The sequence below is a fragment of the Acidiphilium sp. C61 genome (assembly GCF_905116885.1).
Lineage (GTDB): Bacteria > Pseudomonadota > Alphaproteobacteria > Acetobacterales > Acetobacteraceae > Acidiphilium.
In genome coordinates, this window is sequence record NZ_CAJHNI010000005.1 from 1,312,990 (window position 1) to 1,367,760 (window position 54,771).

The 54,771-nt window shown below is 66.4% G+C and carries 56 protein-coding genes, 2 tRNA genes and 1 other RNA gene (2 of these 59 cut by a window edge); 24 read left to right on the forward strand and 35 right to left on the reverse strand.

What is annotated here, in order from left to right:
- Window positions 1-1,508 carry the 5' portion of an ABC transporter ATP-binding protein/permease gene (locus HUW10_RS08975; RefSeq protein ID WP_174503185.1) on the reverse strand. The gene continues 364 nt to the left of window position 1, outside the view, so only the first 1,508 of its 1,872 coding nucleotides appear in the window; it begins with the start codon at window positions 1,506-1,508; its stop codon lies beyond the left edge, outside the window.
- Window positions 1,509-1,542: 34 nt separating this feature from the next.
- On the opposite strand from HUW10_RS08975, the gene HUW10_RS08980 reads away from it, so the two are divergent.
- On the forward strand, window positions 1,543-2,400 hold the full coding sequence (locus tag HUW10_RS08980) for an NUDIX hydrolase family protein (protein ID WP_174503186.1): 858 nt from the start codon (window positions 1,543-1,545) through the stop codon (window positions 2,398-2,400).
- A gap of 59 nt (window positions 2,401-2,459) precedes the next feature.
- Here HUW10_RS08980 and HUW10_RS08985 read toward each other — a convergent pair whose 3' ends face one another.
- The gene (locus HUW10_RS08985; RefSeq protein ID WP_174503187.1) at window positions 2,460-3,128 is read right to left on the reverse strand and encodes a glutathione S-transferase family protein; all 669 of its coding nucleotides are present in this window, start codon (window positions 3,126-3,128) and stop codon (window positions 2,460-2,462) included.
- A 141-nt stretch (window positions 3,129-3,269) separates the two neighbouring features.
- On the opposite strand from HUW10_RS08985, the gene HUW10_RS08990 reads away from it, so the two are divergent.
- A complete protein-coding gene (locus HUW10_RS08990) occupies window positions 3,270-4,526 on the forward strand; it encodes a molybdopterin-dependent oxidoreductase (protein WP_236656299.1) in 1,257 nt (418 codons plus the stop codon).
- Window positions 4,527-4,539: 13 nt separating this feature from the next.
- Window positions 4,540-4,890, forward strand: coding sequence for a sulfite--cytochrome C oxidoreductase subunit B (locus HUW10_RS08995; protein ID WP_174503188.1), 351 nt, complete (start codon window positions 4,540-4,542; stop codon window positions 4,888-4,890).
- A gap of 30 nt (window positions 4,891-4,920) precedes the next feature.
- Here the strand turns inward: HUW10_RS08995 and HUW10_RS09000 are convergent, their stop codons facing one another.
- Window positions 4,921-6,732 carry a cation:proton antiporter gene (locus HUW10_RS09000; protein ID WP_174503189.1) on the reverse strand — a complete coding sequence of 604 codons (1,812 nt, stop codon included), beginning with the start codon at window positions 6,730-6,732 and terminating at the stop codon, window positions 4,921-4,923.
- A 188-nt stretch (window positions 6,733-6,920) separates the two neighbouring features.
- Here HUW10_RS09000 and gorA point away from each other — a divergent pair, with 188 nt between their 5' ends.
- Genes gorA through HUW10_RS09015 form a run of 3 tightly spaced genes read left to right on the forward strand, consistent with a single transcriptional unit; the run spans window position 6,921 to window position 10,915 of the window.
- Complete coding sequence (gorA, locus tag HUW10_RS09005; RefSeq protein ID WP_174503190.1) at window positions 6,921-8,306, forward strand: glutathione-disulfide reductase; 1,386 nt, start codon at window positions 6,921-6,923, stop codon at window positions 8,304-8,306.
- Between the two features lie 50 nt (window positions 8,307-8,356).
- The gene (locus HUW10_RS09010; protein WP_174503191.1) at window positions 8,357-9,763 is read left to right on the forward strand and encodes a class II 3-deoxy-7-phosphoheptulonate synthase; all 1,407 of its coding nucleotides are present in this window, start codon (window positions 8,357-8,359) and stop codon (window positions 9,761-9,763) included.
- Window positions 9,764-10,915: a nicotinate phosphoribosyltransferase gene (locus HUW10_RS09015; protein ID WP_174503192.1), complete on the forward strand. Its 1,152-nt coding sequence runs from the start codon at window positions 9,764-9,766 to the stop codon at window positions 10,913-10,915.
- A 9-nt stretch (window positions 10,916-10,924) separates the two neighbouring features.
- Here HUW10_RS09015 and HUW10_RS09020 read toward each other — a convergent pair whose 3' ends face one another.
- Together HUW10_RS09020 and HUW10_RS09025 are read right to left on the reverse strand one after the other, a co-directional pair.
- On the reverse strand, window positions 10,925-11,320 hold the full coding sequence (locus HUW10_RS09020) for a YidB family protein (RefSeq protein ID WP_174503193.1): 396 nt from the start codon (window positions 11,318-11,320) through the stop codon (window positions 10,925-10,927).
- 53 nt (window positions 11,321-11,373) lie between these two features.
- The gene (locus HUW10_RS09025) at window positions 11,374-11,691 is read right to left on the reverse strand and encodes a hypothetical protein (RefSeq protein WP_174503194.1); all 318 of its coding nucleotides are present in this window, start codon (window positions 11,689-11,691) and stop codon (window positions 11,374-11,376) included.
- On the opposite strand from HUW10_RS09025, the gene HUW10_RS09030 reads away from it, so the two are divergent.
- Together HUW10_RS09030 and HUW10_RS09035 are read left to right on the forward strand one after the other, a co-directional pair.
- The gene (locus HUW10_RS09030) at window positions 11,690-11,884 is read left to right on the forward strand and encodes a hypothetical protein (RefSeq protein ID WP_174503195.1); all 195 of its coding nucleotides are present in this window, start codon (window positions 11,690-11,692) and stop codon (window positions 11,882-11,884) included. The genes HUW10_RS09025 and HUW10_RS09030 overlap by 2 nt on opposite strands.
- The gene (locus HUW10_RS09035) at window positions 11,881-13,545 is read left to right on the forward strand and encodes an NAD+ synthase (RefSeq protein ID WP_174503196.1); all 1,665 of its coding nucleotides are present in this window, start codon (window positions 11,881-11,883) and stop codon (window positions 13,543-13,545) included. The genes HUW10_RS09030 and HUW10_RS09035 overlap by 4 nt, the downstream gene beginning before the upstream one ends.
- 27 nt (window positions 13,546-13,572) lie before the next feature.
- Here HUW10_RS09035 and HUW10_RS09040 read toward each other — a convergent pair whose 3' ends face one another.
- From HUW10_RS09040 to pdhA, 10 genes are all read right to left on the reverse strand, one after another.
- The gene (locus tag HUW10_RS09040; protein ID WP_174503197.1) at window positions 13,573-14,997 is read right to left on the reverse strand and encodes a Hint domain-containing protein; all 1,425 of its coding nucleotides are present in this window, start codon (window positions 14,995-14,997) and stop codon (window positions 13,573-13,575) included.
- 665 nt (window positions 14,998-15,662) lie between these two features.
- A complete protein-coding gene (locus HUW10_RS09045; protein ID WP_174503198.1) occupies window positions 15,663-15,932 on the reverse strand; it encodes an HU family DNA-binding protein in 270 nt (89 codons plus the stop codon).
- A gap of 312 nt (window positions 15,933-16,244) precedes the next feature.
- Window positions 16,245-16,823 carry a DUF4337 domain-containing protein gene (locus tag HUW10_RS09050; RefSeq protein ID WP_174503199.1) on the reverse strand — a complete coding sequence of 193 codons (579 nt, stop codon included), beginning with the start codon at window positions 16,821-16,823 and terminating at the stop codon, window positions 16,245-16,247.
- Window positions 16,824-17,086: 263 nt separating this feature from the next.
- Window positions 17,087-17,569: a type II toxin-antitoxin system RatA family toxin gene (locus HUW10_RS09055; RefSeq protein WP_174503200.1), complete on the reverse strand. Its 483-nt coding sequence runs from the start codon at window positions 17,567-17,569 to the stop codon at window positions 17,087-17,089.
- Between the two features lies 1 nt (window position 17,570).
- Window positions 17,571-18,533, reverse strand: coding sequence for a lipoyl synthase (gene lipA / locus HUW10_RS09060; RefSeq protein ID WP_174503201.1), 963 nt, complete (start codon window positions 18,531-18,533; stop codon window positions 17,571-17,573).
- Window positions 18,534-18,539: 6 nt separating this feature from the next.
- Window positions 18,540-19,937: a dihydrolipoyl dehydrogenase gene (gene lpdA / locus HUW10_RS09065; protein ID WP_174503202.1), complete on the reverse strand. Its 1,398-nt coding sequence runs from the start codon at window positions 19,935-19,937 to the stop codon at window positions 18,540-18,542.
- A gap of 10 nt (window positions 19,938-19,947) precedes the next feature.
- Window positions 19,948-20,457, reverse strand: coding sequence for a GNAT family N-acetyltransferase (locus HUW10_RS09070; RefSeq protein ID WP_174503203.1), 510 nt, complete (start codon window positions 20,455-20,457; stop codon window positions 19,948-19,950).
- A complete protein-coding gene (locus HUW10_RS09075) occupies window positions 20,454-21,767 on the reverse strand; it encodes a pyruvate dehydrogenase complex dihydrolipoamide acetyltransferase (RefSeq protein WP_174503204.1) in 1,314 nt (437 codons plus the stop codon). Before HUW10_RS09075 ends, HUW10_RS09070 begins: the two co-directional genes overlap by 4 nt.
- Before the next feature lie 13 nt (window positions 21,768-21,780).
- Complete coding sequence (locus HUW10_RS09080) at window positions 21,781-23,133, reverse strand: pyruvate dehydrogenase complex E1 component subunit beta (RefSeq protein ID WP_174503205.1); 1,353 nt, start codon at window positions 23,131-23,133, stop codon at window positions 21,781-21,783.
- 2 nt (window positions 23,134-23,135) lie between these two features.
- Window positions 23,136-24,095, reverse strand: a complete 960-nt coding sequence (gene pdhA, locus HUW10_RS09085) for a pyruvate dehydrogenase (acetyl-transferring) E1 component subunit alpha (RefSeq protein ID WP_174503206.1) — start codon at window positions 24,093-24,095, stop codon at window positions 23,136-23,138.
- A 112-nt stretch (window positions 24,096-24,207) separates the two neighbouring features.
- Between pdhA and HUW10_RS09090 the strand changes: the two genes are divergently transcribed.
- Window positions 24,208-24,405 (forward strand): hypothetical protein, encoded by a 198-nt coding sequence (locus HUW10_RS09090; RefSeq protein WP_174503207.1) that lies wholly within the window; start codon window positions 24,208-24,210, stop codon window positions 24,403-24,405.
- Window positions 24,406-24,409: 4 nt separating this feature from the next.
- Here the strand turns inward: HUW10_RS09090 and HUW10_RS09095 are convergent, their stop codons facing one another.
- On the reverse strand, window positions 24,410-24,802 hold the full coding sequence (locus HUW10_RS09095; protein ID WP_174503208.1) for a septum formation initiator family protein: 393 nt from the start codon (window positions 24,800-24,802) through the stop codon (window positions 24,410-24,412).
- 202 nt (window positions 24,803-25,004) lie between these two features.
- Between HUW10_RS09095 and HUW10_RS09100 the strand changes: the two genes are divergently transcribed.
- Window positions 25,005-25,328, forward strand: a complete 324-nt coding sequence (locus tag HUW10_RS09100) for a hypothetical protein (protein ID WP_236656300.1) — start codon at window positions 25,005-25,007, stop codon at window positions 25,326-25,328.
- Here HUW10_RS09100 and HUW10_RS09105 read toward each other — a convergent pair.
- On the reverse strand, window positions 25,322-25,834 hold the full coding sequence (locus tag HUW10_RS09105) for a L,D-transpeptidase (protein ID WP_174503209.1): 513 nt from the start codon (window positions 25,832-25,834) through the stop codon (window positions 25,322-25,324). The genes HUW10_RS09100 and HUW10_RS09105 overlap by 7 nt on opposite strands.
- 6 nt (window positions 25,835-25,840) lie before the next feature.
- Window positions 25,841-26,995 (reverse strand): GTP cyclohydrolase II, encoded by a 1,155-nt coding sequence (gene ribA, locus HUW10_RS09110; protein ID WP_174503210.1) that lies wholly within the window; start codon window positions 26,993-26,995, stop codon window positions 25,841-25,843.
- A 224-nt stretch (window positions 26,996-27,219) separates the two neighbouring features.
- On the opposite strand from ribA, the gene HUW10_RS09115 reads away from it, so the two are divergent.
- Window positions 27,220-27,933 carry a response regulator transcription factor gene (locus tag HUW10_RS09115; RefSeq protein WP_371808622.1) on the forward strand — a complete coding sequence of 238 codons (714 nt, stop codon included), beginning with the start codon at window positions 27,220-27,222 and terminating at the stop codon, window positions 27,931-27,933.
- A 33-nt stretch (window positions 27,934-27,966) separates the two neighbouring features.
- A tRNA-Arg gene (locus tag HUW10_RS09120) sits at window positions 27,967-28,043 on the forward strand.
- A 332-nt stretch (window positions 28,044-28,375) separates the two neighbouring features.
- On the opposite strand, the gene HUW10_RS09125 is transcribed toward HUW10_RS09120, so the two are convergent.
- On the reverse strand, window positions 28,376-28,591 hold the full coding sequence (locus tag HUW10_RS09125) for a transposase (RefSeq protein WP_371808645.1): 216 nt from the start codon (window positions 28,589-28,591) through the stop codon (window positions 28,376-28,378).
- Window positions 28,592-29,010: 419 nt separating this feature from the next.
- Window positions 29,011-29,718 (reverse strand): GntR family transcriptional regulator, encoded by a 708-nt coding sequence (locus HUW10_RS09130; protein ID WP_174503213.1) that lies wholly within the window; start codon window positions 29,716-29,718, stop codon window positions 29,011-29,013.
- A gap of 101 nt (window positions 29,719-29,819) precedes the next feature.
- On the opposite strand from HUW10_RS09130, the gene HUW10_RS09135 reads away from it, so the two are divergent.
- From HUW10_RS09135 to HUW10_RS09160, 6 genes are all read left to right on the forward strand, one after another.
- Window positions 29,820-30,863: an amidohydrolase family protein gene (locus HUW10_RS09135; protein WP_174503214.1), complete on the forward strand. Its 1,044-nt coding sequence runs from the start codon at window positions 29,820-29,822 to the stop codon at window positions 30,861-30,863.
- On the forward strand, window positions 30,853-31,776 hold the full coding sequence (locus HUW10_RS09140; protein ID WP_174503215.1) for a VOC family protein: 924 nt from the start codon (window positions 30,853-30,855) through the stop codon (window positions 31,774-31,776). Before HUW10_RS09135 ends, HUW10_RS09140 begins: the two co-directional genes overlap by 11 nt.
- A 102-nt stretch (window positions 31,777-31,878) precedes the next feature.
- Window positions 31,879-33,501 carry a bifunctional 3-(3-hydroxy-phenyl)propionate/3-hydroxycinnamic acid hydroxylase gene (locus HUW10_RS09145; RefSeq protein ID WP_174503216.1) on the forward strand — a complete coding sequence of 541 codons (1,623 nt, stop codon included), beginning with the start codon at window positions 31,879-31,881 and terminating at the stop codon, window positions 33,499-33,501.
- Entirely contained in the window at window positions 33,482-34,327 is an 846-nt protein-coding gene (locus HUW10_RS09150; protein WP_174503217.1) for a fumarylacetoacetate hydrolase family protein, read from the forward strand. The genes HUW10_RS09145 and HUW10_RS09150 overlap by 20 nt, the downstream gene beginning before the upstream one ends.
- A gap of 67 nt (window positions 34,328-34,394) precedes the next feature.
- Window positions 34,395-35,735 (forward strand): MFS transporter, encoded by a 1,341-nt coding sequence (locus HUW10_RS09155; protein ID WP_174503218.1) that lies wholly within the window; start codon window positions 34,395-34,397, stop codon window positions 35,733-35,735.
- A 43-nt stretch (window positions 35,736-35,778) separates the two neighbouring features.
- Window positions 35,779-36,675, forward strand: a complete 897-nt coding sequence (locus tag HUW10_RS09160) for a transporter (RefSeq protein WP_174503219.1) — start codon at window positions 35,779-35,781, stop codon at window positions 36,673-36,675.
- Window positions 36,676-36,911: 236 nt separating this feature from the next.
- On the opposite strand, the gene HUW10_RS09165 is transcribed toward HUW10_RS09160, so the two are convergent.
- The 4 genes from HUW10_RS09165 to HUW10_RS09180 all read right to left on the reverse strand — a co-directional run bounded on the left by HUW10_RS09165 (window position 36,912) and on the right by HUW10_RS09180 (window position 40,358).
- Complete coding sequence (locus HUW10_RS09165) at window positions 36,912-38,456, reverse strand: DHA2 family efflux MFS transporter permease subunit (RefSeq protein WP_236656304.1); 1,545 nt, start codon at window positions 38,454-38,456, stop codon at window positions 36,912-36,914.
- Window positions 38,457-38,467: 11 nt separating this feature from the next.
- Window positions 38,468-39,610, reverse strand: a complete 1,143-nt coding sequence (locus HUW10_RS09170) for an HlyD family secretion protein (protein WP_174503220.1) — start codon at window positions 39,608-39,610, stop codon at window positions 38,468-38,470.
- A gap of 46 nt (window positions 39,611-39,656) precedes the next feature.
- Window positions 39,657-40,121 (reverse strand): PaaI family thioesterase, encoded by a 465-nt coding sequence (locus tag HUW10_RS09175; RefSeq protein ID WP_174503221.1) that lies wholly within the window; start codon window positions 40,119-40,121, stop codon window positions 39,657-39,659.
- Between the two features lie 72 nt (window positions 40,122-40,193).
- The gene (locus tag HUW10_RS09180; protein ID WP_174503222.1) at window positions 40,194-40,358 is read right to left on the reverse strand and encodes a hypothetical protein; all 165 of its coding nucleotides are present in this window, start codon (window positions 40,356-40,358) and stop codon (window positions 40,194-40,196) included.
- Window positions 40,359-40,434: 76 nt separating this feature from the next.
- Between HUW10_RS09180 and HUW10_RS09185 the strand changes: the two genes are divergently transcribed.
- Window positions 40,435-40,992, forward strand: a complete 558-nt coding sequence (locus tag HUW10_RS09185) for a TetR/AcrR family transcriptional regulator (protein WP_174504819.1) — start codon at window positions 40,435-40,437, stop codon at window positions 40,990-40,992.
- Between the two features lie 305 nt (window positions 40,993-41,297).
- Here HUW10_RS09185 and HUW10_RS09190 read toward each other — a convergent pair.
- The 5 genes from HUW10_RS09190 to HUW10_RS09210 form a co-directional block, all read right to left on the reverse strand.
- Window positions 41,298-41,373 (reverse strand) — tRNA-Phe (locus tag HUW10_RS09190).
- Between the two features lie 93 nt (window positions 41,374-41,466).
- Window positions 41,467-41,730, reverse strand: a complete 264-nt coding sequence (gene minE, locus HUW10_RS09195) for a cell division topological specificity factor MinE (RefSeq protein WP_174503223.1) — start codon at window positions 41,728-41,730, stop codon at window positions 41,467-41,469.
- Entirely contained in the window at window positions 41,727-42,542 is an 816-nt protein-coding gene (gene minD, locus HUW10_RS09200) for a septum site-determining protein MinD (protein ID WP_174503224.1), read from the reverse strand. The genes minE and minD overlap by 4 nt, the downstream gene beginning before the upstream one ends.
- Before the next feature lie 10 nt (window positions 42,543-42,552).
- Window positions 42,553-43,212: a septum site-determining protein MinC gene (gene minC / locus HUW10_RS09205; RefSeq protein WP_236656306.1), complete on the reverse strand. Its 660-nt coding sequence runs from the start codon at window positions 43,210-43,212 to the stop codon at window positions 42,553-42,555.
- 217 nt (window positions 43,213-43,429) lie between these two features.
- Window positions 43,430-44,410: a Gfo/Idh/MocA family protein gene (locus HUW10_RS09210; protein ID WP_174504821.1), complete on the reverse strand. Its 981-nt coding sequence runs from the start codon at window positions 44,408-44,410 to the stop codon at window positions 43,430-43,432.
- Between the two features lie 91 nt (window positions 44,411-44,501).
- On the opposite strand from HUW10_RS09210, the gene secD reads away from it, so the two are divergent.
- Both secD and secF read left to right on the forward strand, forming a co-directional pair.
- Window positions 44,502-46,082: a protein translocase subunit SecD gene (secD, locus tag HUW10_RS09215; protein ID WP_174503225.1), complete on the forward strand. Its 1,581-nt coding sequence runs from the start codon at window positions 44,502-44,504 to the stop codon at window positions 46,080-46,082.
- Window positions 46,083-46,092: 10 nt separating this feature from the next.
- Window positions 46,093-47,073, forward strand: a complete 981-nt coding sequence (gene secF, locus HUW10_RS09220; protein ID WP_174504822.1) for a protein translocase subunit SecF — start codon at window positions 46,093-46,095, stop codon at window positions 47,071-47,073.
- A gap of 160 nt (window positions 47,074-47,233) precedes the next feature.
- Here secF and HUW10_RS09225 read toward each other — a convergent pair whose 3' ends face one another.
- From HUW10_RS09225 to ffs, 6 genes are all read right to left on the reverse strand, one after another.
- Entirely contained in the window at window positions 47,234-47,941 is a 708-nt protein-coding gene (locus HUW10_RS09225; RefSeq protein ID WP_236656307.1) for an SGNH/GDSL hydrolase family protein, read from the reverse strand.
- A complete protein-coding gene (locus tag HUW10_RS09230) occupies window positions 47,934-49,040 on the reverse strand; it encodes an OpgC domain-containing protein (protein WP_174503227.1) in 1,107 nt (368 codons plus the stop codon). Before HUW10_RS09230 ends, HUW10_RS09225 begins: the two co-directional genes overlap by 8 nt.
- Window positions 49,037-49,627: a recombination mediator RecR gene (recR, locus tag HUW10_RS09235; protein ID WP_174503228.1), complete on the reverse strand. Its 591-nt coding sequence runs from the start codon at window positions 49,625-49,627 to the stop codon at window positions 49,037-49,039. The genes HUW10_RS09230 and recR overlap by 4 nt, the downstream gene beginning before the upstream one ends.
- 25 nt (window positions 49,628-49,652) lie before the next feature.
- A complete protein-coding gene (locus HUW10_RS09240) occupies window positions 49,653-49,976 on the reverse strand; it encodes a YbaB/EbfC family nucleoid-associated protein (protein WP_174503229.1) in 324 nt (107 codons plus the stop codon).
- Entirely contained in the window at window positions 49,976-51,904 is a 1,929-nt protein-coding gene (locus HUW10_RS09245; protein WP_174503230.1) for a DNA polymerase III subunit gamma/tau, read from the reverse strand. The genes HUW10_RS09240 and HUW10_RS09245 overlap by 1 nt, the downstream gene beginning before the upstream one ends.
- A gap of 31 nt (window positions 51,905-51,935) precedes the next feature.
- Window positions 51,936-52,033, reverse strand: an RNA gene (gene ffs, locus HUW10_RS09250) — signal recognition particle sRNA small type.
- A 78-nt stretch (window positions 52,034-52,111) separates the two neighbouring features.
- Between ffs and nudC the strand changes: the two genes are divergently transcribed.
- The 3 genes from nudC to HUW10_RS09265 all read left to right on the forward strand — a co-directional run.
- Window positions 52,112-53,023 carry an NAD(+) diphosphatase gene (gene nudC / locus HUW10_RS09255; RefSeq protein WP_174503231.1) on the forward strand — a complete coding sequence of 304 codons (912 nt, stop codon included), beginning with the start codon at window positions 52,112-52,114 and terminating at the stop codon, window positions 53,021-53,023.
- Between the two features lie 90 nt (window positions 53,024-53,113).
- On the forward strand, window positions 53,114-53,713 hold the full coding sequence (gene wrbA, locus HUW10_RS09260; RefSeq protein ID WP_174503232.1) for an NAD(P)H:quinone oxidoreductase: 600 nt from the start codon (window positions 53,114-53,116) through the stop codon (window positions 53,711-53,713).
- Window positions 53,714-53,924: 211 nt separating this feature from the next.
- Window positions 53,925-54,771, forward strand: partial view of a tartrate-resistant acid phosphatase type 5 family protein gene (locus HUW10_RS09265; RefSeq protein ID WP_174503233.1) — the 5' portion only. 83 nt of this gene lie beyond the right edge of the window; only the first 847 of its 930 coding nucleotides appear in the window; it begins with the start codon at window positions 53,925-53,927; its stop codon lies beyond the right edge, outside the window.

The window sequence follows — 54,771 nt, forward strand, 5'->3', positions numbered from 1 at the left end:
GCGACGCGCTGCTTCTCGCCGCCCGACAGTTTCAGGCCGCGCTCGCCCACCGTGGTCGCATAACCCTGCGGCAGCGACATGATGAAATCGTGGATCTGCGCGAGGCGCGCCGCCCGCTCGACCTCCGCATCCGACGCCCCGGGGTGGCCATAGGCGATGTTGTAGCGGATGCTGTCGTTGAACAGCACGGTGTCCTGCGGCACGACGCCGATCGCCCCGCGCAGGCTCGCCTGGGTCAGGTCGCGGACGTCGATGCCATCGACCAGCACCTCCCCCTCGCTCACGTCATAGAAGCGGAACAGCAGCCGCGAGATGGTCGACTTGCCCGACCCCGTCGGCCCGACCAGGGCGATCTTGCGGCCCGGCTCGGCGCGGAACGAGATCCCGTGGAGGATTTCGCGGTCCGGGCTGTAGCCGAAGCGGACATCGACGAACTCGACCGGCACGGGAGCCCCCCGCGCCGGCAGCGTCTTCGCATCCGCCCGGTCGGAAATCTCCTGCGGCGTGCGCAGCAGCGCAAACATCTGCTCCATGTCGACGAGCCCCTGCTTCAGCTCGCGATAGACGAAGCCGACGAAGTTGAGCGGCTGGTAGAGCTGGATCAGGTAGGTGTTCACCAGCACGAACTGGCCGACATTCAGCCGCCCGGCGACGACGCCGTTCGCCGCCATCAGCATCAGCACGGCGAGGCCGGTGGCAATGATCGCGGCCTGGCCGAGATTGAGCGCGTTGAGCGTGACCTGCGAGCGGACCGCCGCCGTCTCGTAGGCGGCGAGGCTCGCATCGAACCGCACGCTCTCATGCGCCTCGTTGCCGAAATACTTCACCGTCTCGAAATTCAGCAGGCTGTCGATCGCTTTTGTCTGGGCGGCGTTGTCGGTCTCGTTCATCTGCCGGCGGAACTTGATGCGCCAGGAGGTGAAGCCGAAGGTGAAGGCGAGATAGCCGCCCACCGCGGCGAGCGTGATCGCGGCATAGGCCCAGTTGAACATGTGCCAGAGAATGCCGACCGTCAGCAGCAATTCGATCAGCGTCGGCACCACGTTGAACACGGCAAGCCGCAGCACCGTCTGGATGCCGGTGGTCCCGCGCAGGATGACGCGCGAAAGCCCGCCGGTCTGGCGGTCGAGATGGAAGCGCAGCGAGAGGTTGTGCAGATGCTCGAACGTCTCGCGGCTGATCACCCGTGCCGCGCGCTGCTGCACGGCGGCGAACAGCGCGTCGCGCAGCTCGCCGAAGCCGGACGAGGCGATGCGCACCAGCGCATAGGCGACAATCAGCGCCGCCGGCACGGCGAGCGGGCCGGCCTTCGACGAGAGCGCGTCCACCGCCCGCGCATACAGGATCGGAATGACGACGGTCGCCACCTTGGCGAGCACGAGGCAGAGCGAGGCGAGCACGACGCGCAGGCGCAGGCCGGGCTCGCGCCGCGGCCAGAGATAGGGCAGCAGTGAACGCACCGTCGCGAGGCTGCTTTCACTCTTGGCAATGTCTAATGTTCGGGCCATCTCCGGCAGATGGCATGTGAGACGCGGATTGCAAATGGCGAGTAGTGCTGAGCAGGTATCGGCGGGGTTGCTGGCGCGCATCGCCGAATGCCGGACGGCGGTGCTGCCCGGGCAGCGGACACCGCTTCTGATCGGCGAGGCGCCGGTCGGCTATGTCGGCGCCGCACTCGCCGCCGACATGGGCGATTATGCGCGCCCGCATCCCGGCGGGCTGAGCATTCTGCCGGAGGTCGCCGCGCGGCTGAACGATATCGCGACCCCGCTCGGCCCGGCGCACGGCTTCCGCACCCGCGGCGAACTGTTCGACGTCCGCGCCCGGATCGACGGTCCGGTGCTGGCGACGCTGGACCGCGGCGCGCTGCCCGCCTTCGGCGTCATCGGCGTCGGCGTGCACCTCAATGGATATGTCCAGCGGGCGGACGGGCCGCATCTGTGGATCGGCCGGCGCAGCCCGACCAAGAAGCTCGATCCCGGCAAGCTCGACAATCTGGTGGGCGGCGGCGTGTCCGCCGGCATGGGCGCGTTCGACACGCTGGCCAAGGAAGCGGCCGAGGAGGCCAGCATCCCCCCCGCCGTGATCGCCCGGGCGCGGCCCGTCGCGCGGATCGCCTATGACATGGAGCGCCCGGAAGGGCTCCGGCGCGACCTGCTGGTCTGCTACGATCTGGAGCTGGACCCGGATTTCCGCCCCGAGGCGGCGGATGGCGAGGTCGAATCCTTCACCCTGATCCCGGCGCGCGAGATGATCGGGATCATCGCCGGGACCGACGAGGTGAAATTCAACGTCAACCTCGTGCTGATCGACTTCCTGCTCCGCCACGGCGTGCTCGGCGATCCCCACGGGCGGCTGCGCGCGGCGCTCGCCGCCCATCCGCCTTCCGCCGGAGACTGACGCGCGGCCGGCGGGCGAGAGTCAGAGCATCATCCGATCCAATCGGATCGGAAAGTGCTCTAGAAATCCAGATCGGCGTAATGCGGCGGCGGGGTGAAGCCGGAAACCCGGTCGTTCAGCAGCGGCCGAAACGCCGGGCGGGACTTGATCCGCGCATACCATTCCCGCGCCGCCGGGTTCACCGACCAGTCGACATCGCCGATGAAGTCGAGAGCCGAGAGCTGTGACGCGGCGGCGAAATCGGCGAGCGAGAGATTGGCGCCGGCCAGATATTTCCGCCGCTCGGCGAGAAAGCCGATATGGCCGAGATGCGCGCGCAGCGCCGCATACCCCTCGCGGATGCGCGTGGGATCGGGCGCGCCGCGCTTGGCCGCCGGCTTCATCACCTTCTCGTACAGCAGGTTGCGCGAGACTTCGGTGGCGAAACGCTCGTCGAACCAGGCGGTGACCGCGCGAATCTCGGCGCGTTCGGCAAGGGTCCGCCCGATCAGCGAAATGTCCGGATAGGCCTCGTCGAGATATTCGCAGATCGCATTCGAATGCGGCACCACCAGCCCGTTTTCCTCGACCAGGGTGGGCACCGTGCCCGCCGGGTTCATCGCCAGGTATTCCGGCCGGCGTTCCCAGGTCTTTTCCAGCTTGAGTTCGAAGGGCAGCCGCTTTTCGGCCAGCACGAGCCTGACCTTGCGGGCAAAGGGCGAAAGCGGGAGATGATGGAGAATGCGCATGCAGGCCGGTTATCGCAGGACCGCAGGGCTGTGCAAGACCGCTGACGCACCGGGATGAAAATTACAATTCCGTCGCGCGGGAGATACAAACCGGGCGCAGCCTCGCCGCATCAGGAAGAATCGTGATGAGCGAGGCAGACGATGAGCGAGACAGACAGGGATGCGCCAGCGTCCCACGCCATGACACAATCGCGCCGGTCGGCGCTCGCCGGCGGGGCCGCCATCGCTGTGCTTGCCGCCCTGCCCCGCGGGGCGCGCGGCGCGACCGTCACCCTGCCCTTCGGCAACGGCGAACGACCGCTCGTGCCGGCTGGAACCTTTCCGCAAAAGGGCGAGATGATCCTCCAGCGCACGCGGCCGCCCTTGCTGGAAACGCCCTTCGCCGTGTTTGGCGACAATCTCTACACGCCGAACGACCTCGCCTTCGTGCGCTGGCATCTCGGCGACATGCCGACCTCGGTCGATCCCGCGACCTACCGGCTGCGGATCGGCGGCGCGGTGCGGCGGCCCTACGAGCTGACACTGGAAGACCTCGTGCGCGGCTTTCCCCATCGCCGTCTCGCGGCGGTGAACCAGTGCGCCGGCAACAGCCGCGGGCTCATCGAGCCGCGGGTGGCGGGTGCGCAATGGGGGAACGGCGCGATGTTCAACGCGATCTGGACCGGCGTGCCCCTGCGCGCGCTGCTCGCCCGCGCCGGGGTCAGCCCGAAGGCCACCCATGTCGCGTTCCGCAGCCTCGAATCGGGCGGCATCTTCCCGCCCGATATCCAGTTCGAAAAGGCGCTGCCGCTCCGCCGGGCGAATGACGGCGTCACCATGGTCGCCTTCCGCATGAACGGCGCCTACCTGCCGCTGCTCAACGGCTATCCGCTGCGCCTGGTCGTGCCCGGCTGGTTCTCGACCTACTGGATGAAGATGCTCACCGAGATCGAGGTGCTCGAACATCCCTCGACCGATTTCTGGATGGCCAAGGCCTATCGCATCCCCGACCGGCCGGATGGCGGGATGCGTCCGGACGAAACCGGGGTGAAGATGGTCCCGATCGGGCCGATGCGCCCGCGCAGTTTCTTCACCGGCATCGCGAACGGCGCCCGCGTGCCGACGTCCGGCGCGCTCACGCTGCGCGGCTTCGGCTTCGGCGGCAACGCCGCCCTCCGCGCGATCGACATCTCAGAAGACGCCGGCGCAAGCTGGCGCCCGGCCACGCTCGGGCCGGATCACGGCCCTTACGGCTTCCGCGAATGGCACGCCGTCGCGCGGTTTCCAAAGGCCGGCGACTACCGGCTGATGGTGCGGGCGCGCAACGTCGCCGGCCAGATGCAGCCGATGCGCGCGGTCTGGAATCCCGGCGGCTATCTCTACAACCAGGTCGAACATGTCGATGTCGTGGCCGGCTGAAGGAGACCTAGTCATGATCCGCCCCCTCCCGCTCCCCCTCCTGCTCGGCGCCGCGATCGGCCTCCTCGCCTGCGGCACCGCCGCGCGCGCCGCGCCAGCGGACACCGCCGCCGGCTTCGCGAAACGCACGGTCGACCTGCCCTCGCCCGGCGCGATGTTCTCCGGCACCGGCGCCGCAACCCTGAACCGCGACTGCACGATGTGCCACTCCGCCGGCTTCATCGACCGCCAGCCGCCCCTTGCCGCCGCAACCTGGACCGCGGAGGTGAAGAAGATGAAGGCGATCTTCGGCGCGCCCTATGCCGAGGCCGACATCCCGGCGATCGTCGATGCCCTGCTGGCGCGGCAGCAGGCCGCGAAATAGAGCACGTTCCGGTCAGGTGACTCCACCTGATCAGCCGCCCCGGTCCGCCTCGAAGAGGGATTGCAACTCGGCGACGCTCTGCTCGATGCTGGCGACCACGCGCGACGGATCGCCGGCAAAGCCCAGCGTTTCGGTGAGCAGCGCCTCGTCCCGCGCCCGGAACGTGGTAATGGTGCGCCCCACCTCCTCGGCCGGAACCCCGAGTTCGCGCAGCGCGCGCTCGCCGAGTTCGAGGCTCGATGCGAAGGTTTCGCGCACGATATGCTCGACGCCGCGATCCATGAGCAGCTGCGCATGGCGCCGGTTGCGCGCCCGGGCGAGGATCGTCAGATGCGGCAAATGGCGGCGGGCGAGATCGGCCACCCGCAGCGACGCCTCGGGATCGTCGAGGGCAATGACCAGCAGCTTCGCATTGCCCGCCCCGGCGGCGCGCAGCACGGTCAGCCGCGCCGGATCGCCGAAATAGGCGCGGGCGCCGAAGCGGCGGACGAAGGCGACATGATCGGCATTCTGGTCGAGGGCGACGAAGGGAATCCGCCGCACCGAAAGCAGCCGGCCGACGATCTGGCCAACCCGGCCGAAGCCGCAGATCAGCACCGGCACATCCTCTCCCGCCTCGATCGGGGTCGAGGGCGGCGCCTGGCGGCGGGCGATGCGCGGCATCACCCAGCGCTCGATGCCGGCGAAGCCGAGCGGAACCACGAGCATCGAGAGCGCGACCGTGAGCGTCGCGAGGCCCGACTGCGCCGGGCTCAGCACCCCGGCGCCGACAGCGGCGGCAAACACCACGAAGCTGAACTCGCTGCCCTCCGGCAGCGCCACCGCGAAGCGCAGCGCCGTGGCCACGTTGCGCCGCTTGATGAACGCGACGGCGAAGCCCACCGCCGTCTTCACCGCCAGCAGCACGACGACCGCGGCGACGATCCGCCATGGTTCCACGTGAAACAATGACACATCGACCGACATGCCGACCGAGATGAAGAAGAAGCCGAGCAGCAGGCCCTCGAACGGTTCGATATCGGCCTGGATGGCGTGCCTGAACTCCGAATCCGACAGCAGCGCGCCGGCCATGAAGGCGCCGAGCGAGGCGGACAGCCCGGCCCAATGGGCCAGCGCGGCGGTGCCGACGACGATCAGCAGGGTCATCGCGGTGAACACTTCGGGGGTACGACCGCCGCCGATCAGGCGAAAGATCCGGTCGGCCAGAACCATGCCGCCGAACAGGATCGCCGCGACCGCCAGCACCGCCCGCCCCACCGCGAGCCAGGGCACGTGATTGGCGAAACGCGCGGCGACATCCGCGGGCGCGGCCCCGGCGGCGATGTGGCTCGCCAGCGTGTTGCCGACGAGCAGCGGCACCACAGCCACGAGGGGGATGAACGCCATGTCCTGGAACAGCAGGACGGCGAAGGCATCGCGGCCGGACGCGGCGCTGAGCAGGTTCCGCTCGTTGAGCATCGGCAGGACGATCGCGGTGGAGGAGAGCGACAGGCCAAGGCCGATCACGGTCGCCGCCGGCCAGCCGAGCCCGGCGAGATGGGCCAGCACCGCGAGGATCGCCGCACTCGGGATCATGTGGCCGAAGCCGAGGCCGAGAATGGTCTTGCGCAGGATCCACAGCCGGTGCGGGCGGATCTCCAGCCCGATCAGGAACAGCAGCATGGTCACGCCGAATTCCGACACGCTGCGGATCTGCGACACGCCGGTGACGAGGCGCAGCCCGGCCGGGCCGATCACCAGCCCGGCGAACAGATACCCCACGATGCTGCCCACCCCGAGGCGGCGCGCCAGCGGAACCGTGACGACCGTGGCCGCGAGCAGGGCGACGAGGGTGATGATCATGCTGCGAAAATCCCCCGAAACAGGCATGGACGCAACGCGCGACGCGGATCGCCGGGAGCACGACCCTGCCACCGGCAGGCGGGCGCGCCAACTGCCCCGATCGCCGCAGCCACGGCTTTGCGTTTCCTTCCCTGGCCAATCGTGCGACATGTTGGCGAACAGGATGTCGGCAAGACGGGGTTGTCCGGATGAATCACGATTTCGATCTCTTTGTCATCGGCGGCGGTTCGGCGGGCGTGCGGCTCGCGCGGATCGCGGCGGGGCATGGCGCGCGCGTCGGCATCGCCGAGGACCGGCACTGGGGCGGCACCTGCGTCAATATCGGCTGCGTGCCCAAGAAGCTGATGGTGATGGCGGCGGAATACGGGCTCGGCGCCGCCGATGCGCGGGGCTTCGGCTGGGACATGCGCGCCGTCGCGCATGACTGGCCCGGCTTCATCGCCGCCAAGGATCGCGAGATCGGCCGGCTGAACGGCGCCTATACCGGGCTGCTGGAGCGGGCGGGCGCGAAAATCTTCAACGCGCGGGCGCGGTTTCTCGGCCCGCACACGCTCATGGTCGGTGAGCATCACGTCACCGCGGACCGGATCGCGATCGCGACCGGCGGCCAGCCGGTCCGGCTCGACATTCCCGGCGCGGAACTCGCGATCGTCTCGGACGATGCCTTCCACCTGCCGGCGCGGCCGGAGCATGTCGTGATGATCGGCGGCGGCTATATCGCGGTGGAGTTCGCCGGGATCTTCGCCGGCCTCGGCTCGAAGGTGGACATCGTCTACCGCCAGCCGCTGCCGCTGCGCGGGTTCGACCCCGACCTGCGGGCCGGGCTGGCCGAGGCGCTGGCGGCGAACGGCATCGGCGTGCATCACGGGGTATCCCCGGTGCGGATCGAGGCTTCGGGCGGGCGCAGGCGGCTGCATCTGTCGAACGGGCATGCGATCGAGACCGATTGCGTGTTTCTCGCCACCGGGCGGGCGCCGAACGTGGCCGGGCTCGGGCTCGACCAGGCCGGGGTGATCGCCGGGCCCGGCGGCGCGATCCCGATCGATGAAGACTACCGCACCAATGTCCCGCACATTTTCGCGCTCGGCGACGTGACCGACCGGCTGAACCTGACCCCGGTCGCCACCGCCGAGGGCCACGCGCTGGCCGACACGCTGTTCGGCAACCGGCCGCGCCGCATCTCGCTCGCCAACGTGCCGAGCGCGGTCTTCTCGATCCCGCCGCTGGCCAGCGTCGGCCTCACCGAGGACGAGGCGCCGGAGGGGGCGAAAGTGTTCGTCGCCCGGTTCACGCCCATGCGCCACACGCTGAGCGGCCGCGCACGCAAGACGATGATGAAGCTGATCGTCGACGCGCAGACCGACCGCGTGCTCGGCGCGCACATGCTCGGCGAGGATTCGGCCGAGATCATGCAGGGGCTTGCCGTAGCCATCACGGCCGGAGCGACCAAGGCGGATTTCGACAGCACGATCGGCATCCATCCGACCGCAGCGGAGGAATTCGTCACCTTGCGGACCGAGACGCGGCGTGTGGATCGCGGCGGCGCGACCGCGGCGACGCGGGCGGCGGAGTAGCGCGCGGCCCCGGTTTTGTCTTATGAGGTCGCTTCTCCAAGGAGATCGCCATGAACGACGCTGATACGACGATGCAAGATCCGGCGGGCTGGAGCCCGGAATCCTGGCGGGCGAAGCCGATCAGGCAGGTGCCGACCTATCCCGACGCAGCCAAACTCGCCGCGATGGAAGCACGCCTGCATGGCTATCCGCCGCTCGTCTTCGCCGGCGAGGCGCGCCGCCTGAAAGCCTCGCTCGCGCTGGCGGCCGAGGGCAAGGCGTTCATCCTGCAGGGCGGCGACTGCGCCGAGAGCTTCGGCGACTTCACCGCCAACGTGATCCGCGACACGTTCCGCGTGCTGCTGCAAATGGCCGTGGTGCTGACCTTCGGCGGGTCGGTGCCGGTGGTGAAGCTCGGCCGCATGGCCGGCCAGTTCGCCAAGCCGCGCAGCTCCGACACCGAGACCGTGGACGGCGTTACCCTGCCCTCCTATCGCGGCGACATCATCAACGGGCCGGACTTCACCGCCGAAGCCCGCATTCCCGACCCCGCACGGATGGAATTCGGCTATTTCCAGTCAGCCGGCACGCTCAACCTGCTGCGCGCCTTCGCCTCGGGCGGCTATGCCGACCTGCACCAGGTGCATCGCTGGAACCTCGATTTCGTCCGCCGCTCGCCGCTCGCCGAGCGCTACCGCGACCTCGCGGCGCGGATCGACGAGACGCTGCAGTTCATGGCGGCCTGCGGCATGACCAGCCAGTCCACCCCGCAGATCCACGAAACCGAGTTCTACACCAGCCATGAGGCGCTGCTGCTGCCCTACGAGCAGGCGCTGACCCGCGTCGATTCCACGACCGGCGATCATTATGCCTGCTCGGCGCATTTCCTCTGGATCGGCGACCGCACCCGCCAGCTCGACGGCGCGCATGTCGAGTTCATGCGCGGCGTGAAGAACCCGATCGGCATGAAGGTCGGCCCCAGCATGGACGAGGACGACATGCTGCGGCTGATCGAGCGGCTCGACCCGGCGAACGAGGCCGGGCGGCTCACGCTGATCGCGCGGATGGGGGCCGAGCAGGTCGCGGCGAAGCTGCCGCGGCTGGTGCGGGCGACCAAGCGCGAGGGCCGCAAGGTCGCCTGGCAGTGCGACCCGATGCACGGCAACACGATCACCACCTCGGGCAAGGTGAAAACTCGCCGGTTCGACGCCATCCTGTCCGAAGTCCGCGGCTTCTTCGACATTCACGAGGCCGAGGGGACAAATCCGGCCGGCGTCCATGTCGAGATGACCGGGCGGGACGTGACCGAATGCGTCGGCGGTGCGCGGCAGCTTTCCGAGGCCGATCTCGGCGCGCGGTATGAAACGTTCTGCGATCCCCGGCTGAATGCCGAGCAGTCGCTCGAACTCGCCTTCCTCATCGCGGCGGAACTGAAAACCCGCCGCGCCCCCCGCGGCACCGCGATCGCCGCCGAGTAAATGACCCGCGCCGCACGCCGGGCATCGCCGCGCCCCGATCTCGACGCCGGGATCGCGGCGCAGACCGATGCCTATTTCAACCGGACGAGGGCGATCGTCGCCCGATTCGGCGATGCGCGGGTCACGTATGCCGTGTTCATGCGCCGCCCCGTCGTCTCCGCGCCGATGCTGATGCTGCGCTGGCTCGACGAGGTGATCGAGGCACGGGGCGAGCGGATCGAGGTTGAACTCGCCCGGCCCGAGGGATCATGGGTCGGCGCCGGCGAGCCCATCGCCTATGTCACCGGCAGCTTCGTGGCGCTGGTCGATCTCGAGACGATCCTGTTGCAGAAGCTCGGCCCGGCCTGTGTCGCCGCGCACAACGCCTATCAGATGTGCGCCGCCCTGCCGAAGGCGGCGTTCCTTGCCATGGAAGCACGCCATTGCGCCGGTGCCGAGATGGAAGAGATGATGGCCTATGCGGCCGCCGTCGGCTCCCGCGCGGCGCGGGCCGAAGGGGCGCGCGGCTTCATCGGCAACGCGACCGACGCCACCGCGCATTATTTCGGCGCGCCCCATGGCTACGGCACCATGCCCCATGCCCTGATCGGCTATGCCGGCAGCACGGTGCGGGCGGCCGAGATGTTTCACGAAACCTTCCCGGAGTCCGACCTCACGGTGCTGACCGATTATTTCGGCCGCGAGGTGACCGACGGGCTCGCCGTCTGCCGGCGGTTTCCCGAGCTGGCCGATGCCGGCCGGCTGTCGATCCGGCTCGACACCCATGGCGGCCGCTTCCTCGAAGGGCTCGACCCGCAGGAAAGCTATGCGGTGATGGAGCGGCACGCGCCGGGGGCAATCCGCCGGTATCGCAGCCACAACGAGCTGCGCTACCTGATCGGGACCGGTGTTTCCGCCGCCGCGATCTGGCGGCTGCGCGAGGTTCTGGACGATGCCGGCTTCATCCGCGTGAAGATCGTCGCCTCGTCCGGCTTCGGCGTCGAGAAATGCAGCGTGATGGCGGATGCGCACGTGCCCGTGGACGTCGTTGGCACCGGCAGCTTCATTCCCGAAACCTGGAGCGAGACCTACGCCACGGCCGACATCGTCGCCTATGACGGCGAACCGCGGGTCAAGATCGGCCGCGAATTCCTGCTGCGCGAGCGGAGCTGAACGGAAGGCTCAGCTTGCGGCGCTGTCATCCGTCGTGTCGGACCCGGCTGCGGTCTGGCTGACGGCGGCTGGCAGATGATCGGCGATGAGCTGGGAAGCGGCCGAGGTATCGATCCCGAAATGGGCGGCAATCTTTTCCACCAGCGGATTGCCGAGCGCCTGCTGCACATCGGCGGCGCTGACCGGCATGTTGTCGCCCGTCCCGAGCCACGAGGCGAGATGCACGCCAAGTCCGCCCTGCTGGAGGTTTTTGGTAATATCGGACAGGTCGATGCCGCTGCCCTCGAGCGCGCTCGCCAGCCCGCCGCCCGCGGTGCCGCCGGCAAGACTGCCGACAAGGCCGGAAATACCGTCGAAAAGACCCATTTTCTGTCCTCCAGATGACGTGCAGCCGGAGCGTGCCATACGTTCCGGCTGCGAATCAAGCAGCCCCGGTCAGGGGCAGCCGGATCAGGTCATCACTTCTTCGCGGCGTGCAGATGATGCTCGACGGCAACCGTCTCGCAAACATAGGAGCCGTGCTTGGTCTTGCCGAAATACTTCGACTTGTCGGTGTGGAAGACCTTGCTGCCGCGTGCGTGCCAGACCACCGCGCCATGGCAGGCTGCCTTGGCTTCGCTGAGCGTCTTGTAGCCCGGCATTGCGACAGCGTGATGCTTCATCGCCATGGCTTCATGGGGCTTCTTGGTGGACGCCTGGGCGGTACCCGCAGCGGTCATGGTGAAGGCGAGCGCGAGCGCGGGGACGGTTGCGCGCAGGATCGTGCCGATGGTCATGGGAGAACTCTCCGATACAAGGTTGTCTGTTGACAAAGGGTTACCTTTTGTCACGCCGGAACGATTCACACAATCCGGCGTGACAGGTGAATTAACTACGAGTTGGGGCCAAATCATGGCAATTTGGAAACACTTCGTCACAAACGGTCATGCGATGACGGCGCGGGAAAAAAAGCCTATTTTGCCTTCATGACCGACACACTCTCTCTCGCCATCGCCCAGCTCGACCTGCATGTCGGCGCGATCGACCGCAATCTCGCCGCCATCCGCGCCGCGCGGGCAGAGGCAGCGGCGCGCGGCGCCGATCTGCTGGTGACGCCTGAACTCGGCCTCGCCGGCTATCCGCCGGAAGACCTCGTGCTCAAACCGGCCTTCGTCGCCGCCTGCGAGGCGGCGGTGGGCGAGCTTGCCCGCGACACCGAGGATGGCGGGCCGGGCATCATCGTCGGGCTGCCGTGGCAGACGGCGGAGGGGTTGCACAACGCCGCCTTCGTGCTGGATGGCGGGCGCATCATCGCCCGGCGCGCCAAGCACGAACTGCCGAATTACGGCGTGTTCGACGAAAAGCGCGTGTTCACTCCCGGCCCCGCACCGGGCCCGGTGGCGTTTCGCGGGTTTCGCCTCGGCGTCATGATCTGCGAGGATTGGTGGCTGCCGGCGGTGCCGGAAACACTGGCGGAAACCGGCGCCGAACTGCTTGTCTCGATCAATGGCTCCCCGTTCGAGGACGGCAAGCTCGGGGTGCGGCTGCAACTCGGGTTGCGGCGGGTGGTGGAGACCGGCCTGCCCTTCGTCTTCGCCGCGATGACCGGCGGACAGGATGAAATCGTCTTCGATGGCGCCTCCTTCGCCCTCAACGCCGATCGCTCGCTGGCGCTGCGGATGCCGCATTTTCAGGAAGCCGTCGAAACCCTGGTCTGGCGGCGCACCGCGCAGGGCCTCGTCGCCGAGGCGCGGCCGCTGCCGCCGGAGCCCGACCGGCTCGACCTCGTCTATCGGGCGATGGTGCGGGGCCTCGCCGATTACGTGAACAAGAACGGATTTCCCGGCGTGATCCTTGGCCTGTCGGGGGGTATCGATAGCGCGCTTTCGGCGGCCGTCGCGGTTGACGCGCTCGGGGCGGAGCGGGTGCGCGCGGTGATGATGCCGAGCCAGTATACCAGCGCGCACAGCCTCGAGGATGCGGAGCAGTGCGCGAAGCTGCTCGGCATACGCTGCGACACGGTGCCCATCAGCGCCGCGACGGCGGCGTTCGCCACCGTCCTGGAGCCACTCTACGAGGGTAGGGCGCCGGACATCACGGAAGAGAACATCCAGTCCCGCACCCGTGGGCTCATTCTCATGGCGCTGTCCAACAAGCTGGGACACATGGTGCTGACAACAGGGAACAAGTCGGAAATGTCGGTGGGCTATGCCACGCTCTACGGCGATATGTGCGGCGGGTATTCGGTGCTCAAGGATGTCTACAAGACGGCCGTCTTCGCCCTGTCGCACTGGCGCAACGCCCATCGCCCGGCGGACGGGCTCGGCCCGGCCGGGCCGGTGATGCCCGAGCGCGTGATCACCAAGCCGCCCTCGGCCGAGTTGCGGGAAAACCAGACCGATCAGGACAGTTTGCCGCCTTACGACGTGCTGGACGCGGTGCTGGAAGGGCTGGTTGAGGGCGAAAAATCGATCGACCAGCTGGTGGAAGCCGGCCATGACCGTGCGACGGTCGCCCGGGTCTGGAAACTGCTGGACAGGGCGGAATACAAGCGCCGGCAAGCCCCACCCGGCGTGAAGATCACCGCACGCGCCTTTGGCCGCGACCGCCGCTATCCGATTACCAACGGCTTCACGCGGCTGGTCGTCTGATCAGCAGCCCGGCACGGCGGGAGCCGCTTACTCCAGGGGGTAAGCGGTTTCTCCAGCCAGGCGCACCAGAAGCGTCGTCGCGCCCGCGGTGAGCGCTGCCGGAACCAGGGCGTTGCCGTTCGTCCACCGGCACGCGGTTTCGAGGCCGTACCAGCCCGCCGTCAGGAGCGGGCTGTCGAGTGCTACGGCTTCCGCCTTGCCCTCGCTGACCGTGAAGAGCTGCGCCACAGCGAGGCCGAGGACGCGACGATCTTCGGCATCGGGAAAGAGTTCAGCAGGCACCACGACCTTGGAGACAAGCTGGATATCGGCCGGTTCCGCGGGGAGTTCGACCGCGTAGGTCAGACTGTCGAGCAGTGAGACGGGGAGCGCCGCGCCCTTGGCCAGGGCGCGCAGCCCCGGATCTCTGGTGATGTCACGGGCGGGGAGACGGGAGTCGATTTTCGCGCGGATGGCCGCGAGAATCGGCCCCGTCTGGAGAACGGGCGCGCAACTGCGGGCCGCGTGCACCGGCGAGCCGGCATCAGCCCCACGCTCGGCCTCACCATCGGCGCTCTCGAACAGAAGGCGATTACCCGTATCCAGATAGGATTCGGCCGCCAGGCCCTCGGCGAGCAGGATATCATGCGTTTCAAGCTCGATATGGTAATAGGTCAGGTACCGGCGGGGGTCCTGCGTGATCGACCGCCCGTTGACCAGCGCTTTTGCCGGAACCAGGCACCCGTCGAGATAGATTGCGTGATCGGGCGAGAGCCACAAAGTCCGCTCGGGCAGGCCATCGGCAAATGCGCCACGATCGATCCGCACCGGCCAGACGGATTGCGGATGCGTGTGATCCCCGGCATCAAGACTGCGGCGCCCGACCCAGCGCACCGCCCGCATCGCCCCGGATCGGGTAATCAGCCGGTCGCCGCGATTCATGGTTTCAACCGGAATATCGCCATGCAGGCCGAGAATCCGTGTGCCCTCGAGAAAGCCGAGGGTTCCATCGACGCCAGCTTCCGGTTCGCAAGGAGAATCGGCGAGATCGTCGGGGCGCGAGAGCGTGAGGCTGGTCGCGAGGTCGGCCAGCCTGGCCTGGCCGGAGGCCTGCCCGGCGGCCTCCTCGCCACGCGATTCGGCCGATGGCGGGCACGGTTCGGACGTGATGGGGGCAGGCGTGATGGGGGCAGGCTCTGCCGGAACGCATGCGTCGCCTGCATCCGCCACGAACGACCCGGCCGCGACCGGGCCATGGGGTTCGAGCACCGACATCAGAAGTTCGTCGGCATATTGAACGGCGGCCGACACGCCGAGTTCGGAGTCGATCGTCCCAACAATGGTGATTGGGTCCACCTCCGCAGAGCGCAGGTCGAGAATCCCGACATTGCAACTATCCGGGCCGTGGAATGAATAGCGTGTTCCCGCCGGGGACTCCGCCGCATTCGCACCCAATCTCTTCGTTCCAGCCATGCTCTTCTCCCGCCGGAATTCAGTCTCGTAGCAGCACGAGATGAAGACCCGGTTAATCTCAAAACCTGATACAAATTTTTTAATTTTTTCATTTTTATAATTGTTAATTATTATATTATTTTTTTAGTAGATTTGCAAATTTCATTTTGTTGTTCATAGTTTTTTTATTATTTGCAGTTTATCAGAACAAATAGGAACAAAAAGGTATATTTTTAAATATTTACAAAATGAAGAATCAAATAAATTGACGGGAGATAGAGCAGTCTGCGATCCTTCCGGATCGGATATTAAGCTCAATGATATTGACGATTAGAGCATCATTCGATCAGATCGAATCATCTGATCGGACAAGAATTCCCTTATAATCAACAAGATAGGGGACGACATCCGATCCGGATGGGTCGGAACATGCTCCAGCCCCCCCTCCGACCAGATCACTCGATCCGAACAGATGATGTTCCAAAAAGAAAAGCGGCCCGTTTTAGGGGCCGCTTTATGTCTATCCAATAATTTTTATTTTTATTGATACTTGAGCATCATCTGATGTCACGGATCGGGACTCAAACCCCCTTACGAGGACCAGAGCATCATCCGATCAGATGGAGCCATCTGATCGGAACGTGCTCTAGCAGAGCCGTCTTGTGAACAGAGATACGACGGAAAGGTCAGACCAGCTTCTTGAGGGTCGGCGAAGCCTTGAAACGGACGGTCTTCCCGGCCTTCACCTTGATCTCCTCGCCGGTGCGCGGGTTCACGCCCTTGCGAGCCTTGGTCTTGCGGACCGTAAACGTCCCGAAGCTCGGCAGGGTGAATTTACCGTTTTTCTTGAGTTCCTTGACGATGGCTTCAATCAGGTCGGTGGCAGCGCGGTTGGCTGCAACGCCGGTGATCTCGGCAGAACCCTGAATAACCTCGGCGATAAACGCTTTCGACATGGTCGAAGCCTCTTTCCTGTCTAAGATCGGCTTTCGAGCCGATGCCGGCGTTTCCGGCGGGTTGGACAATCTGTCGTAACGGCCAACAACGAATCGGCCTGGCGCGATTCTTGTAGCGGTTCGGTGCATTTTTCAACACTCGAAAACGCATTTGCGCCATTTTTGGCTTCTGGAGCGGCTTTTAAACAAGGCCGCGCAATCGGAAATCAATAGATCATATTATTTATGAATATAATCTCCGCGATATACCGAAAATCTTAAACAAAGTCGCGCGCAGAGCGCCCGCCCCATCAGGCTCGACTACGGGCAGGCCTATATGAAAGCCATCACGACGACACCGCCGAGAAAGGATAAGCCGCCGAGAAGGACGGCGACGAGGCCGAACGCGGCCACCTCCGTCACCACCGAGACCGAGGCCAGCACGATCGCGATCTGCAACAGGCCGACGACGACTTCCAGCTGATGATAGCGTTCGAGTTGATGGTCGCGCGCTTCGGTCTGGTGTTCCGCCTGCGCCTTGAGCTGCGCCTTGCCCTCGCCGCCATCGGGATCGGAGGTTTCATGCTGGGCGCGCGCCTCCGCCGCGCGGGCAGCGGTGGCGAGGGCGGGATCGGCGGAGTTCGACGAAAGCGCCTTCAGAACCTGGGCCTGGGCGGTCGCGATATCCGCCTTGATCGCCTTGGCCTGGTAGAAGGACCAGGTGTCGTTCACCGCGATCTGCTTGGCGATGTAGTCGTTCTGCGCCGATTTTTCCCCCATCTCGCAAATCGCGAGCCCCGCCGCGAGAATGCCGATCAGCAGCGCCATCCGCCGTGCATGCCGGTTTTCGGGATGCTCGCGCAAATGCTTGTGCCGCTCCAGGCTGTCGGTTGCCGTTTCAATACCGTCCATGCGTCCACCCTTGTCCCTAGAGCAGCATCCGATCAGATCGAGTCATCCAATCGGATAAAGATGCTCTGTTTATCAATGTGATAGAGCACTACATCCGATCCGAAAGGATCGGAGAGTGCTCCAGGCCGGGTACCAGAAACCGCGGCCGCCTCATCCTAAAGCATCACTCACGAAAACGGGATCGGCAATTTTCGGGGATGTGCCGTTCGCCGGCACCTTCACGCCGGTTGCCACGAACGGGCGGGAGTCTCTCGCCGCCGGGATTACCCCTTGGCGGGAATGATCAGCCCCGAGCCAGACGCGGAATCGGTCACGGGCATGCCATAGACGTCGCGCGCGCGCTTGAGAAACGCCGCGACCATCCGGCGCACCGCCTCGGCGAACACCGCGCCGATGGCCTTTTGCAGGATCAGGCTGCGAAACTCGAAATCGACGTAGAAATCGATCATCGTGCCGCGCTCGTCCGGCAGGAATCGCCACTCGTTGCGCAAATAGCGGAAGGGCCCGTTCTCGTAGCGGACATGGATATGCTCGGGCGCGTTGAGCATCACGCGGGAGGTGAAACTCTCGCGGAACGGACCGAAGCCGATGGTGAGATCCGCCAGCATTTCCTCGCCGCGCTGCGAGCGGACGCGCGCGCCGATGCACCAGGGCAGGAATTGGGGATATTTCCCGACATCGGCCACGAGGTCGAACATCTGGCCGGGCTGGTAGAGGACCAGTTTCCGCTCGGTGTAGCGCGGCATGTCAGGCCGCGTGCCGGGCGGCCCGGGCTTCGCGCAGGGCGGCGAAATCGGCATCCGCGTGATAGGAGGAGCGGGTCAGCGGCGTCGCCGAAACCATCAGGAACCCCTTGGCGCGCGCCATGCCGGCAAGATCGGCGAACTCGTCGGGGGTGACGAACCGCTCGACGGCGGCGTGCTTCACCGTCGGCTGGAGATACTGGCCGATGGTGAGGAAATCGACATCGGCGATGCGCAGATCGTCCATCACCTGGCCGACCTCGCCGCGGTCCTCGCCGAGCCCGGCCATCAGGCCGGATTTGGTGAAGATGCCCGGGTCGAGCTGCTTCACCCGGTCGAGCAGGCGGAGCGACTGATAATACCGCGCGCCGGGGCGAATCGAGGGGTAGAGCCGCGGCACGGTTTCGAGATTGTGGTTGAACACGTCCGGCCTGGCAGCGACCACCACCTCCAGCGCGCCGGGCTTGCGCAGGAAATCCGGGGTGAGGATCTCGATCGTGGTTGCAGGTGCGGCAGCGCGGATCGCGCCGATCACTGCCGCGAAATGCGCCGCCCCGCCATCATCGAGATCGTCGCGGTCGACCGAGGTGATCACCACGTGCTGCAAGCCAAGCCGGGCCACGGCATCGGCCACGCGCGCCGGCTCGTCGGCGGCGAGCGGCGCCGGCTGGCCGGTGGTGACATTGCAGAAGGCGCAGGCGCGGGTGCAGATCTCGCCCATGATCATCATGGTCGCGTGGCGCTGCGACCAGCACTCGCCGATATTGGGGCAGGCCGCCTCCTCGCACACCGTCACCAGGTTTGCCTCGCGCATCAGCGCTCGGGTTTCATGGTAGACAGGATGACTGGGCGCCTTCACCCGGATCCATGCGGGTTTCCGCTGGATCGGGTTATCCGGCCTGTGCTGCTTTTCCGGGTGGCGAACCTTGCCGCCCCCCGAATTCCGGTGATCGATCTCGACGCGCATGACGGATCAGAAGTGGATGACCTGCCCATACGCGTCAAGCACCGATTCGTGCATCGCTTCACTGATCGTGGGGTGGGGGAAGACGGTGTGCATCAATTCGGCCTCGGTGGTTTCGAGCTGCCGGGCCACGACATAGCCCTGGATCATCTCGGTCACCTCGGCGCCGGCCATGTGCGCGCCGAGCAATTCGCCGGTCTCGGCGTCGAACACGGTCTTGATGATGCCTTCCGGCTCGCCCATGGCGATCGCCTTGCCGTTGCCGATGAAGGGGAAGCGGCCGATTTTCACTTTCCGGCCGGCTTCCTTCGCCTTCGCCTCGGTCATGCCGACGGAAGCGACCTGCGGGCGGCAATAGGTGCAGCCGGGGATGTTCCAGGTCTCGAACGGATGCGGCTTCAGCCCCGCGATATGCTCGATGCAGACCACGCCCTCGTGGCTGGCCTTGTGGGCGAGCCAGGGCGGGCCGGTGAGATCGCCGATCGCGTAGATGCCCTCGACGCCGGTGCGCCCGAACCCATCGACCACCACATGCGTGCGCTCGACCTTCACGCCCGCCTGCTCAAGGCCGAGATTTTCGACATTGCCGACGATGCCGACCGCCGAGATCACCCGCTCGGCGGTGATCTTCTGCGCCTGTCCGCCGGCCTCGATGGTGACGGTCACGCTGTCCCTGCCCTTCTCGACGCCCTTCACGCTCGCCCCGGCGAGCAGCTTCATGCCCTGCTTCTCGAACTGCTTGTGCATGAAGGCGGAGATTTCCTCGTCCTCCACCGGCAGGATGCGGGGCAGCGCCTCGACCACCGTCACCTCGGCGCCCATGTTGCGGTAGAAGCTCGCGAACTCTATGCCGATCGCGCCGGAGCCGATCACCACGAGGGATTTCGGCATGATGTCCGGCACCATCGCCTCGCGATACGACCATATGAACCGGCCATCCGGCTCGATGCCGGGCAGGACGCGGGCGCGGGCACCGGTGGCGAGGATGATGTGCTTCGCCTTCAGCGTGGCGACCGGCTTGCCGTCCTTCTCGACCGCGAGCGTGCCCTTGCCGGCGAGCCGGCCGGTGCCGTCGAACACCGTCACCTTGTTCTTCCTGAGGAGATGGGTGACGCCGGAGGAAAGCTGCTTCGCCACGCCGCGCGAGCGCTTCACCACCTTGTCGAGATCGAATTTCACGTTCTCGGCGGAGAAGCCGTATTCGGGCAGGGTATGGAGCAGGTGGTTGATCTCGGAGGAGCGGAGCAGCGCCTTGGTCGGGATGCAACCCCAGTTGAGGCAGATGCCGCCGAGATTTTCACGCTCGATCAGGGCAACCTTCAGCTTGAGCTGCGCGCCGCGGATCGCGGTCACATAGCCGCCGGGGCCGCCGCCCACCACCACCACGTCGAAACTCTGATCGGTCATTGTTCTGCTCCTATTCGGCAAGGGCGGCGAGGGCCTCGCCCTTCAGACGGTAGCGCGTCCATTCATCGAGCGGGACGGCGCCGAGGGATTGATAGAAATCGATGGCGGGGCGGTTCCAGTCCAGCACCGACCATTCGAGCCGGGCGCAGCCGAGCCGGACCGCCTCGCGCGCGAGATGGCGCAGCAGGGCGCGGCCGATGCCCCGCCCCCGCGCCGCGGGCAGGACGAACAGGTCTTCGAGATAGAGCCCGGCCCGGCCGGTCCAGGTCGAGAAGCTGGTGAAGAACAGCGCGAAACCGGCCACCGCGCCATCGGCCTCGGCCAGCACGGCGCGGGCGAGAGGCTGCGCGCCGAACAGCGCCTCGTGCAGCATCGGCGCGGTCATCTCCACCTCGTGCGGCGCCTTTTCATAATGGGCGAGCGCGTGAACGAGATCGAGCAGCACGGCGATGTCGGCCGGTGCCGCAGGGCGAAGCGTTGCCGCCGCCCCTGACGCGACACCGGCCGAATGGTCGTTCAAAGCATCAGCCCCAGCGGCTGTTCGACGATGGACTTGAACGCCGCGAGGAATTCGGCGCCGATCGCGCCATCCACCACGCGATGATCGCAGGACAGGGTGACTGTCATCATCGTGGCGATGGCGATCTGCTCACCCTTCACCACCGGCCGCTTCTCGCCGGCGCCGATGGCGAGAATGCCACCCTGCGGCGGGTTGATGATCGCCGAGAACGAGCTGATGCCAAACATGCCGAGATTGGAGATCGAGAACGATCCGCCCTGGAACTCGTCCGGCTTCAGCTTGCCGGCCTTCGCCCGGGCGGCGAGGTCCTTCATCTCGTTGCTGATCGCGGCCAGCCCCTTCTGGTCCGCCTTGCGGATGATCGGCGTGATCAGCCCGTCCGGAATCGCGACGGCCACCGAGATGTCCACGTCGTGATAGCGGATCATCGCCTCCTCGGTGAAGGATGCATTGGCCGCCGGAACGCGGCGCAGGGCGACGGCGACCGCCTTGATGATCAGGTCGTTGACCGAGAGCTTGAACGCGCCAGGCCCCTCCTTGGGGGATTGCGCGTTCAGCTCGGCGCGCAGCTTGAGCAGGGCGTCGAGTTCCACATCCATCGACAGGTAGAAATGCGGAATGGTCTGCTTCGCGGCCTGCAAACGCTTCGCGATCACCTTGCGCATCGAGGAGTGCGGGATTGCGTCGTGCGGCGCGGTGATCGGCGCAGCCGGCGTCGCGGCGGCTTGTGCCGGGGCGGCGGCGGGCGACGCTTTCGGCGCCGGTGCCACGGCTTCGGGGGCCCTGCCACGGGCGGCGTCGATATCCGCCTTGACGATCCGCCCGTTCGGGCCGGAGCCCTTGAGCGTGGCGAGGTCGATCCCCGCCTGCTGCGCCATGCGGCGGGCGAGCGGCGAGGCGAAGACGCGCGCGCCATGAGCGGCCGTCTCCGCCGCCGGCGCGGCCGCAGCCGCAGCCGCAGCCGGGGCAGGTGCCGCAAGCGGTTCCGGCGCGGCGGCTGCCTTCGGCGCCGGGGCGGTGGCTGCCTTCGGCACCGGGGTGGCGGGCGCGCTGTCCGGCACGGCCTCGCCGGGCTCGACGAGGATGGCGATCGGCGCGTTCACCGCGACATTCTCCGATCCGGCGGCGACCAGGATCTTGCCGAGAACGCCCTCGTCGACCGCCTCGACCTCCATCGTCGCCTTGTCGGTCTCGATCTCGGCGATGACGTCGCCAGCCTTGATCGTCTCGCCTTCCTTCTTGAGCCAGCGCGCCAGCGTGCCTTCCGTCATGGTGGGCGAGAGTGCCGGCATCAGGATGTTCGTGGCCATGTTCGCGCCTCCCTCAGAACAGTTTCTTGACGGCGCCGACGACCCAGTCCGGCTGGGGCAGCGCGAGCTTTTCGAGATTGGCGGCATAGGGCATCGGCACGTCGAGCCCGGCGACGCGGGTCGGCGGCGCGTCCAGCCAGTCGAACGCATGCTCGGTGATCTGCGTCGCGATCTCGGCACCAATGCCGGCAAAGGGCCAGCCCTCCTCGACGGAGACGACGCGGTTGGTCTTCTTCACCGAGTTCACGATGGTCTCGATGTCGAGCGGGCGGATCGTGCGCAGGTTGATCACCTCCGCCGAAATCCCCTGCTGGTCCAGCATCTCGGCCGCCTTCAGCGCGACATCGACCATCAGCGAGAAAGCGACGATGGTGACGTCCTCGCCGACGCGCTCGACCTTGGCCTTGCCGATCGGCAGGATGAAATCATCGTCGGTCGGGCACTGGTGCTTGTGACCGTAGAGAATCTCGTTCTCGAGGAAGATGACCGGGTTCGGATCGCGGATCGCCGCGCGCAGCAAGCCCTTCGCATCCGCCGCCGACCACGGGGCGACCACCTTGAGGCCCGGGCAATGCGCATACCACGAGGCGTAGCACTGGCTGTGCTGGGCGGCGACGCGGGCCGCAGCGCCGTTCGGCCCGCGGAAGACGATGGGGCAGCCCATCTGCCCGCCGGACATGTAGAGCGTCTTCGCCGCCGAGTTGATGATCTGGTCGATCGCCTGCATGGCGAAGTTGAAGGTCATGAACTCGACGATCGGCTTGAGGCCGGACATCGCCGCCCCCACCGCCATGCCGGTGAAGCCGTGCTCGGTGATCGGCGTGTCGATCACCCGCTTTGCGCCGAACTCGTCCAGCAGTCCCTGGCTGATCTTGTAGGCGCCCTGATACTGGGCAACCTCCTCGCCCATCAGGAACACGTCGGCATCGCGCCGCATCTCGGCGGCCATCGCATCGCGCAGCGCCTCGCGGACGGTGATTTCCTGCGTCGGGCCCCAGTCCTTCTCGGCTGCCGGCGCAACCTCGGCCGGCGCCTTCGGCGCGGCGGCGGGCGCGGGCGCGGCCTGCGGCGCCGGGGCAACGGGGGCGGCAGCCGGCGCGTTGGCCGGGGCGGATGCGGTCTCGCCATGCACGCCGAGCACGGCGATCGGCGTGTTCACCGCGACGTTTTCAGTCCCCTCGTCGACGAGAATTTGCAGCAATTCACCTTCGTCGACCGCCTCGACCTCCATCGTCGCCTTGTCGGTCTCGATCTCGGCGAGAACGTCGCCGGCCTTGACCTGGTCGCCGACCTTCTTGAGCCATTTGGCCAGCTTGCCCTCGGTCATCGTCGGCGAGAGCGCGGGCATCAGAACGTCCGTGGTCATGCTCAGCCCTCCACCAGCACATCGGTCCAGAGTTCGGATTCATCGGGTTCAGGGCTCTGCTGCGCGAAATCGGCCGCGTCCTGCACCCGCTTCTTGATGTCGTCGTCGATCGCCTTGAACATCTCGTCGCTCACCCCCAATGCCTCCAGCGCCTTGCGGGCGAGATCGATGCAATCGTGCTCGGTCCGCATCTTCTGCACCTCCTCGCGGGTGCGGTATTTCGCGGGGTCGGACATCGAGTGGCCGCGATAGCGGTAGGTCTTCATCTCCAGCAGGAACGGCCCGTTGCCCGCCCGGCAATGCGCGACCGCCTGCTCGCCCGCTTCCTTGACGGCCTGAACGTCCATCCCGTCCACCTGCAGGCCCGGAATGCTCCAGGGCGCGCCGTTCTGGCTGAGATCGCGCGAGGCCGACGCGCGCTCGACGCTGGTGCCCATGCCGTAGCGGTTGTTCTCGATGATGAAGATCACCGGCAGTTTCATCAGCGCCGCGAGGTTGAAGCTCTCGAACACCTGGCCCTGGTTCGAGGCGCCCTCGCCGAAATAGGTCAGGCAGACGCGGTCATTGCCGCGATAGTGATTGGCGAAGGCAAGGCCCGCGCCGAGCGAGACCTGCGCGCCGACGATGCCGTGCCCGCCGAAGAAGCCCTTCTCCTTCGAGAACATGTGCATCGAGCCGCCCTTGCCCTTGGAATAGCCGCCGGCACGGCCGGTCAGCTCGGCCATCACACCTTTCGGGTCCATGTCGCAGGCAATCATGTGGCCGTGATCGCGATAGGAGGTGATCACCTGGTCGCCCGGCTCGATCGCCAGCTGCATGCCGGTCACCACCGCTTCCTGCCCGATATACAGATGGCAGAACCCGCCGATCAGCCCCATGCCGTAGAGCTGCCCGGCCTTTTCCTCGAACCGTCGGATCAGCAGCATCTTCCCGTAGGCGGCGAGCAATTCGTCCCGGTCCATCGCCGGCTGTCTCTGGCTGGTCCGCCTGCGGGCGGCTGGCTGGGCTTTTGCGCCTGTCGGTCTGGTGCGGCTGGCCACGATCATTCCCCTCCGTCGGTTGATGGTCTTCTCCATGCGTCGGATCGACCGATCAAAGCAAGCGGGAATTGAAAATTCAATGATGTTGCAATGCAATATTCAAGTTAACCGAAAAATGGTTAACTCACTGGGGCCACAAGGTGTGCCGGGGCGGCTGGCGCCACGCACGCCTTTCATGCAGGGCAGCATGACCCGCCGCAGGAAGCAGGGAGGACATCATCCGATCGGATGATGCCCTACGGATGCGCTCCTGGCCGGGCTTCGGGCTGCCCGGCTTCGGGCTGCGCCGGCGCGGCCTGCCCGCCGGCGCCGGCCGTCGTGCCATCTGCCGCCGGCTTGCCGAGCGGCACTGCCAGATCGTCGGGAGCGGCGAGGTTGAGAATCGCCCTCGCCTGCTCGTTGAGCATGTCCGGCGCAATGGCATGGTGGCCCAGCGCGTTCACCCGCGCCTGCCAGCGGTCGCGCCGGGTCGAGACAGCGTGAAGGGCCTGCTGGTCCTGCGCCAGAACCGCCTGATCGCGGCGCTGGGCGACGATGCCACGCGAGCCGTTGATGGCGTTGAAGACGAAATATCCCGTCACGGCGAGAAACAGGAACGGCAGGACAAGCCCGCGCAGGCGCCGCTTCATCGCGGTCTCCGGACAGGGCGGAACATCGGCTGCAACGTGATCACCTTCCCTGCATGCCCGCCCGCCGGGGGGTTTCGCAAGAGGCTATCCCGGCATGGGCCGGGGGTGAAAGTTTTGTAAGCCACAATTCGCCCTGAAATCAGCCGTTTCGGCGCCATCATATCATGGTGTGTGGCGGATCGAGACGACAGGAGATTTCGACATGAACGCACGAAGCACAGGTTCGGCCCGATGGCTCGGCAGGATCATCGCGGCGGCACTGGTGGCCGGGATCGGCCTCGCGGCGACCGGTGCAACGGCCTATGCCGACCCGCCCTGGGGCCATGACGGCGGCGACCGCGGCGAGTGGCATCACCGCGACTGGCACCATCATGACTGGCACCATGACTGGCATCACGAGGACGACGATGGCTGGCATGGCGGATATGCCTATGCGCCGCCCCCCGCCTATTACGCGCCGCCGCCGCCGGTCTATGTCGGCCCGCCGAGCGTTTCCTTCGGCGTGAACATTCCCCTCGCTCACTGAACCATGATCGCCCGCAGCCCGGCCTTCAGCATCGCCTGAAGGTCGGCCAGGGCAAGGGCGATGCACCCCTCGGTCGGCGACCAGTCCGCCCGGGCGACATGCAGGAAAATCGCCGATCCCGCGCCCCGCACCACCGGATCGTCGTTCCAGCCGAGCACTCCGACCACATCATACACCCCGTCCTCCCGCCAGAGCGCCTCGTGACGCGCCTCGTGCGGCAAGCGGATCATGCGGTTGTAGTCGGGATGGGCGGGATCATCGCACCAGCCATCATCCGGCGCCATCGGCTCGCGCGGCACCGCGCATGAAGGCGATGCCAGCCGGTCGGCCCGGTAGATCACCCGGCGCAACGGCAGCAGGCCGCGCGGGGTGGCGCCATCGCCCTCGCGCTTGTGCGCGGCGATGCCACCGCGACCCAGTGCGGCGCGGCAGCGCAGCCCGGCGCCCGGCAGGACGATGGTGGAATCCGGCAGGAGAATCGCGGTCGTCTCGTCAGATCCGGACATCGTTGCCTAGTCCAGCAGGTGGCCGAAGCGACGCGCCTTCGTCCGCAGATAGGCATCATTCACCCCGTTCGGCGCGATGACGTGCGGCACCCGCTCGGCGACATCGACGCCGCAGGCGGCAAGCCCGGCCACCTTGTCCGGGTTGTTGGTCAGCAGCCGGATATGATCGAGGCCGAGCGCCGCGAGCATCGCGGCGGCGATGTGGAAATCCCGCTCATCCGCCTGCCAGCCCAGCGCGCGGTTGGCATCGAGCGTGTCGAGGCCACGATCCTGCAACGTATAGGCCCGCAGCTTGTTGATCAGCCCGATCCCCCGCCCCTCTTGCGCAAGATACAGCACGACGCCGCCGCCCGCCTCCGCCATCAGCCGGATCGCCCCCTTGAGCTGCGGCCCGCAATCGCACCGCAGCGAGCCCAGCAGGTCGCCGGTGAAGCACTCGGAATGGATGCGCACGAGCGGCGCGGCCTGGGAGCGCGGATCGCCGACCAGGATCGCCATGTGCTCGATCCCCTGGTCGAGCGCGCGGAAGGCGACGAGCCGTGCATCGGGCGCATCGTCGAGCGGCACCGCGACCTCGGCGACCCGGTGAAGTGTGGCGGCGACGTTGGCGTTGTAACCGAGCAGGTCCGCCGCCGGCACGGCGAGCAGCCCGCTGCCGAGCGGGAGCGACGCCCAGCCAGGCCGCACCGGTGCGGCGATCATCGCCGGCAGCAGGCGGGCGAGCTTGCCGAGGGCGAGGGCGGCATCGGCAAGCGGGGGCGGCTCCATCCGCCGGAACCCCGGCATGATCTGGTCGAGCGTCGGGTCCGCGAGGCGACGCAGCGTCGCGGGGTCGATCAGCGGCCGTGCGAGTTCGAGCGCGACGGCCGGCGCCGCATCGTCGAGGCTTTGCCGCAGGATCGCCGCCGCCCGCGCCGGGGCGAGCAGCAGTGTGGCACCAGCCCGCCCGAGGCGGTCGATCAGATGCAGCCCCTCGGCCCCCACCGTCTCGGCTGGTGCAGCGATCAGCGGCTGCGGCCCGGCAAGAATGACCGGCACGCCGCGCCGCGCCTCGCCAATGGCGCGGTGAACAGCCCGCGTGCGCGCCGGATCGAGCTGCGCCGGCGCTTCAGCGGCGGAGGAGGCCGGGCCCGGCCTCCCGGGAACATGGGAGTGCGTCATGATGCCATGATATAGGACGCGCCGGCATGGTTTCGCCATACGCCACCGCTTCGGTGCAACGCGGCGGTTTCATGCCGCGATCACACGCATGTGAGCGCGATCATGGAGTTTTTATAATGAAACACCCGCGAATCGGGGCTGTTGAACTATGTGAATGTGAAGCAAACTCTCTAAAGACAGGGTGAGCGCCCGGTTCGCGACGGAGATTTGAGGAAATGGGACATATGAACAACATTCACCCCATCCTGGTCGTCGATGATGACCTCGCCCTGCGGTCGACCTTGTGCGATCAGTTGCGGGCGGAACATGAATTCGCGCCGGGCGAGGCCGGCTCGATCGCCGAGGCCGAGCGCATGATCGCCGCGGCCGAGCGGAATTACGACGCGATCATCCTCGATGTCGGCCTGCCGGATGGCGATGGCCGGAATTTCTGCGCCCGCCTGCGCGAGGAGGGGGTGAAGGTGCCGATCATCATGCTCACCGGATCAGGGGCGGAGCAGGATGTCGTCCGGGGGCTGAATTCCGGCGCGAACGATTACGTGGCCAAGCCGTTCCGCCTCGCCGAGCTGATGGCGCGGCTGCGCGCGCATCTGCGCAATTTCGAGAGCAGCGAGGACGCGGTGCTGCAGATCGGCCCGTACACGTTCAGGCCGGCGATGAAGCTCCTGCACGAGCCGTCGCAGAACCGGCGCATCCGCCTGACCGACAAGGAAGCCGCGATCCTGAAATTCCTCTATCGCGCCGGCGGAAAGTCGGTGGCCCGGCAGGTCCTGCTGAACGAGGTATGGGGCTACAACGCCGCGGTGACGACCCATACGCTCGAAACCCATGTCTACCGTCTGCGCCAGAAAATCGAGCCGGAACCGAACCACGCGCGGCTTCTGATCACCGAAGGGGGCGGCTACCGCCTGAGCCAGCCAGCCACCAACGCGGCGTGACGCCTGCGCGCCGTTACGCTATATTACCCTCACGTCTCCGTAGCTCAGCCGGATAGAGCACAGGATTCCTAATCCTGGGGCCGTGGGTTCGAATCCCGCCGGGGACGCCACTCTCGAACAAGAGTAATGGCGTCGTTCGGCAGGTCGGTAGGTCGGCAAGAACAGCGCGTAGGCCCCTTCTGGGCGCGTGCGGCGCAGGTGTGATGGCATAGTCCTTGCCGTTCCGCAGCGTCATGCCCGCACCGCAATGAGTACAGATGGCAATGCCCGCCAGCAAGGTGGGCGAGCGGATCACCCGCGCGGACTTTGTGTTCGGTGTCGCGCGGCGATCAACGTGAGGATCCGGCGTCAATCAGGATGAGCAGACGGCGTTGCGCTGGCAGCCGCAAGGGCCGGTTTCAGCACGTTCGCGGGTTGCGCGCGTCTCAGCCAGATCCTCGCGCTACACCGCGCAGGCGACAAGGGCCGCGAAGATCTCCTGCCAGAGGCCACGCTGGCTCCAGCGGTTGAACCGGTTGAACACCGTGGTTCGTGGCCCATAGGCCTCAGGAAGCGCTCGCCATCGCAAGCCCTCGCGAAAGCGATGCAGGATGCCGCTCAGCACCCGGCGGTCATCAACCCGAGGCTTGCCGCCAAGCTTCGGCAGCAATGGTTCGATCGCAGCCCATTTAGAGCATCTTTATCCGATCAGATGGAATCTTCTGATCGGATAAAGATGCTCTAATTATCAACAAGATAGAGCACAACATCCGATCCGGATGGATCGGAACGTGCTCTAGTGTCGTTCAGCCAGAATAGTTCCGCCATGTTCCAAGTCCTCCGAACAGACTTGAATCAGACGTCTCGTAGTCATGGTAATATATAAAAATATATTTTTTGATCAAGACCAGCAAAAGAACTCGCATGGAAAATTTATTTATTTCTGCACGACTGAATATTTATGCCTCCATAGGGCATATAACGGTCCCGATTGATCATTTTTTGAGTTATCCTGAACCATTCAGATCATAAAATCAGCATCTTACTTTTCCTTGGAGACCGCTTTGGTCGCTTACACACTTTCCCATCCGGCTCCGCCTATCCCGCGAGTGACAAGGCGGCGTTACGCAGATCCGCTTCGATCACCGTCGCGGTGCGCATGTAATGCGCCTGCAGCAACGAAACCGCCTGCTCCTGGTCATGGCTCAGCACCGCCTGCAAAATGGCGTCATGCTCGGCGCTGACCTTGCGCACCCGGAACACCTTGCGAATGGAAATCATCCGGTAGCGGTAGAGCCGGTCGGCCAGCTGCATGCAGAAGCCGATCAAGGGCCGTGAGGCGCAGTTTTCGATCAGCCGGTCGTGAAACGCCCGGTGCAGCACCTCCCAAGCGGGGTTATCCTCGAATTGCTCGGGATTCAGCGAGCGCGGTGTGCGGGCGAGGCGGTGATGCGCCACCAGCAGCGCCTCCTCCCAGGCCGGCGTGGCGTTCTGCATCGATTCGCGCAGCCCCAGCCCTTCCACCCAGCAGCGCGTGCGGGTCAGCTCGTTCAACTCCTCCAGGCTGATCGGCGTCACCGAAAAGCCGCGCTGTTCGCGGCCGATCACCAGCTCCTCGATGACCAGCCGGTTCAGCGCCTCGCGCAGCGGGGTTTGCCCGGTTCCGTACTGGTCCATCAGGAAACGCAAGGAGAGTTTCTGTCCCGGCTCAAGCCGCGCGGCCAGAATATCATTCTTCAGCCGCTCATAGATGCTGGTTGCCAGGGTCGTGGCGTTGTCGGGGGGCTCTTTGGCTGGGTCGATCATGTTGTTGCTTATACAAAAAACTCTCAAACAAAAAAATTTATAAATTTATTGCTTCGATGGTAGTTTTGTGCATTTTATCGAGGGTAGCGAACGAGGGGGAAATGGCGAAAGCTTGGTCAATCAAAGCCTGTGGCTGTGCGGGGGTAGATGTGCATTGCCATATCGTGCCCTCCAGCTTTCCGGCCGCACCGGCGGGGATGCAGGCCGGCTGGCCCAGCCTGCGCCAGGATGGCTGCGGCCACGGCACGTTGATCATCGACGCCAAGCCGTATCGCACCGTCTCCGCCGCGTGCTGGGAGGCACGTCGACGGCTTGAGGACATGGACCGCATGGGCATTGCCGTGCAGGCGCTCTCGCCGATGCCGGAGCTGTTCAGCTATTGGCTCCCGGCCCAGGCGGGGGCAGCGCTGATCCGCCATGTCAACGATATGATCGCGGCATTGCTCGGCGAAGGGCAGGGACGCTTCGTCGGTCTGGCGGGGGTGCCTTTGCAGGATCTCGATCTGGCGGTCGAGGAACTGCGCCGGGTCATGGCCATTCCCGGGTTTCGCGGTGTCGAGATCGGCAGCAATATCAACGAAATGCCGATCGGCGATCCACGGCTGCGGCCGTTCTTCACCGAGGCCGCGCGGCTGGGGGCGGCGGTGTTCGTGCATGCCGTGCGCCCGGCGGGCATGGCACGGCTGGTCGGCCCCGCGCCCCTGCAGCAGGTGCTCGGCTATCCCACGGATGTCGGGCTGGCCCTCGCCTCCGCGATCACCGGCGGCCTGGTCCGGGATTGTCCCGGTCTGCGGCTGGGCTTCAGCCATGGCGGCGGCAGCTTCGCCGCGCTGCTGCCCCGGTTGCGGCGCGGCTATGAGGTGTTTCCGGCCCTGCGCGAGGCGCTGGATGAGTGCCCGACCATCACCGCGCGCCGGCTCTACGTGGACTCCCTGGTGTTCGAGCCGGACTGGCTTTCCCGGCTGGTCACGCTGTTCGGGGCCGAGCGGGTCATGCTCGGCACCGATTATCCATTCAATTTCAGCGAGGCGGCGCCGTGCGATCAGGTCAACGCCGCATGTCCCGACGCGGCGTTGCGCCAGCGTCTGATCCAGCGCAACGCGCTCGCCTTCCTGGCCATGGGTGAGGTGCAAGATGCCGCCTGATTACCCCGTTGCCGCGCTCCGCAGCGTGGCGCTTTCCACACCGGGCCTGGAGGCGGCCTGCGCCTTCTATACCGAAACCTGGCAGCTGGAGCTGGTGGCGCAAGCGCCCGGCCGCGCCTATCTGGCCGCCAGCGGCGACGATGCCTATGTGCTGGAATTGCGCGCCGGCGCGCGCGCCGCCTTGGACGCCGTCAGCTTCCGGGTGCGCGCCGCGGCGGATCTGCCCCGGCTCTACGAAGCCTGTGTGCAAGCGGGCTGCACCATCCTGCAACCGCCCGGACCGGACCATGGGCCAGCCGGCGGCACCCATTTCATCGTCCGCGAACCGCAAGGCTGCACGCTGGAATTTGTGCATGGCGATGCGCGCCGCGAGGGCAGCATACGGCCCAACCGGCCGCTGCGGCTGGCGCATGTGAACATCAACAGCGCCGCAATCGAGGATCTGTCCCGCTTCTGGCAGGAGGTTCTGGGCTTCCGCCTGACCGACCGCTCCCAGGCCATGACCTTCCTGAGCTGCAACAGCGACCACCACGCCATTGTGCTCGCGCAGGCGCCGGTGAACGGGCTCAACCATGTCGCATTCCTGCTGCCGGATCTTGAATCGGTGATGCGCGGTGCCGGGCATGTGGTGGATCATGGCTGTGGCATCGGCTGGGGGCCGGGACGGCACGGGCCGGGCGATAATGTGTTCGCCTATTTCGTCGGGCCGGACGATGTCGTGGTCGAATACACCGCCGAGGTGCTGCAGGTGGATGAGAGCTACCGCGTCCGGGGCCCGCAAGACTGGGTCTGGCCGCCCGGCCGTACCGATCATTGGGGCGTCGCACCGCCGAAGACCCCCGCCTGTAAGGCCGCGCAGCTCGCCATCGGCTTCGCCTGTGCGTCTGATCTAGAGCATCATCCGATGAGATAGAATCATCTCATCGAATAAAAATGCTCTTATTATCAACAAGATAGAGCACGACATCCGATCCTGATGGATCGGAACGTGCTCTAACGAGACAAGGGTGACGTCGTGACATACGCAGATGAGCTCTTCGATGTCGTGGTTGCCGGCTTCGGTCCTTCCGGGGCGACGGCGGCCGGGCTGCTGGGGGCGTATGGCTTGCGCGTGCTTGTGGTCGAACGACAGACCGAGGTCTATGACAAGCCCCGCGCGATCGCGCTCGATCATGAAATTTTCAGGCATTTCGACAATATGGGTGTGGCGGACGCGGTGCGGCCTCATGTCGCGCCCTTCACCGCCTCGCAGCATTTCGGCGCGCAAGGCCAGTTGATCCGCACCATCGACATGGTGCAGCCGCCTTATCCGCTGGGCTACACGCCCAGCATGGTCTTCAGCCAGCCGCCGGTGGAGGCGGCGCTGCGCGTGCATGCGGCGCGTTTCGCCACTGTCAGCATCGTCACCGGCGCGGAACTGATCGGCTTCGAGGAACGCGGCCAAGAGAGCGGCCAAGAGATCCGCGCCACGCTGCGCGCCGAAGATGGCACGCAGCGCCAGATCCGCGGCAAATTCCTGCTCGGCTGCGATGGCGCCTCCAGCACCGTGCGACAGCTGGCCGATATGGCGCTGCGCGACCTGATTTTCGATGAGCCCTGGCTGGTGGTGGATATACGCTGCGGCGACGCGGCGCTGGCCAGGCTGCCGCAATGCTCGGCGCAATTCTGCGACCCGGCGCGGCCGACCACCTACATCATCGGGCCGGGCAATCACCGGCGCTGGGAGATCATGCTGCTGCCTGGCGAAAACCCGCGGGAGATGGCGGCGCCGGAGCAGGTCTGGCGCCTGCTGGCCGGTTTCATGGCGCCCAGCGAAGGCGAGCTGTGGCGCGCCGCCGCCTACCGGTTCCATGCTCTGGTGGCGCAAAGCTGGCGGCGCGGGCGCGTTCTCATCGCCGGCGATGCCGCGCACCAGCAACCGCCTTTCATCGGCCAGGGCATGTGCCAGGGGCTGCGCGATGTCACCAATCTGGTCTGGAAGCTGGAGCGCGTGCTGCGCGGGCGATCGCCGCTGGCGCTGCTCGACAGCTACGAGGCGGAGCGGCGCCGGCATGTCGAGACATTGACCGGCAAGATCAAGGCGATCGGCCAGATGATCTGCGAGCGGGACCCGGCGCTGGCGGCGGCGCGCGATGCCGATTTGCTGGCCCAGGGCGGCGGCACCCCGCCGCATGTGACGCGCCAGGACATTGTGCCGCCGCTGGAAACCGGCCTGCTCGCGGCGCCGGGCAACCCCGGGCGCGGGCTGTTGTTTGCGCAGCCGTTAATCCGCCGGGAGGGCGGCACCGCGCTGCTCGACACGCTGACCGGCACCGGCTGGCGGCTGATTCTGGATGGTCGCGTCCTGCGGGCACCGGATCTTGCCGCCTTGCTGACGCCAGCGGACGATATCGGCCTGTACGCCATCGCCCCGGCTGGGGCGGCGCTGCCGGGCGCGCTTGAGGAACAGGACGGCGTCGTGGCCGCCTGGTTCGACCGTCATCAGGCCCAGGCCGTGCTGGTACGTCCCGATCATTACGTCTTTGGCACGGCGGCGAACGCCAAGGCGCTGCCGGCGCTGCTCGCCTCCTGCCGGGCGCAGCTCGCCTGCGCCGAACCCATCCATCAGGAAGTCAAACATGAAGCTTGCCACGGTTAAAATCGCCGATGCCCCGCATTGGGGCGTGATCGAGGGAGAGATGTTCTTCGATGTCGGGAGCGTCCTGCAGGCGCATTATCCCGACCTCAAATCCGCCATCGCCGCCGGGATGGCCGGGGTGGCGGAGGCCCGCGCACAGGCGCGAGCCACGCCGCTGCAGGCGCTGAGCTTCCTGCCGGTGATCCCCAACCCGGACAAAATTCTTTGCGTCGGTCTGAACTATGAGATGCACCGCCAGGAGACCGGGCGGCCGGAGGTTGCGCACCCCACCATCTTCGCCCGCTTCGCCAACAGCCAGATTGGCCACATGGCGCCGATCCTGCGGCCCAAACTCTCCAACGATCTCGATTACGAGGGCGAACTGGCCGTCATCATCGGCACGCCCGGCCGTTATATTCCCCGCGCCGCGGCGATGGCGCATATCGCCGGCTACGCCTGCTACAACGATGCCAGTGTGCGCGATTTCCAGCGCCACACGATGCAGTTCACGCCGGGCAAGAATTTTCCCGATACCGGCGCCTTCGGCCCGTGGATGATGACACCCGATGAGCTGGGACCGCTGGCGGAGCTGCGCCTGCAGACGCGCCTCAACGGCGAGGTGGTGCAGGAGGCACTGTTCAAGCAGATGATCTTCGATATCGGCACCCAGATCGATTATTGCTCGCAATTCACCCGGCTTGAGGCCGGCGATGTAATCGTCAGCGGCACGCCGGGCGGCGTCGGCGCCAAGCGCAACCCGCCGCTCTGGATGAAGCCGGGCGATGTCGTCGAGGTCGAGATCGACCGGCTGGGCATTCTCCGTAATCCGGTCGCGCAGGAGGCGTGATGCTCTAACAGCCGCGCCGGCAAACCGCCCGCGCGCGGCACGTCCAAAAATAATGGGGAGACTAAAAATGAATGGTCCAGGCGAGGCCGGGCAAATGCCGGCAATTCCGACGCGCGCCTACATGATCGTGGCGCTGCTGTTCGTGTTTCAGACGCTGAACTTCTTCGACAAGCTGGCCTTCGGCGTCTCGGGCGTGCCGATGATGCATGAATTCAGCCTCACCCCCAAGCAGTTCGGCTTGATCGGCGCGGCGTTCTTTCTGTTTTTCGCGGTCGGCGGCACGGTGATCGGCACGCTCTTCGTCGGGCGCTACCGGTCCAAACATATCCTGCTGACCCTCGCTGGCATCTGGACGGCGAGCCAGCTGCCCGTCGCCTTCACCCATTCCTTGCCAATCATCATCGCCTGCCGGTTGCTGCTGGGCATCGGCGAGGGCGCGGCACTGGCCACGGCGATGACCGCCGCCTACGAATGGTTTCCCGACCATCGCCGCAACCTTCCCTCCGCCTTCATTCTGCAAGGCATCAGCGCCGGCTTTCTCATCGGCGGGCCGCTGCTCAGCTGGTTTGTGGTGCATGCCGGCTGGCGCTCCTGCTTCCTGGTGTGCGGGGTTCTGAGCCTGGTCTGGATGGTGCTGTTCGCGCTGATCGGGCGCGAGGGACCGCTTGCCGGCCAGCACGCCGCCCCCGTGGCACATGAAACCCCGTTGCCGTTCCGCCTGCTCTGGCTGGACCGCACGGTCATCGGCGTCATGCTCATCGCCTTTTTCGGCTATTGGGTCATCGGCATGGCCGCGGTCTGGCTGCCGCCCTTTCTGCGGCTGGGGCTGGGCTATGCGCCGCTGAAGGCCGACTGGATCATCTCCGCCATCTACGTGATCCAGTCTCCGGCGCTCATCCTCGGCTCCTGGCTGACGCATACGATGCGCCAGCGCGGCTGGAGTGCCCGCATCTGCCTGGGCTGGAGTTCTGGCCTCGCGATGCTGGTGAGTGGCGCCGCCTTGCTCGCCGCGGTGCGAAGCCCTGCCGGCGTGGTGCAGACCTGCTTCCTGGCCATCGCCTTTTCGGTGCCGAGCCTGACAACGATCTTCGGGCCGGTGATCCTCGCCGCGATCGCGCCGTCCCGCCAGCGCGCCCGGCTGGTGGTGGTGATCATCTCCGCCACCTCGATCTCCGCGTTCTTTTCCACCTTCATCAACGGCTGGATCATCGGCGCCTACCCGGGCAATGCGCCGCTGGGCTTTGCCATCGCCTTCGGGCTGGGCGGGGTGATCCTGCTCGCCGGCGGGCTGGCCAGCTTCCTGCTGCTGTTTCCTGAAGCAAGCGCCGCGCGCTTCGCCGCCTATCGGCAGGCCCGCGATACCGGCGCCGGGTTTGAGCCTGCCTCATTCGCCCGCGCCAAGCCCTGATCCGACGAGCATCTCAAATCCAACGTAACAAGGGAGGTTTCCAATGAAGACAGGATTTCGTTTCATGCTGGCCGGCATTGGCCTGGCCGCGATGTCGTTGCCCGCCAAGGCGGCGATGGTCGGCAGCAATCCGGAATATCCGGTTGGCAATACGCTCGGCCAGCCGACGGGCCTGCTGCCGCCGCCTGGCGTGTATCTCACCTTCAAGCCGAGCTACACCCAGTCCCGCCCGGTGAGCGGGGACGGCCATTTCACCGGCGCCCATGCCAATATCTGGGGCGCCACCGGCTCGATCGCCTACATTCCCGACATCCGGATCCTCGGCGCCCGCTATGGCATGTTCATCCGCTCTCTCGGCTGGCTGAATGTCAGCCTCACCACGCCCAGGGCGGCCGGTAGCAAGACCTTCAGCCGCACCGGCCTCGTTGATACCGAGTTCACGCCGCTTTCATTGAGCTGGGATCTCGGCCATCATGTGTTCCTCGATGCCGATTTCGGCTTCTATCCGCCTAACGGCCAGTACAGCAACACGGCCAAGGTGAATACCGGGCAAAATCATTGGACGATCGAGCCGGACATGTCCGTCAGCTGGCTCCCCGGCCCCTACCAATTCACGGTGCACGTGACGCTGGACAAGAATTTCGAGAACAGCACCACGCATTATACCAATGGCACGACGATGGATTGGGACTTCACCGCGATGCGCAGTTTCGGTCACTGGTCGATCGGGCCGGTCTCGTATTTCTACAAGCAGATCACGGCGGATTCAGGCCCGGCGGCGCTCAATGGCGGGTCGCCCGAATCCTTCGCGCTGGGGGCGGATGTCGCCTATCAGGGCAAAGGCTACAAGATGAACATGTTCTTCACCCATGACGTCTACGCCCGCAATGTCGGCGAGGCCGGCAAGGTCGTGCTGACACTCAGTGTGCCGTTGAGGTAACCCGCTCGCAGCATCATCCGATCAGATGGTAGCATCTGATCGGATCGAGCTGCTCGGTTTGTCGATGTGATCGATCGTCGTTCGGATGTGCGGCCAGGTCGGACCAGGAAGGTGATGTCTCGCCCGGCCTGAACCTGCCTTGCACCGAAATAACCGCCCGTCGCGCCATCCCCGACAACACGCACGCGCATTGCGGTGTCCGGTCATGACAGGGGTCTTCGTGGTGAAGCGGGGCGTCAATGTGAACCGGTTGCGGGGGCCGCCGGAGCCGCGACCTTCCGCATCAGCAACACGAGTGGGGCGGCGATGACGAAGGCGAGCATCACGGCCCGAAAGGCATCGGCATAGGCCATGGTCGACGCCTCGCGGTAGGCAAGGGCCCGCAATTGCGCAAGCGCGGCGACGTGACCCGCGGGAGCGGAGCCGAGCAGCGTTGCAAGGTGTGTGCTTGTTGCCGCGACGAGGCGGTCCATCGCGTCATTCGCGGGCGTCAGGTTGGTCGCGATCGCGAGGAAATGCATGTTGGTCCGGTCATTCAGGACGGCGCCGCATACCGCGATGCCAACCGCTCCGCCGAGATTGCGCATCATGTTGAAGAGACCGCTTGCATATTTCAGTCGCGCGGCAGGAAGGCTGCCGAGCCCGAGGGTAACGCTCGGCGCGACAGCGAAAACCTGCGGGAAGCCGCGCAGGATCTGCGGCACCAGCAGCTGGTCGCCGCCCCAGTCGTGGGTAATCAGGCTGAAGCTCCACATGGCGAGACCGAAGCAGCCAAGCCCGAACATCATCAGCCATCTCCCGTCGAATTTCCGGGCGAGCGCGATATAGATGGGAACCCCGATCAGCGAGGCCACGCCGGTCGAGAAGATGGCAACGCCGGTCTGCCAGGCGGAAAATCCGCGCACGTAGCCGAGAAACAGCGGCTCGAGGTAGATGGTCGAGAAGATACCGATGCCGGTGACGAAGGAGAGGATGCAGCCGATCAGGAAATTGCGGTTGCGCAGGGCGCGCAGATCGACAACCGGATGCTCGTAGGTGAGACTCCTGACGACGAACAGGATGCCGGTTATCGCAGAGACGATGGCGCAGAGACGGATCGTCTCGTCGCTGAACCAGTTCCAGCGCGCACCTTCTTCGAGCACGTATTCGAGCGTGCCGAGCGCTGCGGCCATCAGAGCGATGCCGGGATAGTCGGCATCGCCGAGGAGCGAGAGGTCGGCCTCATCGATGTCGACGCGCAGCGCCACGACGAAGGCGACGAGCAACCCGGGCACGAGATTGACGTAGAAAAGCCAGTGCCAGTCCAGCGTGTCGGTGATCCACCCGCCGATGACCGGGCCGAGGGTTGGCGCGACGGAGGCGATGGTGCCGATCACCGCGGCGGCGTAGACCCGCTTCGGGCCGGGAAAATAGTGGAACGAGGAGGTGAAGACGGTGGGGATCATCGACGCACCGAGCATTCCCTGCAGGGCGCGGAAGACGATCATGCTGTCGATGTTCCAGGCGAGGCCGCAGAGCATCGAGGCGCATGTGAACCCGAGCGCCGATCCGGCGAACAGCCACCGTGTGGAAAAGAGGCGTGTCAGCCATCCCGAAAGCGGAATCATGATGATTTCGGCGATGAGGTAGGCGGTCTGCAGCCAGCTGATCTGGTCCTGTGCGGCGGACAGGCCGCCACCGATTTCCTGCAGGGACGACGCCACGATCTGGATATCGAGCAGCGCGATGAACATGCCCACGCACATGATCGCGAACGGAACGATGGCGCTGAGATTGTTCACCGGCGCGCGCCTCAGGAATGCCGGTTGGCGGGCAGGCGTTTCGTGTTCACCGAAACCGACGCCGAGAGGCCCGGACGCAGCAGGCCGAGGGTCGATGTGTCGCCGTCGAGAACGATGCGAACGGGCACGCGCTGGACGATCTTGGTGAAGTTGCCGGTCGCGTTCTGCGGCGGAATGACGCTGAACACGGCACCGGTCGCGGGGGCGAGGCTCGCCACATGGCCATGCAGGACCCGCCCGGGCGACACGTCGGCGACGATCGTGGCCGGATCGCCAGGCCGCATCCGATGCAGGTCACTCTCCTTGAAGTTGGCGTCGACCCAGAGCCCGCGTGCCGGGACGACGGAAAGCAGGTTCGTTCCCGCCGGCACATAGGCGCCTGCCTGCGCCGACCGATCGCCGACATATCCGTCGACCGGTGAATCGATCGTCGTGTATCCGAGGCGCAGCCGGGCAATCCTGAAATCGGCCTCAGCAGCCCTTATTGCCGCTTTGGCGCCTGTTATCCGCGTCTGGAGTACCGAAAGAAGCTGTTTCGAGACGACGACCGCCGCCGTTGCCGCATTGACGGAAGCGGCCGCCTTGTGCACTCCGGCGAGGGCTCGCTGGGCATCCTGCCGTGAACCGGCGTCGTTGTTGGCGAGGCTCCGGTAACGTGTCGCTTCCTGCGCGGCGAAGGTGGCTTCCGCCTGCCTCGCGGCAAGGTTCGCCTCCGCCTGACGGATCGCGGTGTGCTGGAGTTCGTATCTGGCCTGCAACGCGGCGACGGCGGCCTTGCGTTCGGCGACGGCGGCGCGTGCGTGGTCGAGTGCGGCCAGATAGTCGGCCGGATCGAGGCGAACCAGGGGCTGGCCGGCCCGGACATACTGGTTGTCGTGCACCAGGATCGACTGGATGTATCCGGATATGTGCGGGGCGATCGGCGTCACGTCGCCACCGACATAGGCGTCATCCGTGGTTTCGACGAAGCGCCCGGCCACCCACCAGTTCGCCGCATACCAGGCACTGGCCGCAAGCAGCGCGATGCCAGCCGCCAACAGCAGCATCCTCTTGCCGAAACGCCGGGGCACATCGGCGGAGCGCCTGCCGGTGATCGGTCGGGGCTGCGGATGATCCGGCACGTCGATGGTCCGATCGTCTGTCGGATAGCTCATTTCGTACTTTCCTCGGGATGGGACGGCCGGCAGCGCGCGGAATGCATCAGGCCGGCGCGGTGGGCATGTCGAAGACGAGCAGCGTTGACGTTGCGGAGGCACAGAGCTTTCCAGCCGAATCGGTCAGCCGGGCTTCGGCAAAGGCGGTGCGGCGGCCGATCGACAGGATCTTGCCTTCGGCGCGCACGGTCCCGCTATCCGGGCTCAGCGGGCGGTGATAGGACACCTTGAGTTCAAGGGTCGTGTAGCCTTGGATTGGACTGAGCATCGAATGGGCCGCGCAGCCGCAGGCGCTGTCGAGGAGTGTCGCAGCGTAGCCGCCATGGACCGACCCGATCGGGTTCAGCACTTCCGGGCCGGGCTCTCCCTCGAAAACGGCCCGGCCTTTCTCGATTTCGATCAGCCTGAAATCCATCGTCCTGCCGATGGGTGGATTGTTGCCGGCTTTGAGGAGGGCCTGAAGCTGGGCCAGCCCATCATGGCCATCGGGATTGTTGCGTATGACGTCCATTGCGGTTTCCTTTCCTGCGCGATTCGAGAAAACTGGAGCACGTTCCGATCCATCCGGATCGGATGTCGGGCTCTATCTTGTTAATAATTTGAGCATCATCGCCCGGCGCGCGTCAGCGCGACGCCCTGCCTCGGCCCGCGCCAGGTCATCATCATCTTCAGTCAGATCCGCGGACAGCATTTCGATCGTCATGCCGTTCGAGGCGCCGGCAATCGGGATGGCCGGTCCGAGACCCATCGAACCCGTTCCTTCGGATTATTCATGATAATCATCATGTATTGATTTATGACGAGCATCATGTATCTTGTCAAATATGCGGGTGAGCAAGGAACAGGTCGCGGAAAACAGAAAGACGATTCTGGAGGCTGCTGGCAGGCTGTTTCGCGAGCGCGGCTTCGAGGCGGTAACCGTCACGGACGTGATGAAGGCCGCGGGCCTCACGCATGGCGGCTTCTACGGCTATTTCAGCAGCAAGGACGAACTAATCGGGGAAGCCTTGGCTGTCGCCCTTTGCAGCACGCGGGCGCTACCCGACGATTTGCCGACCTTCGTGAAGCGGTATCTCTCGCCCGCTCATCGGGCCGAGTTTGCGCGCGGCTGCCCGGTTGTGGCTCTGGCTTCCGAGACGATCCGCCAGCCCGGCGCCGCCCGGGGTGAAATGACGGCGGGGCTGAAGCGCCAGATCGGCGCGATCAGCCATCTCGTCGCCGGCGCGACCGAGGAGGACCGCCGCCGCGCTGCGATCGGAACCTGGGCGGCGATGGTGGGCGCCATGACCCTGGCGCGGCTGACCGACGACCGGACACTGTCGGACGAGATTCTCCACGAGGTTCGCGAATGGCTGACGAGGCGGCCAAGCTGCGGCGAGTAGGTGGTGATGTTGCGGGCTGTCTCGCCGGCGGGCCGGCGGGGCCCGCGATTTCCTCTCTGCCCCGGGATGTGAACCGAGGTCATGGTTTGGCAACAGAGCCCGGGTCCGAATGCCAGAGTGGCTATCGTTAGAGCACGTTCCGATCCTGATGGATCGGAGAGTGCTCTGGCGGCGATTTTCCGTGTGAGCAGGCGGATATGAGCGAGGACGAGCCATGCGGCGGCACGGGCGTGAACATGCCCAATCGAGATGTGTTCGATCCGATTAGCCGGCGCTCTGGGGTGGATTTAAAATTGGGGAGAGGATGGTGCCCAGGGGCGGAATCGAACCACCGACACTGCGATTTTCAGTCGCATGCTCTACCAACTGAGCTACCTGGGCGCGCTGTCGCTCGCGCAACGAGGGTGTAGCCGAAGCTCAGGCCGACATCAAGTCATCGTCCGGTCATTTGCCGCTTATGGCTGCCCGGCAATATCAGTTCTTTACGAGCGCCGTCTGCGGTATCTCGATGTCGATCTCGAGGGTGGACATCGTCCCGTCCCGGCCGAGCTTCACATTGACCTTTTCGCGGTCGATGGAGACGTGCTTGGCGATCACCGCGAGGATTTCCTCCTGCAGCACCACCGCGAGGTCCGACTTGCCGGACAGGGCGCGCTCATGCGCGAGCAGCAATTGCAGCCGCTCGCGGGCGACCGGCGCGGTGTTGCGCGACCGGGTGAAAAAATTGAACAGGCTCATGCGACCTTCCTGCCAAACAGGCGGCTCATGAGGGTCTTCTTCTCGGCGGGGGCGACGATCTCGATCTTCTCGCCCAGCAGGCGGCGGGCCGACTCGCTATAGGCCCTGGCAGGGGCGCAGGACGGGTCGTGCAGCGTGACCGGGCAGCCGACATTCGAGGCGCGCAGCACGTCTTCACTGTCGGGGATGATGCCGATGAGCGGGATGGCAAGGATTTCGAGGATATCGTCCACCTTCAGCATCTCGCCGCGGGCGGCGCGGCCCGCATCGTAGCGGGTCAGCAGCAGGTGCTTTTCGACGATCTCGCCGGCCTCGGCCCGCACCGTCTTCGAATCGAGCAGGCCGATGATCCGGTCGGAGTCGCGCACCGAGGAGACTTCCGGATTGGTGACGACGATCGCGACATCGGCATGGCGCATCGCGAGCGTCGCGCCGCGCTCGATGCCGGCCGGGCTGTCGCAGATGATCCAGTCGAACTTCTCGCGCAATTCGTCGATCACCCGCTCGACGCCTTCGGGTGTGAGCGCGTCCTTGTCGCGGGTCTGCGAGGCGGGAAGCAGCGACAGCGTATCGACCCGCTTGTCGCGGATCAGCGCCTGCGCCAGCTTGGCATCCCCCTGCACGACATTGACCAGATCGAAGACGACCCGCCGCTCCGCGCCCATGATGAGGTCGAGATTGCGCAGGCCGACATCGAAATCGACGACGGCGACATTCTGCCCCGTCTGGGCGAGCGCCGCGCCAAGAGCGGCAGAGGAGGTCGTCTTGCCGACGCCGCCCTTGCCCGATGTGACCACGAGAACCTTCGCCATGAGTTGATTCCTATCCCAATGCTGCGAGGCGCAGCTCCTTGTCATGCAGCCAGACCTGAACGGCCCGCCCTTGCAGCCCGGTCCCCCAATGATCCGCCGTGCGGTATAGACCATCGATCGCCAGCAACTCGGCGGCAAGGCGGGAGCAGAAAATACGGGCCTTGTGGCCGCTCGCGATACCCGCGACGGCGCGGCCGCGCAGCGTGCCGTATACGTGGATCGAACCGCCGGCGATCAGCTCCGCACCGGAGGCGACCGGCCCGATCACGGTGATGTCGCCGTCCTCGAACACGATCGACTGGCCGGACCGCACCGGGCGGTCGATCAGCAGCGATGGGCGGGACGGCGCGGCAGGCGGCGGCTCGGGCGGCGGCGGTTCGCTGTGCTCCGGAATCTCGATCTCGCGGTCACCACGCCCCTCGCGGCCCGGCGGCGCGAGGTTGACGCCGTACCACGGGGTCTCCCGCAGCCGTTCCATGTCGATCCCCTCGACGCCGATGATCCGCAGGTCGCGCGCTTCGAGCGCCCCGAGAACCGCCGGCACGTCATCCTCGCCAGCGGCGAGGAGAGACAGGTTGACCACGACCGGACGCCCCTCGAAAAACCCGACCGACCGCCCGATCTGGCGGTCGAGCGCATCGAGCCATGCGGGGAAAGGGGGTTCCGGCATGACCACCATGGCCATGAAGGTGCGGCCACGTATGCGAATCGCCGGAAGCGGAAGCGCTGTTTCAGACACGTGAAGGACGTAGCGGCAGGCGGCTTCGCGCGTCAACAACGGATTTCTAAAAGTCCAGTCGCCAGCGCAACGATCAAGGATCGGGCGGGGGATACCGGTTCATCCGGAAGGCTGAGGCCCGGGACCGGCGGAACCGACTCGGCCGGCCTCAGCGCGGGGAGATCAAACCCGACGCCTCGGCCCGCGCCCGGCTTTCCGTGATCGAACGGCTGACGCCGATCGCAGCTTCGAGAGCGAGCCGCCCCGCCTCGGCATCAACGAGGACCGGCGCCCCGTCGAGACAGGCGGCATGGAAGGCCTCGTGCTCGGCGGCGAGGGCGTCGTGATCCTCCCAGCTCGCCTCCTCGATGCCGAACGCCTCGAATCCAGGCATCCGCAGCCCGCCTTCCTGACCCCGCCCGACAAGGCTGAGCCGACGCGCGGCGAAATCGACCGCCAGATACCCGGCCTCGGAAAAGATCCGCATCCGCCGCTCGGTCTTCATCGAGATGCGGCTCGCGGTCACGGTGGCGACGCAGCCATTGGCGAAGCGCACGCGGGCATTGGCGATGTCCTCATGCGCGCTGGCGACAGCGGCGCCGACGGCATCGATGCTCTCGACCGGCTGGGCCACGAGGGCGAGGATCAGGTCGAGATCGTGGATCATCAGGTCGAGAATCACGGACACATCGGTGCCGCGCGGCTTGAAGGGGGCGATCCGCACCGCCTCGATATAGAGCGGCTTGCCCATCCGCGCCGCGACGGCGCCGTGGGCAGCGGAAAACCGCTCGAGATGGCCGACCTGCAGGACAAGGCCGCGCGCGCGGGCGAGACGGCCGAGGATTTCGGCCTCGTCCACCGTCGCGGCGATCGGCTTTTCGACGAGAACGTGGCGCCCGGCCTCCAGCGCGCGGGAGGCAAGGGCGAAATGGGTATCGGCGGGCGAGGCGATGATCAGCGCCTCCGACGCCGCGATCAGCGCCTCGAGCGGGAGCGCGGCGCAGCCGGCCTCCGCCGCCACCGCGGCGGCGCGGGTCATGTCGGGGTCGGAAACGCCGACGAGATCCGCCCGCGCGGCGGCCGCCGTCTTCAACGCATGGTAGCGGCCGAAATGGCCGACCCCGATCACCCCAACCCGAAGTTTCTGCATCGCGTTTCGTTCCTGACAGAAGCGGGCTTGCACCGGCAAGCCGAGGCCGCCATACCACCCCTGCGTCGCCGTTGGGAGCCCTTCGCCTGTCATGCTTTACTTCACGCGCCTGAAAACCACCCTGATCGTGCTGTTCTGCGCGATCGGCGTGCTGCTCACGCTGCCGAACCTGGTCAAGCGCCCGGTTCCGGGCATTCCCTGGCCGCAGATCCATCTCGGGCTCGACCTGCGCGGCGGTTCCTACCTGCTGATGCAGATCGACATGAACGCGGTGGTGAAGGAACAGCTCGCCAACCTCACCGACGAGGTGCGCCACACCCTGTTGCAGGCCGATATCGGCTATACCGACCTCGGTGGCGATGTCGCGGCGCAGCGGGTGCAGTTCAACCTGGTCAAGCCGGCGGATGCCGCAAAGGTGCGCCAGCTGCTTGCGAAACTCGTCTCGCCGGTGGCCGCCGCCGGCGGCGTGCCCGACCTCGACGTGAAGGTGACGGATGCGGGTGCGACGACGCTCACCCTCTCCCGCCCGGCGCTGATCGCCAAGCAGACCCAGGCCATCGCCCAGTCGATCACGATCATCGGCCGCCGCATCGACGGCAGCGGCGTGGTCGACCCGCAGATCGCCCGGCAGGGGGCGGACCAGATCGTCATCCAGCTGCCCGGCGTGTCCGACCCGAACCAGATCAAGGCGCTGCTCGGCAAGACCGCGCACATGACCTTCCACATGGTCGCCGAGGATGTGAACCCGGAGACCAAGGTGCCGCCCCCCGGCGTCGAGATCCTGCCGATGAGCGATGGCAGCGGCCGGAAGCTCGCGATCCGCTCGCGCGTCGCGGTCGACGGCGCGGACCTGACCAACGCCCAGGCCGGGCAGGATCCGCAGAGCGGGCAATGGGTGGTCAACTTCACCTTCAACAGTGTCGGCGCCCGCAAGTTTGCCAACATCACCACTCACAATGTCGGCAAGCTGTTCGCGATCGAGCTCGATCACAAGATCATCGAGGCGCCGGTCATCCGCACGCCGATCGTCGGCGGGCGGGGGCAGATTTCGGGCAGTTTCACCGCCAAGAGCGCATCCGACCTTGCGCTCCTGCTGCGCGCGGGCGCCCTGCCCGCCCCGCTCAAGGTGGTCGAGCAGCAGAGCGTCGGGCCGGAACTCGGGGCCGACGCGATCCGCGCCGGCGTCATCTCGCTGGCGGTGGGCTTCCTGCTGGTCATCACCTTCATGGCGAGTTTCTACGGCCTGTTCGGCTGGTTCGCGAACCTCGCCCTCGTGGTCAACCTGCTGCTGCTGATCGCTGTTCTGTCGCTGATGGGGGCGACGCTGACGCTGCCGGGCATGGCGGGCATCCTGCTGACGCTCGGCATGGCGGTGGACTCCAACGTGCTGATCAACGAGCGCGTGCGCGAGGAGGTCAAGCTCGGCCGCAAGCCGCTCGCAGCCCTCGAGGCCGGCTACAAGCGCGCCTACAGCACCATCATCGACAGTAACGTGACCACGCTGCTCGCCCACATCATGCTGTTCATCTTCGGATCGCCGCCGGTGCGCGGCTTCGCGGTGACCATCTGTGTCGGCATCATCACAACCCTGTTCACGTCGACCGTGCTGGTCCGGCTGATCACGGCGCGCTGGTATGTCGCGCGCCGTCCCGCCGCGCTGCCGGTTCTCTGAGGCCCGCGCCATGAAGTTCCTCACCCGCCCCGCCTTCCGCCTGGTGCCGGACGGCACGCGCATCCAGTTCATGAAGGGACGGTTCATCGGCCTCGCGGTCTCGGCCATCCTCTCGACCGCGTCGCTGATCCTGTTCTTCCATCCCGGCCTCAATCTCGGCCTCGATTTCCGCGGCGGCGTCGTCATCCAGGTGGCGACCCCGCAGACGCCGGACTTCACGAAGCTGCGCGCGGAACTCGCGGCCGCCCATCTCCCCGGCGCCTCGCTGCAGAGCTTCGGCGGCAACAAGGGCGTGCTGATCAGCCTCGAATCGCAGGACAACGCGAAGGATACGCAGAAATCCCTCGCCGCCGCCGAAGGGGTGGTGAAGCAGAACCTGCCCGGTGCGAAGATCCTCTCGACCCAGGCGATCGGCGCCTCGGTCTCGGCGACGCTGTTCCAGCAGGGGCTGATCGCGCTCGGGATCAGCTTCCTGATGATCCTCGTCTATATCTGGTTCCGCTTCGAGTGGCAGTTCGCCGTCGGCGCGGTGGCGACGCTGATCCTCGACGTGACCAAGACGATCGGCTTCATGGTCATCACCCGCCTGCCCTTCGACCTCGTGACCATCGCCGCGATCCTGACCGTGATCGGCTATTCGACCAACGACAAGGTCGTGGTCTATGACCGGATGCGGGAAAACCTGCGCAAATACAAGACGATGCCGCTGCGCGAGCTGATCGACCTGTCGATCAACGAAACCCTCAACCGCACGCTCGGCACCTCCAGCACGGTGTTCCTCGCCGCCCTGCCGCTCGCCCTGTTCGGCGGCGCCTCGCTCTCCGGCTTCGCCTGGGTGATGCTGTTCGGCATCGTCGTCGGCACCTCGTCGTCGATCTATATCGCGGCGCCGATCCTGCTGCTGCTCGGCGAGCACCGGCTGCGCCGGGGCAATCCGAAACTGGCCGACGACCCGACCGTGACCAAGGACACCGCGCGGGCCTCGCGCTGACGCACACCCCTTCCGGAGGGGTTCAAACCAGAGACCGCCATGCACGGATCGAGGGTCGGCCCGATGAGGCGGGCCCGCCATGGCCGACCCGGATCATGACCGCAAGCGCTTGATCGACACCTGGAGCATCATCCGATCCTTTCGGATCGGATGTAGTGCTCTATCGCACAGCAGCGACGATCGAATCGGCCAGTGCCGCGGCGGTACAGGCATAGCCGCGGTCGTTCATGTGCATGCCATCCGCGGCGAGGAAGCTGGCGGGGGCAGCACCGGCGCGGGTCCAGGCGCGCATCAGCCCATCACGCGAGAACAGCCCGACCCGGTAACGCCGGGCGAGATGGGCAAGGGCCGCGTTGATCCGCGCATTGTCAGGCGCGCCCAGCAGACGGCGCGAGCGCTGGTTGTCCATCAGCACCACGTCGAGATCGGCGGCGCGCAGCCGGCGCAATCCCTGCTCGACCAGCGCGGCGAAACGGTCCGGCGACTCGCCGCGCATCGCCGCGTTGGCGCCGACCTGCCAGATCACGAGCGCGGGCCGCAAGGCGAGCACGTCGCGCTCCATCCGGCGGTCCTCGCGCAGCGCGTCCTCGCCGCTGATGCCACGGTTGATCACGCTGATCTCCGCATCCGGCAGGCGGTCGCCCAGCTCGTCCTGGAGCATCGCGGGATAGGAGTCGCCGATATCGTGCGCCATCGCCCCCCAGGTGGACGACGACCCGATCGCCGCGATCACCACCGGCTGGCCGCGATGGATCGCCGCGCGCAGATGCGGCAGGCGCAGATATTGCGCCGGCACGGCCGGGCAGGCGGGGGCGGCGGCGGCAACGCCGGCCCAGGCGAGCGCGAGAATGAGGATGAGACTACGCAACGGACGGTTTGGCATCCTTGACCCTGTACCAGGCAGAAAGCGCGGCGACGCCGAAAAGGGCGGCAAGGCCGGCGAGGTTGACGATGATCTGCATCGCCCAGCCGTGATCGGTATCCATCACGATCCGCCCGGCATAGGACAGCAGGATGCTGGCGCAGTAGGTCGGCAGGCCATACTGGCCGATCAGGATGAACACGCGCGACAGCCGGGCATCCAGCAGCCGCGCATCGGCGCGCAGGTGGCGGGCGGCGAGCCAGGCCAGCGACAGGATCGAGATCAGCCGGTAGGGATGAAGCCCGGTCTTGTCGATGTTGCGGACCAAGGGCCGCAGCGCCGCGGGAATGTGGCGGGCGAGCGAGGGTTCGAGCCAGGTGGTGAGCAGTATCCCGAAGCCGAGCAGCAGCAGCAGCACCGCGGCGATGTCGGTCGGGACACCGGGCAGCGCCGGCCTGCCGTGGCGGGAGAACAGCATGCCGAGCACGAACAGCAGTTGCCAGGTGAACGGGTTGAAGAACCAGCCATGGCCGCCATGCGTCGGCAGGTTCCAGCCATAGATCCGCGCGCCAACATAGAGTGCCACGCTGAGCGCGAGCAGCGTGCGCGGGAAGCGGAGCATGAAGAGCAGCGGCGCCAGCCCGCCCATGATCGCGACATAGAGCGGCAGCACGTTGAGATAGGCCGGCTGGTAGAGCAGCGGTACCGCCTCGACGATCGCGGCAAGCGGCCGTGTCGCCAGATGGTCGATGCCAACGCCGGAGAGGTATTGCGGCCGGCCAAGCCAGGTTGCGGCGAAGGCCACCTGGGCGGCGAACAGCACGAAGAGGAAGATATGCGCGATATAGAGCGTCCAGGCGCGCTTGAGCATGTCCGCCGAGGCGGAGAGCGGCCCGGCGCGGTCCAGCTTGCGACCGTAGACGAGGGCGGCGGCGAAGCCGGCGAGCAGGATGAAGATTTCCGTCGCGTCGTTCAGTGCGAGGTTGCGCACGGTGAAGCGGGCCAGCGTGTCGTGCGGGATGTGATCGAGAAAGATGCAGAACAGGGCGATGCCGCGGAAGAAATCGACCCTGAGGTCGCGGCCGTTGCGGATCAGCTGCATCATCCGGCGGCGCGACGGGCTGACAGGGCGAGGGCGAGCGTGCCCTCGTCGAGGATTTCGATGCTGCCGCCGACGGGCACGCCCTGGGCGAGGCGGGTGACGATGGCGCCGCAGGTCGCGAGGCGTTCGGTAAGGTAATGCGCGGTCGCCTGGCCATCGACGGTGGCCGGCAGGGCGAGGATCACCTCGCGCACCGACCCGTCGAGCCGGGCGAGCAGCCGGTCGATCCCCAGTTCCTCGGGGCCGCGGCCGGCGATGGCCGAGAGCAATCCGCCGAGGACGTGATAGCGGCCGCGATAGACGGCGGCGCGCTCCAGCGCCCATTGGTCCGCCACCGATTCGACCACGCAGATCAGCGGCTCGCGGGCGATGTCGGCACAGATCACGCAGGGCTGTTGCGAGTCGAGCCCGCCGCAGGTGGGGCAGACCGCGACGCGCTGGCAGGCGGCATCGAGGGCGGCGATCAGCGGCAGCAGGCGCTGCTCGCGCTCGGACATCAGCTTCAGCACGATGCGCCGCGCCGAACGTGGGCCAAGCCCAGGCAACCGCGCCATCAGCCCGACCAGCCGTTCGATCTCCGGGCCCATCATCGCGGGAAGACCTGAGCGCGCGGCCTCAGAACGGCAGTTTCATGCCGGGGGGAAGCGAAATTCCGCCGGTCACCTTCTGCATCTCCTCGGCGGCCACCGCCTCCAGCCGCGACTTGGCGTCGCGATGGGCAGCGAGGATCAGGTCCTGGAGCATTTCGGCGTCGCTCGGGTCGATCAGCTTGGGGTCGATCTCGATCCCCTTCATCTCGCCCTTGCCGGAGAGCGTGACCCTGACCAGGCCGGCGCCGGCCTCGCCCCGGATGTCCATGGCTTCGAGACGCGACTGCATCTCCTGCATGTTCTGCTGCATCTGCTGGGCCTGCTTCATCAGGCCGGCGAGGTTCTTCATCAGTCGATCTCCATGGCATCGGCAATGTCGTCGTCGGAAATCGGCGGGACATCGTCGAAACGGTCATCATCCATCGCGGGCGGCTCGGCAAGGGCGGCCGGCGCGTCGACCTCCACACTGGCGATCTTCGCCCCCGGAAACGTCTCGAAGATGGCCCTGACCAGCGGATGGTCCAGCGCCTCGTCGCGCGCGGTCTCACGCGCCGTGGTTTCGGCCTCGACCATGCTCGGCGCGCCGGCGGCGCGGGAGAGCGCGATGGTCCAGCGCCGTCCGGTTTCGGCCTCGAGAAATTTCGCGAGGCGGGACGAAAGATCGCGCGGGGCCTCGGGCGCGAGGTTGAGCTCGATCACCGGCGGGGCGAAGCGCACCAGCCGGGCATCGTGGCGGAGATGGGCATACAGCAGGGCATCGCGCTTCTCGCCGGCGAGGGCGATGACATCCTCGAACCGGGCCAGGCGCGGGGCAGCGGCCGGGGTAGGTTCAGCAGGGGCCGCAGCTTCAGCCTGGGCGAGCGGGGCGCCATTCACCACCGCAAGCGGCGCCGGGCCCGGTGAAGCGGACGTCGATGCCGATGCGGCGGGCCCTTGAGCCGGCGTGGGGGCGGGCGCGGTGGCGGGCGCGAGGGCGGGTGCCGCGCCCGCGCGCAGCGAAGCCCCCTCGCCGGCGAGGCGGCGGACCAGTTCGCCGGGTGGCGGCAGGTCGGAGACGTAGCAGAGGCGGATCAGGATCATGTCGGCGGCGGCGCGGCGATCGGTCGCCTGTTCCACCTCGGCGATGCCCTTGAGCAGCATCTGCCAGAGCCGGCCGAGAAACGGCACCGAAAGCCGCGCGGCCAAAGGCGCGCCGCGGGCCCGGTCAAGCTCGGGCAAGTCGCTGCCCTCGGTCAGGGCCGGGATCGCCTTGAGGCGCGAGAGCGTATGGGCGAGGCCGAGCAGGTCCTGCATCACCAGCATAGGGTCGGCGCCAGCTTCATGGGCGCGGTCCATCACCCCGAGGGCGCCGGCCGGATTGCCGGCGGCGACGGCATCGAGCAGGTCGAAGACGAGGCCGCGATCGGCAAGGCCGAGCATGTCGGCCACGAGGTCGGCGGTCACGGGTGCGCCCTCGTCGGCGCGGGCGATCGCTTGGTCGAGCAGGGAAAGCCCGTCGCGCACCGATCCGTCGGCAGCGCGGGCGATGGCCTCGAGCGCGCCGGCTTCGACAGCGACGGTTTCCTTCTCCGCGATGCGGGCGAAATGCGCGGCCAGCACCTCCACCGGCACGCGCTTGAGATCGAAACGCTGGCAGCGGGAGAGCACGGTGATCGGCACCTTGCGGATTTCCGTGGTGGCGAACACGAATTTCACGTGCGGCGGCGGTTCCTCCAGCGTCTTGAGCAGCGCGTTGAACGCGTTGCGCGAGAGCATGTGGACCTCATCGACGATGAAGACCTTGGTGCGGGCGATCATCGGGCGGAAGCGCGTCGCCTCGATGATCTCGCGCACGTCGTCCACGCCGGTGTTCGAGGCCGCGTCCATCTCGACGACATCGGGATGGCGGTCGGCGAGGATCGCCACGCAATTGTCGCAGACGCCGCAGGGATCGGGGGTGGGGCCGCCCTGCCCGTCCGCCCCGGTGCAGTTGAGCGCGCGGGCGAGGATCCGCGCCGTCGTCGTCTTGCCGACACCGCGCACGCCGGTGAGCATGAAGGCATGGGCGATGCGGTTCATCGCGAAGGCGTTGCGCAGCGTGCGGACCAGCCCGTCCTGGCCGATCAGGTCATCGAACGTGGTCGGGCGGTATTTGCGGGCGAGGACGCGGTAGGATTCGGCATGGACCGGCGCGGCGGCCTCGGGCAATTCGTCGTCGCCGAACAGCGACGGCCCCGGCGGCGGCGTCTCGGACTGTGGCTGATCGTCCGTCTCGTCGTCGTCGAACAGACCGGCCATGCGCCTCCGATGAGCTGGGCTGGAGTGAGAGGTGGGAGACCGGAGCCGCGACCCGTGCGGAAACTCGTTGCGGCTGCTGCCTTCCGGCCCTGACCGGGTTGGCGAGGCGCCCGTCCGCGACCGGCCTCCCACCTTCCATATCTATCCTTTGGGGCCTCTTTGCAAGGCCGGCTTGCCGGCATGCGGGAGCGGTGCCACCTTCCGGCCATGAACGATACCCCGCCCCCTTCCGCCCTGCTCTACAGCTCCGCCCGGCTCGACCGCGCCAGCCATCGCCGCACCGATGCCGACTGGCTGGCGGCGGCGCGCGCCGATGCGGGCGCCTGCTTCGTCGCCTACTGGCGCGGCAAGCTACTGATCACGCCCGAACCCGAACCCCGCGCCGTGCTCGACGCCCCACCGCGCGAGGGCGCCGGGGAGAGCGTCTTTCTCGGGCTGACGAACGGTCGCCCGGTGTTTGCCGTCGATCTTTCGGCGCATGACGCGCCGCTCGACGCCCTGCACCAGCCGCGCGGCGCGTTTCTCGAACTGCGCGGGCTGACCGCGATGCTGCCGGCCGAGGATGCCGGGCTGCTCGCCACCGCGCGCGGCCTGCTCTACTGGCAGTCCCGCCACAAATTCTGCGGCGTGTGCGGCGGCGCCTGCACGCCCGAGCGCGGCGGCCACACCATGCGCTGCACGCAATGCGGCACCGAGCATTTCCCGCGCACCGATCCCGCGGTGATCATGCTGGTCGCGAAGGGCGACCGCGTGCTGCTCGGCCAGTCGCAGAAATTTCCGCCCGAGCGGAACATGTTCTCGACCCTCGCCGGCTTCGTCGAACCCGGCGAAAGCCTCGAGGATGCCGTGCGGCGGGAAACCCTTGAGGAAGTCGGCGTCCACGTGGGAACGGTTTCATATACCGGCAGCCAGCCCTGGCCGTTCCCGGCCTCGCTGATGCTGGGCTTCCGGGCCGAGGCGGTGAGCGAGACGATCACGCTCGATGCCGAGGAGATGCGCGCCGCCGCCTGGTTCACCCGGGAGGATCTCGCGAACCGCCATGCGGCCGGGTTCAACCTGCCGCCGCAAGACTCGATCGCGCGCAAGCTGATCGACGACTGGATCGCCGAGGCGGGCTGAGCGGGACACCGAATTGTCATCAGATAACGTTTGATATCGAAAGAACTACGTCGTATAGCGATCGCATCGCAACCTGACGGAGAGATGGAAATGGCGAAAGTTCTCGTGCTTTACTACAGCACCTGGGGCCATGTTGAGACGATGGCGAACGCGGTGGCGGAAGGGGCGAAGGCCGCCGGCGCCGAGGTCGTGGTCAAGCGGGTGCCGGAAACCATGCCGGAAGAGACCGCAAAGGCGATCCATGCCAAGACCGAGCAGGACGCGCCGGTGGCGAACCCTGCGGAACTCGCCGAATACGACGCCATCATCTTCGGCACGCCCACCCGCTTCGGCAACATGTGCGGCCAGATGCGCAACTTCCTCGACCAGACCGGCGGGCTGTGGGCGAAGGGCGCGCTGATCGGCAAGGTCGGCTCGGTGTTCGTCTCGACCGGCACCCAGCATGGCGGGCAGGAAACCACCATCACCTCATTCCATACCACGCTGTTCCATCACGGCATGGTCGTGGTCGGCGTTCCCTATTCCAACCCCGAACTCACCAACATGAACGAGATCACCGGCGGCTCGCCCTATGGCGCGACCACGCTCGCCGGCAGCGACGGCTCCCGCCAGCCGAGCGCCAACGAACTCGCCATCGCCCGCGCCCAGGGCAAGCATGTTGCCGGGATCGCGGCGAAGCTTTCCGGCTGACAGCGAGGACGGCGCCGCGAGGCGCCGTCCATTGTCGCCGTCTTGTCATATGACATGGCGGGGACAGCTTGGTAGAGCAGCACCCGATCGGATGGTGTCATCTGATCGGATGAATAGGCTCCGTTTATCAATATGATAGAGTGCATATCCGATCCGGAAGGATCGGAACGTGTTCTGGACGGAGCGCCGCACGACCGATGGAGGCACTCCAATGACGATTTCCCGACGCAGTTTCATCGGCACCGGCGCCGAACTCACCGCGGCATCGCTGCTCGCCGCGGCCCCCGCGGCGCAGGCGGCGGCTCAGGACGCCTTCCGGTTCCTCTCGATCGGCGACTGGGGCCGCAACGGCGCGCACCACCAGCGCAACGTGGCACAGGCGATGGCCGACCGCGCCGCGTCCGACGCACCGCGCTTCATCCTCTCCCTCGGCGACAATTTCTACGAATCCGGGGTGACATCCGTCACCGACCCGCAGTGGAAGACCAGCTTCGAGGATGTCTATCATCAGGCCTCGCTGCAACGGCCCTGGAAGGTGATCCTCGGCAATCACGACTATCGCGGCAATGTGCCCGCGCAGCTCGACTATTCGGCACATTCGCGGCGCTGGCAGCTGCCCGCCCGCTACTATACTCACACCGAAACCCTCGCCGATGGCACCGCGGTCGAGATCTTCTTCCTCGATACCTCGCCCTTCATCCGCAAATATGTCGGCACGGTGACCAACATCTCCGGGCAGGATCCGCACGCCCAGCTTGCCTGGCTCGATGCGGCACTCGGCCGCTCGAAGGCGCGCTGGAAGATCGTGGTCGGCCATCACCCGATCTATACCCCGATCGGCGGCGCCGACCACGACCAGCCGGACCTCATCGCCGCGCTCGAACCGGTGCTGCGCCGCCACGCGGTGAAGCTCTACATCAACGGCCACGACCACTGCATGCAATATGTCGAGATGGGCGGGATTTCCTACGTGACGAACGGCGTCGGCTCGGAAATCTACACCCCCGGCACGCCGAGCCGGGCGGGCTTCGTCCTCGGCGCGCACGGGTTTCTGACTA

Excerpts from the sequence above, each read along its gene's own strand:
- HUW10_RS08980 (WP_174503186.1), top strand. The coding sequence starts at position 1,543 with ATGGCGAGTAGTGCTGAGCAGGTATCGGCGGGGTTGCTGGCGCGCATC.
- HUW10_RS08985 (WP_174503187.1), bottom strand. The coding sequence starts at position 3,128 with ATGCGCATTCTCCATCATCTCCCGCTTTCGCCCTTTGCCCGCAAGGTC.
- HUW10_RS08990 (WP_236656299.1), top strand. The coding sequence starts at position 3,270 with ATGAGCGAGACAGACAGGGATGCGCCAGCGTCCCACGCCATGACACAA.
- HUW10_RS08995 (WP_174503188.1), top strand. The coding sequence starts at position 4,540 with ATGATCCGCCCCCTCCCGCTCCCCCTCCTGCTCGGCGCCGCGATCGGC.
- HUW10_RS09000 (WP_174503189.1), bottom strand. The coding sequence starts at position 6,732 with ATGATCATCACCCTCGTCGCCCTGCTCGCGGCCACGGTCGTCACGGTT.
- gorA (WP_174503190.1), top strand. The coding sequence starts at position 6,921 with ATGAATCACGATTTCGATCTCTTTGTCATCGGCGGCGGTTCGGCGGGC.
- HUW10_RS09010 (WP_174503191.1), top strand. The coding sequence starts at position 8,357 with ATGAACGACGCTGATACGACGATGCAAGATCCGGCGGGCTGGAGCCCG.
- HUW10_RS09015 (WP_174503192.1), top strand. The coding sequence starts at position 9,764 with ATGACCCGCGCCGCACGCCGGGCATCGCCGCGCCCCGATCTCGACGCC.
- HUW10_RS09020 (WP_174503193.1), bottom strand. The coding sequence starts at position 11,320 with ATGGCACGCTCCGGCTGCACGTCATCTGGAGGACAGAAAATGGGTCTT.
- HUW10_RS09030 (WP_174503195.1), top strand. The coding sequence starts at position 11,690 with ATGGGAGAACTCTCCGATACAAGGTTGTCTGTTGACAAAGGGTTACCT.
- HUW10_RS09025 (WP_174503194.1), bottom strand. The coding sequence starts at position 11,691 with ATGACCATCGGCACGATCCTGCGCGCAACCGTCCCCGCGCTCGCGCTC.
- HUW10_RS09035 (WP_174503196.1), top strand. The coding sequence starts at position 11,881 with ATGACCGACACACTCTCTCTCGCCATCGCCCAGCTCGACCTGCATGTC.
- HUW10_RS09040 (WP_174503197.1), bottom strand. The coding sequence starts at position 14,997 with ATGGCTGGAACGAAGAGATTGGGTGCGAATGCGGCGGAGTCCCCGGCG.
- HUW10_RS09045 (WP_174503198.1), bottom strand. The coding sequence starts at position 15,932 with ATGTCGAAAGCGTTTATCGCCGAGGTTATTCAGGGTTCTGCCGAGATC.
- HUW10_RS09050 (WP_174503199.1), bottom strand. The coding sequence starts at position 16,823 with ATGGACGGTATTGAAACGGCAACCGACAGCCTGGAGCGGCACAAGCAT.
- HUW10_RS09055 (WP_174503200.1), bottom strand. The coding sequence starts at position 17,569 with ATGCCGCGCTACACCGAGCGGAAACTGGTCCTCTACCAGCCCGGCCAG.
- lipA (WP_174503201.1), bottom strand. The coding sequence starts at position 18,533 with ATGCGCGTCGAGATCGATCACCGGAATTCGGGGGGCGGCAAGGTTCGC.
- lpdA (WP_174503202.1), bottom strand. The coding sequence starts at position 19,937 with ATGACCGATCAGAGTTTCGACGTGGTGGTGGTGGGCGGCGGCCCCGGC.
- HUW10_RS09075 (WP_174503204.1), bottom strand. The coding sequence starts at position 21,767 with ATGGCCACGAACATCCTGATGCCGGCACTCTCGCCCACCATGACGGAA.
- HUW10_RS09080 (WP_174503205.1), bottom strand. The coding sequence starts at position 23,133 with ATGACCACGGACGTTCTGATGCCCGCGCTCTCGCCGACGATGACCGAG.
- pdhA (WP_174503206.1), bottom strand. The coding sequence starts at position 24,095 with ATGGACCGGGACGAATTGCTCGCCGCCTACGGGAAGATGCTGCTGATC.
- HUW10_RS09090 (WP_174503207.1), top strand. The coding sequence starts at position 24,208 with ATGCGTCGGATCGACCGATCAAAGCAAGCGGGAATTGAAAATTCAATG.
- HUW10_RS09095 (WP_174503208.1), bottom strand. The coding sequence starts at position 24,802 with ATGAAGCGGCGCCTGCGCGGGCTTGTCCTGCCGTTCCTGTTTCTCGCC.
- HUW10_RS09100 (WP_236656300.1), top strand. The coding sequence starts at position 25,005 with ATGAACGCACGAAGCACAGGTTCGGCCCGATGGCTCGGCAGGATCATC.
- HUW10_RS09105 (WP_174503209.1), bottom strand. The coding sequence starts at position 25,834 with ATGTCCGGATCTGACGAGACGACCGCGATTCTCCTGCCGGATTCCACC.
- ribA (WP_174503210.1), bottom strand. The coding sequence starts at position 26,995 with ATGACGCACTCCCATGTTCCCGGGAGGCCGGGCCCGGCCTCCTCCGCC.
- HUW10_RS09115 (WP_371808622.1), top strand. The coding sequence starts at position 27,220 with ATGAACAACATTCACCCCATCCTGGTCGTCGATGATGACCTCGCCCTG.
- HUW10_RS09130 (WP_174503213.1), bottom strand. The coding sequence starts at position 29,718 with ATGATCGACCCAGCCAAAGAGCCCCCCGACAACGCCACGACCCTGGCA.
- HUW10_RS09135 (WP_174503214.1), top strand. The coding sequence starts at position 29,820 with ATGGCGAAAGCTTGGTCAATCAAAGCCTGTGGCTGTGCGGGGGTAGAT.
- HUW10_RS09140 (WP_174503215.1), top strand. The coding sequence starts at position 30,853 with ATGCCGCCTGATTACCCCGTTGCCGCGCTCCGCAGCGTGGCGCTTTCC.
- HUW10_RS09150 (WP_174503217.1), top strand. The coding sequence starts at position 33,482 with ATGAAGCTTGCCACGGTTAAAATCGCCGATGCCCCGCATTGGGGCGTG.
- HUW10_RS09155 (WP_174503218.1), top strand. The coding sequence starts at position 34,395 with ATGAATGGTCCAGGCGAGGCCGGGCAAATGCCGGCAATTCCGACGCGC.
- HUW10_RS09160 (WP_174503219.1), top strand. The coding sequence starts at position 35,779 with ATGAAGACAGGATTTCGTTTCATGCTGGCCGGCATTGGCCTGGCCGCG.
- HUW10_RS09170 (WP_174503220.1), bottom strand. The coding sequence starts at position 39,610 with ATGAGCTATCCGACAGACGATCGGACCATCGACGTGCCGGATCATCCG.
- HUW10_RS09175 (WP_174503221.1), bottom strand. The coding sequence starts at position 40,121 with ATGGACGTCATACGCAACAATCCCGATGGCCATGATGGGCTGGCCCAG.
- HUW10_RS09180 (WP_174503222.1), bottom strand. The coding sequence starts at position 40,358 with ATGGGTCTCGGACCGGCCATCCCGATTGCCGGCGCCTCGAACGGCATG.
- HUW10_RS09185 (WP_174504819.1), top strand. The coding sequence starts at position 40,435 with ATGCGGGTGAGCAAGGAACAGGTCGCGGAAAACAGAAAGACGATTCTG.
- minE (WP_174503223.1), bottom strand. The coding sequence starts at position 41,730 with ATGAGCCTGTTCAATTTTTTCACCCGGTCGCGCAACACCGCGCCGGTC.
- minD (WP_174503224.1), bottom strand. The coding sequence starts at position 42,542 with ATGGCGAAGGTTCTCGTGGTCACATCGGGCAAGGGCGGCGTCGGCAAG.
- minC (WP_236656306.1), bottom strand. The coding sequence starts at position 43,212 with ATGCCGGAACCCCCTTTCCCCGCATGGCTCGATGCGCTCGACCGCCAG.
- HUW10_RS09210 (WP_174504821.1), bottom strand. The coding sequence starts at position 44,410 with ATGCAGAAACTTCGGGTTGGGGTGATCGGGGTCGGCCATTTCGGCCGC.
- secD (WP_174503225.1), top strand. The coding sequence starts at position 44,502 with ATGCTTTACTTCACGCGCCTGAAAACCACCCTGATCGTGCTGTTCTGC.
- secF (WP_174504822.1), top strand. The coding sequence starts at position 46,093 with ATGAAGTTCCTCACCCGCCCCGCCTTCCGCCTGGTGCCGGACGGCACG.
- HUW10_RS09230 (WP_174503227.1), bottom strand. The coding sequence starts at position 49,040 with ATGATGCAGCTGATCCGCAACGGCCGCGACCTCAGGGTCGATTTCTTC.
- recR (WP_174503228.1), bottom strand. The coding sequence starts at position 49,627 with ATGATGGGCCCGGAGATCGAACGGCTGGTCGGGCTGATGGCGCGGTTG.
- HUW10_RS09240 (WP_174503229.1), bottom strand. The coding sequence starts at position 49,976 with ATGAAGAACCTCGCCGGCCTGATGAAGCAGGCCCAGCAGATGCAGCAG.
- HUW10_RS09245 (WP_174503230.1), bottom strand. The coding sequence starts at position 51,904 with ATGGCCGGTCTGTTCGACGACGACGAGACGGACGATCAGCCACAGTCC.
- nudC (WP_174503231.1), top strand. The coding sequence starts at position 52,112 with ATGAACGATACCCCGCCCCCTTCCGCCCTGCTCTACAGCTCCGCCCGG.
- wrbA (WP_174503232.1), top strand. The coding sequence starts at position 53,114 with ATGGCGAAAGTTCTCGTGCTTTACTACAGCACCTGGGGCCATGTTGAG.